51 protein-coding genes, 3 tRNA genes and 1 other RNA gene (2 of these 55 only partly in view) are annotated in these 57164 nt (G+C 65.3%); 47 read left to right on the plus strand and 8 right to left on the minus strand.

What is annotated here, in order from left to right; genetic code table 11:
- The 3 genes from C936_RS0108020 to C936_RS0108030 all read right to left on the minus strand — a co-directional run.
- Positions 1-209 carry the beginning of an ABC transporter ATP-binding protein gene (locus tag C936_RS0108020; protein WP_018174726.1) on the minus strand. 697 nt of this gene lie to the left of the window's left edge, so only the first 209 of its 906 coding nucleotides appear in the window; it begins with the start codon at positions 207-209; its stop codon lies off the left edge, out of view.
- 161 nt (positions 210-370) lie between these two features.
- A complete protein-coding gene (locus tag C936_RS0108025) occupies positions 371-811 on the minus strand; it encodes a DsrE family protein (protein WP_018649014.1) in 441 nt (146 codons plus the stop codon).
- Positions 812-1099: 288 nt separating this feature from the next.
- Positions 1100-1543, minus strand: coding sequence for a DsrE family protein (locus tag C936_RS0108030; RefSeq protein ID WP_018649013.1), 444 nt, complete (start codon positions 1541-1543; stop codon positions 1100-1102).
- Between the two features lie 556 nt (positions 1544-2099).
- Here C936_RS0108030 and C936_RS0108035 point away from each other — a divergent pair.
- On the plus strand, positions 2100-3017 hold the full coding sequence (locus tag C936_RS0108035; protein ID WP_018138292.1) for an NAD(P)-dependent oxidoreductase: 918 nt from the start codon (positions 2100-2102) through the stop codon (positions 3015-3017).
- Positions 3018-3026: 9 nt separating this feature from the next.
- On the opposite strand, the gene C936_RS0108040 is transcribed toward C936_RS0108035, so the two are convergent.
- From C936_RS0108040 to C936_RS0108050, 3 genes are all read right to left on the minus strand, one after another.
- Positions 3027-4328, minus strand: a complete 1302-nt coding sequence (locus C936_RS0108040) for an NRAMP family divalent metal transporter (RefSeq protein ID WP_018649012.1) — start codon at positions 4326-4328, stop codon at positions 3027-3029.
- 100 nt (positions 4329-4428) lie between these two features.
- Positions 4429-6012 carry a membrane-bound lytic murein transglycosylase MltF gene (gene mltF / locus C936_RS0108045; protein ID WP_018138290.1) on the minus strand — a complete coding sequence of 528 codons (1584 nt, stop codon included), beginning with the start codon at positions 6010-6012 and terminating at the stop codon, positions 4429-4431.
- 67 nt (positions 6013-6079) lie between these two features.
- Positions 6080-6940: a diiron oxygenase gene (locus C936_RS0108050; protein WP_018174730.1), complete on the minus strand. Its 861-nt coding sequence runs from the start codon at positions 6938-6940 to the stop codon at positions 6080-6082.
- Positions 6941-7059: 119 nt separating this feature from the next.
- On the opposite strand from C936_RS0108050, the gene C936_RS0108055 reads away from it, so the two are divergent.
- The 6 genes from C936_RS0108055 to greA all read left to right on the plus strand — a co-directional run bounded on the left by C936_RS0108055 (position 7060) and on the right by greA (position 13167).
- Positions 7060-7401, plus strand: coding sequence for a DUF1820 family protein (locus tag C936_RS0108055; protein ID WP_018138288.1), 342 nt, complete (start codon positions 7060-7062; stop codon positions 7399-7401).
- Positions 7402-7494: 93 nt separating this feature from the next.
- Positions 7495-7585 (plus strand) — tRNA-Ser (locus C936_RS0108060).
- Positions 7586-7619: 34 nt separating this feature from the next.
- Positions 7620-7771, plus strand: a non-coding RNA gene (locus C936_RS14605) — RtT sRNA.
- Between the two features lie 506 nt (positions 7772-8277).
- Positions 8278-9411 carry a glutamine-hydrolyzing carbamoyl-phosphate synthase small subunit gene (gene carA / locus C936_RS0108065; protein WP_026182198.1) on the plus strand — a complete coding sequence of 378 codons (1134 nt, stop codon included), beginning with the start codon at positions 8278-8280 and terminating at the stop codon, positions 9409-9411.
- A 46-nt stretch (positions 9412-9457) separates the two neighbouring features.
- Entirely contained in the window at positions 9458-12691 is a 3234-nt protein-coding gene (gene carB, locus C936_RS0108070) for a carbamoyl-phosphate synthase large subunit (RefSeq protein ID WP_018649011.1), read from the plus strand.
- Positions 12688-13167 carry a transcription elongation factor GreA gene (gene greA, locus C936_RS0108075; RefSeq protein WP_018138285.1) on the plus strand — a complete coding sequence of 160 codons (480 nt, stop codon included), beginning with the start codon at positions 12688-12690 and terminating at the stop codon, positions 13165-13167. The genes carB and greA overlap by 4 nt, the downstream gene beginning before the upstream one ends.
- 21 nt (positions 13168-13188) lie before the next feature.
- Here the strand turns inward: greA and yhbY are convergent, their stop codons facing one another.
- Complete coding sequence (gene yhbY, locus C936_RS0108080; RefSeq protein WP_017925966.1) at positions 13189-13488, minus strand: ribosome assembly RNA-binding protein YhbY; 300 nt, start codon at positions 13486-13488, stop codon at positions 13189-13191.
- Positions 13489-13561: 73 nt separating this feature from the next.
- Here yhbY and rlmE point away from each other — a divergent pair, with 73 nt between their 5' ends.
- The 40 genes from rlmE to C936_RS0108280 all read left to right on the plus strand — a co-directional run bounded on the left by rlmE (position 13562) and on the right by C936_RS0108280 (position 54959).
- Positions 13562-14188, plus strand: coding sequence for a 23S rRNA (uridine(2552)-2'-O)-methyltransferase RlmE (rlmE, locus tag C936_RS0108085; protein ID WP_018138283.1), 627 nt, complete (start codon positions 13562-13564; stop codon positions 14186-14188).
- A 45-nt stretch (positions 14189-14233) separates the two neighbouring features.
- Complete coding sequence (gene ftsH, locus C936_RS0108090) at positions 14234-16186, plus strand: ATP-dependent zinc metalloprotease FtsH (protein WP_018138282.1); 1953 nt, start codon at positions 14234-14236, stop codon at positions 16184-16186.
- An 89-nt stretch (positions 16187-16275) separates the two neighbouring features.
- Positions 16276-17169 (plus strand): dihydropteroate synthase, encoded by an 894-nt coding sequence (gene folP, locus C936_RS0108095; RefSeq protein ID WP_018174733.1) that lies wholly within the window; start codon positions 16276-16278, stop codon positions 17167-17169.
- Between the two features lie 33 nt (positions 17170-17202).
- Positions 17203-18543: a phosphoglucosamine mutase gene (gene glmM, locus C936_RS0108100; protein WP_018649010.1), complete on the plus strand. Its 1341-nt coding sequence runs from the start codon at positions 17203-17205 to the stop codon at positions 18541-18543.
- Positions 18544-18726: 183 nt separating this feature from the next.
- The gene (gene tpiA, locus C936_RS0108105) at positions 18727-19494 is read left to right on the plus strand and encodes a triose-phosphate isomerase (protein WP_018649009.1); all 768 of its coding nucleotides are present in this window, start codon (positions 18727-18729) and stop codon (positions 19492-19494) included.
- Complete coding sequence (secG, locus tag C936_RS0108110) at positions 19491-19871, plus strand: preprotein translocase subunit SecG (protein WP_018138278.1); 381 nt, start codon at positions 19491-19493, stop codon at positions 19869-19871. Before tpiA ends, secG begins: the two co-directional genes overlap by 4 nt.
- 26 nt (positions 19872-19897) lie before the next feature.
- Positions 19898-19982 (plus strand) — tRNA-Leu (locus C936_RS0108115).
- Positions 19983-20246: 264 nt separating this feature from the next.
- Positions 20247-20603: an NADH-quinone oxidoreductase subunit A gene (locus C936_RS0108120; RefSeq protein ID WP_012982121.1), complete on the plus strand. Its 357-nt coding sequence runs from the start codon at positions 20247-20249 to the stop codon at positions 20601-20603.
- Positions 20594-21070, plus strand: a complete 477-nt coding sequence (locus C936_RS0108125; RefSeq protein WP_012982122.1) for an NADH-quinone oxidoreductase subunit B family protein — start codon at positions 20594-20596, stop codon at positions 21068-21070. The genes C936_RS0108120 and C936_RS0108125 overlap by 10 nt, the downstream gene beginning before the upstream one ends.
- A gap of 17 nt (positions 21071-21087) precedes the next feature.
- Positions 21088-21807, plus strand: coding sequence for an NADH-quinone oxidoreductase subunit C (locus C936_RS0108130; RefSeq protein WP_018138277.1), 720 nt, complete (start codon positions 21088-21090; stop codon positions 21805-21807).
- Entirely contained in the window at positions 21800-23053 is a 1254-nt protein-coding gene (locus tag C936_RS0108135) for an NADH-quinone oxidoreductase subunit D (RefSeq protein ID WP_018649008.1), read from the plus strand. Before C936_RS0108130 ends, C936_RS0108135 begins: the two co-directional genes overlap by 8 nt.
- Positions 23053-23583 carry an NAD(P)H-dependent oxidoreductase subunit E gene (gene nuoE / locus C936_RS0108140; protein ID WP_018138275.1) on the plus strand — a complete coding sequence of 177 codons (531 nt, stop codon included), beginning with the start codon at positions 23053-23055 and terminating at the stop codon, positions 23581-23583. The genes C936_RS0108135 and nuoE overlap by 1 nt, the downstream gene beginning before the upstream one ends.
- Position 23584: 1 nt before the next feature.
- Positions 23585-24865 carry an NADH-quinone oxidoreductase subunit NuoF gene (nuoF, locus tag C936_RS0108145; RefSeq protein WP_018138274.1) on the plus strand — a complete coding sequence of 427 codons (1281 nt, stop codon included), beginning with the start codon at positions 23585-23587 and terminating at the stop codon, positions 24863-24865.
- 33 nt (positions 24866-24898) lie between these two features.
- Entirely contained in the window at positions 24899-27295 is a 2397-nt protein-coding gene (gene nuoG, locus C936_RS0108150) for an NADH-quinone oxidoreductase subunit NuoG (protein ID WP_018138273.1), read from the plus strand.
- Positions 27296-27308: 13 nt separating this feature from the next.
- A complete protein-coding gene (gene nuoH, locus C936_RS0108155) occupies positions 27309-28373 on the plus strand; it encodes an NADH-quinone oxidoreductase subunit NuoH (RefSeq protein ID WP_018138272.1) in 1065 nt (354 codons plus the stop codon).
- A 10-nt stretch (positions 28374-28383) separates the two neighbouring features.
- Complete coding sequence (nuoI, locus tag C936_RS0108160) at positions 28384-28872, plus strand: NADH-quinone oxidoreductase subunit NuoI (RefSeq protein ID WP_018138271.1); 489 nt, start codon at positions 28384-28386, stop codon at positions 28870-28872.
- A 15-nt stretch (positions 28873-28887) separates the two neighbouring features.
- Entirely contained in the window at positions 28888-29541 is a 654-nt protein-coding gene (locus C936_RS0108165; RefSeq protein WP_018138270.1) for an NADH-quinone oxidoreductase subunit J, read from the plus strand.
- A gap of 89 nt (positions 29542-29630) precedes the next feature.
- Positions 29631-29936: an NADH-quinone oxidoreductase subunit NuoK gene (gene nuoK, locus C936_RS0108170; RefSeq protein ID WP_012982131.1), complete on the plus strand. Its 306-nt coding sequence runs from the start codon at positions 29631-29633 to the stop codon at positions 29934-29936.
- 6 nt (positions 29937-29942) lie between these two features.
- Positions 29943-31952: an NADH-quinone oxidoreductase subunit L gene (gene nuoL / locus C936_RS0108175; protein WP_018174735.1), complete on the plus strand. Its 2010-nt coding sequence runs from the start codon at positions 29943-29945 to the stop codon at positions 31950-31952.
- A 52-nt stretch (positions 31953-32004) separates the two neighbouring features.
- Positions 32005-33519: an NADH-quinone oxidoreductase subunit M gene (locus C936_RS0108180; RefSeq protein WP_018174736.1), complete on the plus strand. Its 1515-nt coding sequence runs from the start codon at positions 32005-32007 to the stop codon at positions 33517-33519.
- Between the two features lie 13 nt (positions 33520-33532).
- Positions 33533-34981 carry an NADH-quinone oxidoreductase subunit NuoN gene (gene nuoN, locus C936_RS0108185; RefSeq protein WP_018138267.1) on the plus strand — a complete coding sequence of 483 codons (1449 nt, stop codon included), beginning with the start codon at positions 33533-33535 and terminating at the stop codon, positions 34979-34981.
- A gap of 3 nt (positions 34982-34984) precedes the next feature.
- Positions 34985-35329, plus strand: coding sequence for a DUF2818 family protein (locus tag C936_RS0108190; protein ID WP_018138266.1), 345 nt, complete (start codon positions 34985-34987; stop codon positions 35327-35329).
- Between the two features lie 97 nt (positions 35330-35426).
- Positions 35427-35503 (plus strand) — tRNA-Met (locus C936_RS0108195).
- 201 nt (positions 35504-35704) lie between these two features.
- Complete coding sequence (gene rimP / locus C936_RS0108200; protein ID WP_026182197.1) at positions 35705-36160, plus strand: ribosome maturation factor RimP; 456 nt, start codon at positions 35705-35707, stop codon at positions 36158-36160.
- Positions 36161-36219: 59 nt separating this feature from the next.
- A complete protein-coding gene (gene nusA, locus C936_RS0108205; RefSeq protein WP_018174738.1) occupies positions 36220-37707 on the plus strand; it encodes a transcription termination factor NusA in 1488 nt (495 codons plus the stop codon).
- Positions 37708-37786: 79 nt separating this feature from the next.
- Positions 37787-40531, plus strand: a complete 2745-nt coding sequence (gene infB, locus C936_RS0108210; protein WP_018174739.1) for a translation initiation factor IF-2 — start codon at positions 37787-37789, stop codon at positions 40529-40531.
- Entirely contained in the window at positions 40531-40974 is a 444-nt protein-coding gene (gene rbfA / locus C936_RS0108215) for a 30S ribosome-binding factor RbfA (protein WP_018138262.1), read from the plus strand. The genes infB and rbfA overlap by 1 nt, the downstream gene beginning before the upstream one ends.
- An 18-nt stretch (positions 40975-40992) precedes the next feature.
- Positions 40993-41952, plus strand: coding sequence for a tRNA pseudouridine(55) synthase TruB (gene truB / locus C936_RS0108220; protein WP_018649007.1), 960 nt, complete (start codon positions 40993-40995; stop codon positions 41950-41952).
- Positions 41953-42063: 111 nt separating this feature from the next.
- Positions 42064-42333 carry a 30S ribosomal protein S15 gene (gene rpsO, locus C936_RS0108225; RefSeq protein ID WP_012982141.1) on the plus strand — a complete coding sequence of 90 codons (270 nt, stop codon included), beginning with the start codon at positions 42064-42066 and terminating at the stop codon, positions 42331-42333.
- Between the two features lie 125 nt (positions 42334-42458).
- A complete protein-coding gene (gene pnp, locus C936_RS0108230) occupies positions 42459-44546 on the plus strand; it encodes a polyribonucleotide nucleotidyltransferase (RefSeq protein ID WP_018649006.1) in 2088 nt (695 codons plus the stop codon).
- A 65-nt stretch (positions 44547-44611) separates the two neighbouring features.
- The gene (locus C936_RS0108235; RefSeq protein WP_018649005.1) at positions 44612-45235 is read left to right on the plus strand and encodes a class I SAM-dependent methyltransferase; all 624 of its coding nucleotides are present in this window, start codon (positions 44612-44614) and stop codon (positions 45233-45235) included.
- 156 nt (positions 45236-45391) lie between these two features.
- Positions 45392-45823 carry a nucleoside-diphosphate kinase gene (gene ndk / locus C936_RS0108240; protein ID WP_018649004.1) on the plus strand — a complete coding sequence of 144 codons (432 nt, stop codon included), beginning with the start codon at positions 45392-45394 and terminating at the stop codon, positions 45821-45823.
- A 144-nt stretch (positions 45824-45967) separates the two neighbouring features.
- Positions 45968-47101 (plus strand): bifunctional tRNA (adenosine(37)-C2)-methyltransferase TrmG/ribosomal RNA large subunit methyltransferase RlmN, encoded by a 1134-nt coding sequence (locus C936_RS0108245; RefSeq protein WP_018138257.1) that lies wholly within the window; start codon positions 45968-45970, stop codon positions 47099-47101.
- Complete coding sequence (pilW, locus tag C936_RS0108250; RefSeq protein WP_018138256.1) at positions 47101-47871, plus strand: type IV pilus biogenesis/stability protein PilW; 771 nt, start codon at positions 47101-47103, stop codon at positions 47869-47871. The genes C936_RS0108245 and pilW overlap by 1 nt, the downstream gene beginning before the upstream one ends.
- A complete protein-coding gene (locus C936_RS0108255) occupies positions 47861-49060 on the plus strand; it encodes a RodZ domain-containing protein (protein ID WP_018649003.1) in 1200 nt (399 codons plus the stop codon). The genes pilW and C936_RS0108255 overlap by 11 nt, the downstream gene beginning before the upstream one ends.
- Positions 49061-49117: 57 nt before the next feature.
- Positions 49118-50401 (plus strand): histidine--tRNA ligase, encoded by a 1284-nt coding sequence (hisS, locus tag C936_RS0108260; RefSeq protein ID WP_018649002.1) that lies wholly within the window; start codon positions 49118-49120, stop codon positions 50399-50401.
- Between the two features lie 43 nt (positions 50402-50444).
- The gene (locus tag C936_RS0108265; RefSeq protein WP_018138253.1) at positions 50445-51059 is read left to right on the plus strand and encodes a tetratricopeptide repeat protein; all 615 of its coding nucleotides are present in this window, start codon (positions 50445-50447) and stop codon (positions 51057-51059) included.
- A gap of 15 nt (positions 51060-51074) precedes the next feature.
- A complete protein-coding gene (gene bamB / locus C936_RS0108270; RefSeq protein WP_018174746.1) occupies positions 51075-52265 on the plus strand; it encodes an outer membrane protein assembly factor BamB in 1191 nt (396 codons plus the stop codon).
- A gap of 50 nt (positions 52266-52315) precedes the next feature.
- A complete protein-coding gene (gene der, locus C936_RS0108275; protein ID WP_012982151.1) occupies positions 52316-53770 on the plus strand; it encodes a ribosome biogenesis GTPase Der in 1455 nt (484 codons plus the stop codon).
- Positions 53757-54959: an aminotransferase class I/II-fold pyridoxal phosphate-dependent enzyme gene (locus tag C936_RS0108280; protein ID WP_018174747.1), complete on the plus strand. Its 1203-nt coding sequence runs from the start codon at positions 53757-53759 to the stop codon at positions 54957-54959. The genes der and C936_RS0108280 overlap by 14 nt, the downstream gene beginning before the upstream one ends.
- A gap of 861 nt (positions 54960-55820) precedes the next feature.
- On the opposite strand, the gene C936_RS0108285 is transcribed toward C936_RS0108280, so the two are convergent.
- On the minus strand, positions 55821-57164 hold the 3' portion of the coding sequence (locus tag C936_RS0108285) for a Na/Pi symporter (protein WP_018174748.1). The gene runs 327 nt beyond the window's last position; the window shows 1344 of its 1671 coding nt (coding positions 328-1671); its start codon lies off the right edge, out of view; the stop codon is at positions 55821-55823.

Genomic DNA, 57164 nt, shown 5'->3' on the forward strand with positions numbered 1-57164 from the left:
CCTTCCGGCATCGGAAGGCCCAGTACTTCGACCTGACCGCCGTCGATCGGGGTCATCCCCAGCAGCATGCGCAGGGTCGTCGTCTTGCCCGCGCCGTTGGGCCCAAGCAGCCCGAAGAACTCGCCGCGCGGGATCTCCAGGTTCACGCCATCGACAACGGCTACGCCGTCGTATCGTTTGTACAGGGACTGGATGCGGATTGCGGGCAAGCAGGCGGTTCGCGGAAGAAAGGAGTGCATACCTTACCGGTTTGCCGCGGATAGCCCAATATGATTCGCGCGTGTTCCAGGGCTCTGGCGCGGGCACAAAAAAGGCCCGGCAGCTGCCGGGCCTTCAGACGACAAACGTGCGTGTGATGGCAGGTGTCGCTTTACGGGCGCAGGTAGACGAAGCCCTGCTGCTGCAGATGGGCGATCTCGGCCACACCGCTGGGGACGATGTCGTCCTCGGAGGCATCGTAGAGCTCGTCGGCGATGCTGATATTGCCGCGGGTGACGGTGACGTTGCAGATGTTGAAATCAACACCCTGCAGCTTCAGTTCGTCGATGCGGCCGGCCAGGTCCTCGCTCTCCTTGGCATTGCGCAGAAGGCCCAGGCCCGGACCATGCATGACCACGCGGATGTCCATCTTGTCGGCGCCCACGGCATTGATGTGGTTCTGGATGTTGCCCATCGCGGCCATGTGGCGGTCCATGTCGTTGTAGTTCACGTGGTAGACCACCTTCTGTTCGCCGTATTCCGCCAGCGCGGTCGCCGGGGCGATCAGCAGGAAGGAGACCAGAGCCAGGGCGATAATATGCAGGTGCTTCATGACGCGTTTTCCTCGTTCAAGGTCCCGGTTGGGATTTTCCTTTTATTTTGCAGCCGGTGCTTCCCTTTGGGGCTGCTTTGTCCGGCTTTGATATGACGCGTTAACGGGGTTCTTATTCCGGCTGGTCCGACTGATTTTTGCGGGTATTTCTATATTCAAATAAAGACTGGAATTGTGGTTGTGTATTTCCTTCTGGAAACCTGGTTCCGCTCAAGAAAAAGGCCCGGCCAAGGCCGAGCCCAAAGGGCCACCGGGAGAACACTCGGTGGCTTGGAGGAAATGTGGTACTTACGGGCGCAGGTAAACGAAGCCCTGCGTCTGAAGGTGGCCGATCTCGCCGACTCCGCTAGGTACCAGGTCGTCTTCGGTGGCATCGAAAAGCTCTTCCGAGATGTCCACGTTGCCCCGGGTGACGGTGACATTGCAGATATTGAAATCAACGTCTTGCATCTTCAGCTCTTCGATGCGGGCGGCCAGGTCTTCGCTCTCCTTGGCGTTGCGCAGCAGGTGCAGGCCCGGGCCATGCATGACCACTCGGATCTCCATGTTTTCCGCGCCCACGGCATTGATGTGGTTCTGGATGTTGCCCATGGCGGCCATGTGGCGGTCCATGTCGTTGTAGTTCACGTGATAGACGACTTTTTGTTCGCCGTAGTCGGCCATGGCGGCGCCGGGAAGGGTGAGCATGGCGGCGGCGGTCAGGGCCAGAGGCAGGATAAAAGCTTTCTTCATTGGTGGGCTCCTTGCGGTATTCCCGTTCTTTTACATATTCGGTGTGGCGTATGCCGAGCTTCTAGGAAGCACACTGGACCCTTTTGCTTCCGTGGCTTTTTGAATCCAGTTGTGGGTAGGACGGGAACGCGGGGTAATTATTCCGATCTAATTAAAGATAATCGCATCATGAAATACGGTAAATAATTAAATAATAAAAAACCGTTCGGAGGTCTCAGTGAAGCCATGGGCGGGGGATTGGGTTCAGGGCTGTCGCGGTGACTGGGTGGGCAGGGCGGGGAGGACGAGGCGGGCTGCGGTCAGGGCGAGCCGGGGGGGGTTCGGCGAGAGTTCGCCAGACCCATGACGTTTACTTCGGAGAAATCCGTCAGCCGGACCAGCGGGCCGCCAAAACTGACGGTCATGACTTGAACAAACGCCAGAAGTCAGCCGACCAGGGGGTGTTCGGCGATGCCTCGCGGTCTCCACCCTCCGGTTGTGTAGGTTGCTAGAGTGTGGGGCTTTCGAAACCACTGGACGCCCATTCGATGGCCGTCCCTCGCCAGGAGTCCTCGCCATGACCACTGCATCCAGCCTCCCCGAAGCACTGCAGCCGATCGGCTGCGTGGGCCTGGGCATCATGGGGGCCCCCATGACCCGCAATCTGCTGCGTGCCGGGGCGGATATCCGGGTCTGGGCGCGTCGGGCGGAGGCGGCGGAGTCCCTGGTAGCCGAGGGTGCCGGGGCCGCCTCCAGTCTGGCGGAACTGGTCTCCAGCGTGCGCGTGCTGGTACTGAACGTCTCTGACACCCCGGATGTGGAGCAGCTGATGCTGGGCCCGGATGGGGTGCTCGAGCACGCCCGCCCGGGGCTGCTGGTGGTCGACCACAGCACGATCGACCCGATCCGCACCCGCGCGATTGCGCAGGCCGCGGCAGAACGGGAGGTGGTGTTTGTGGATGCGCCCGTGTCCGGCGGCGAGCCGGGGGCCCGTAGCGGCACGCTCAGCCTGATGGTTGGTGGCCCGGAGGAGGCGGTCGATCGGCTGCGGCCGATCTTCGACATCGTGGGTTCGACGCTGACGCATGTCGGGGCCAGCGGGGCCGGTCAGATCACCAAGGCCTGCAACCAGCTGGTGGTGGGCGAGACCCTGGTCGCCATTGGCGAGGCCTTCGCGCTGGCGGAGCAGACCGGGGTCGATCCGGCGCGGCTGCGCGAGGCGCTGATGGGTGGGTTTGCCGCTTCGCGTATCCTCGAGGTGCACGGCCAGCGCCTACTGGACGGTGACTTCGAACCCGGCTTTCAGGCTGGGCTCTACCACAAGGATCTGGGCATCGTGGCCGGTCTGGGCGAGCAGGTGGGCCTCAGCCTGGACGGCCTGGAGCCGGTGCGCCACGCGGTAGACAAGGCGCTGGCGGCCGGGCAGGCCGATCACGATGTCGCGATCCTGGCGCGTTTCTGCCTGCATGCCCGTGGCGAGGGCACCAGGGATTGAGGTGCGAGGTCAGCCGAACAGACGCCAGAGGATATACAGCAGCGAAAAGATCAGGCTGAACGCGATGCCGGCCCAGGCCAGACCGCGCAGGCCACGCCCCGGGCGGGCCGCCTCCGGCATGTCCGGCGACATGACCACCTTGAAGGTGATCCACGCGAGTATCGGTGCGGAGAGGAAGGACAGCAGCGTCGCGATATCCACCAGCCGCGTGAAGTGCTCCCCGGCCTGCGAGATCAGCAGCAACGCACCGCTGGCCACGGCCAGCAGCGCAATGCGATAGCCCCACCAGTCGAGTCCGCGCTCGCCCTTGCGCGATGGGTCCATGGTCTGCGGCGCGTGGCCGTCCTCGCGCAGGGTGCGGATGATCGCCACGATCACGCGGGGGTAGGCATCGGTGACCGCCAGGGTGGTCGAGAACATCGTGGTCAGGGCCGCCACGGCAATCAGGGTGCGGCTCCATTCGCCCAAGCTCTGGGCGTACAGGTCCACCAGCTGGGCCGAGAATGCAGCCGCCCCGGCGGCAAAGCCGATGCCGCTGCCGTACATCAGGACCGCGCCCAGCAGCATGAACGCCACGGCAATCACCACTGCGCCCGCATAGCCGAGGCGGAAGTCGAAGATGGCCTCGCGCACGGTCGGCGCGTGGCCGGTCTGGCGGGCGCGCTCCTGGGTCCAGATCGAGTGCCAGGCGGCCACGTCCAGCGGGATGGGCATCCAGCCCAGAAGCGCGAGGATGAAGGCGAAGCCGGCCAGGGTCCAGAGGTTCGACCACTCCTGGGCACCGGACAGGGTGGCGAGGTCCGGGGCCTCGCGAAAGGCCAGCGCGACTGCGGCCACGGTGGATACGCTCAGCGCGGCCATGATGATCTTCATGCCCAGGTCCAGGCCGCGGTAGGCGCCGATCATCAGGAAGGTGATGCAGGCAGCGAGGACCAGCGCCGAGACCAGCGTGACCGAGAGGTCGAGGTCGAATACCAGTGTGACCAGCCCGGCAGTGGTCAGCGTGACTACCGCCTGGATGGCGAACAGCGTGCCCACGGTCACCGCGATGTAGAGACCCAGGGCCCAATTGCCCAGCCGGTGGTAGCCGGTCAGCAGGTGATGGCCGGTGGCGGCTGCATAGCGCGGGCCGAACTCCAGAAACGGGTACTTGAACAGGCAGGCCAGTAGCACGATCGGGATCAGCAGAAGCCCGTACTCCGCGCCGCCCCGGGTGGCCTGGACCAGATGCGAGACCCCCACGGCCGCACCGGCCATCAGCAGCCCCGGGCCAATGGCGGCCCGAAGCGAGGCGCGAGTGGACGGACTCATCCAGGTTCCTTTCGGTCGGGAATTCGGCCCGCGATTATAGGGGAATTGCCCGCGACCGCCATCCGGCGACGGCTATAGCCGTGAGCCCGCTGTTACGTCGTTAAAGCGCCAGCGGGGTTCGGCGGTAGAGCTCGGGGGCGGGCGGCTTGAGTTCTTCGGATTCCGGGAAGCGCTGCACCAGCTTGTCGTAGTAGCTGCGGATGTTCCGCACGTAGTGGACCGGCTCCCAGCCGCGGGCGTAGCCGTAGCGGGTCTGCTCGTACCATTCGGACTGCGCCAGACGCGGCAGCCATTGCATCACATCCAGCCAGCGATCCGGGTCGTCGCCGTTGGCGGCCGCCAGGCGCCGGGCATCGTGCAGATGACCCAGTCCCACGTTGTAGGCAGCCAGCGTCATCCAGGTGCGGTCGGGCTCGGAGATCGATTCCGGCAGCCGTTCCCGCAGGTCGATCAGGTACCGCGTGCCACCGTCGACGCTCGCGGCCGGATCGGTGCGGTCCTCGACGCCCAGCCCCTCGGCGGTAACCTGGGTCAGCATCATCAGTCCGCGCACGCCGGTGGGGGAAACTGCATCGGGATTCCAGTGGGATTCCTGGTAGGCCACCGCGGCGATGAAACGCCAATCGAGATCGTGGGTCTCTCCGGCCTCCTCGAACAGCGGACGAAACTGGTCCAGGCGATGCTCGACGCGGCGCGCGAAGGTCAGGGCATCCACCAGGTCGTGGGTGTCCAGATGGCCGAGATAGCGATCGAGTAGCAACTCCAGTTCACGGTTGTCGCGCAGCCTGGCGATGTACTCCTCGGTGGCGTCGATAAGGCTACGATCAAAGCCTGCCGGGAATAGCCAGCGGACCTCGGCGCTGCGTTCCAGTTCGTGTGCCTGACGCAGGTTCGGGTGCATGCGCCGCAGTCGACGGTACTCCAGGGAATTCATCACTGCGTAGTCGATCTCGCCACGCTCCAGGGCCTCGCGCAGGGCCTCGGCGTTGGTGTAGGGGATGAGTTCGCCATTGGGCTGGTCCGTTTCTTCGTCGCCGTCCGGGGGGGAGGCGCTCGGGTCGAATGCCCCCCCCTCGGGCGCTGGCTCGGCCTCGGTTGCTGGATCCGGTGACAACCCCGGCGGGGTTTCCGGTTCCATGCCGACCTCGGCCAGCAAGGGCTGGCTGAGGCTCTCGGGTACGGGGGCCTGTGCGGTCATGCCGACGCGCGCCCCGGCTGGTATGTCGGTCAGCGCCAGCAGCGGTGTAGCCCGTTCGTTCTCGTTCCAGAAGACCACGACATGCTTCACGCTCAGGATTTCCGGGCCGGCTTCGATCAACGGATCGTGTGGCGGCACGAGCAGGCCGGCGGCGATGTCGATGCGGCGTTGGCGCAAAAGGCGATGGGCGGTGGCGGCGTCGTCCACGCGGGTCACGCGCAGGCGCGTGTCGAGCTCCTCGGCCAGACCGTACAGCAGCTCCAGCTCGAGTTGGTCCCGCCCGGCGGTGGCGGCGAGCTCGGAGCGGCCCAGGGGGCGCTCGACCAGGGCCACTCGCAACTCGTCACGAAAGGTCAGCTGTTCCAGCGCCGCTGGCGGGTTGTAGTACACCCGCAGCACAATGGCGGTCAGCAGCACGATGAACAGCCCCAGTTCGATCTGGCGCCAGGTGCTGCTTGGGGGGCGGAGTTTCAGATGCGTGCCCATGGCACTGGATCATACCCAATTGCCCCGGTGGTCACCGGGGATGGTAGGGAAACACGTTCGTGTTTCCCTAGCGCCAGTTCAGCACCAGACCCTGGTCGCGCAGGATCTTGAGCGCGGGGTCAACGCAGGTGTCGATGAAGGAGGCACGGCGCGGGTTTTCGCGGGCGATGCGGCGATAGTCCGGCCCCTCGGGCAGGCCGGCCAGTTCGTAGATATCGCGGGTGGGGTAGTAGAACGCATGCACGAACTGGCGGAACACGCGGCGCATCAGCGGGCGGTAGGCCCATTTCTGCCAGGACGGGAGCGTATCCAGATAGGATTCCAGCGTGTCGCGGGCATGCGCCATGTGACGCGCCTCGTCGATCATGTGCCGGGTCACGATGTCGTCCACCGTCGGGCTGATCGAGTCCTTGTGCTGGCGGATCAGTCGGTTCATGCGATCCGGGACCTCTTCGCCGATCATCACCGCGATCCAGAAGATCGAGGACTCGAACGGAGAGAAACGACCGACCAGGGTGGCCAGCTTCGGCTTCGGGAACCGGCGTTCCGGCAGGGGCAGCCCGCTGCGGCGCATGAACTCGATGAACATCAGGCTGTGGCCGGCTTCCTCGCGCAGCTCGTGCAGGCGATAATTCAGCCGGTCCAGACGACCGGCCGAGTGCATGGATATGCGCGAGATGCGCTCCATGAAAAGGCCTTCCAGCCACAGCGCGCCACTGATGAAGTACAGAAACTCGTATTGCGACAGGCGCCGTTTGCAGGCATCGTCCAGCGCCGAGTATTCGGGGGTGCCGAAGAGCGAGACAGCCTCCTCCGGGATCCAGAAATCGTCCAGCGACAGCGCGTCCCAGCGCACGTGAGTGAGCGGGTCCTCGTACGGCTGGCTGTTGCGGCTCAATAGATCGAGCAGCTCCTGCGAGGGATTCATCGAAGGCGTACCGAAGGCGCTGGGCGGTTAAACGCCCGAATCATACCGGCATTGTCAGTCCGGACCAACGCCAACCCGTTGCAATCTGCGGTTGCTACCCCAATATGAGTCAAATGAATATGTCCGCCACCCGTTACCGCGTCAGCTTCCTCAACCAGGGCAAGGTCTACGAGATCTATGCCCGCGAGGTCTATCAGGACGAACTCTACGGCTTTGTCACTGTCGAGGATCTGCTGTTTGGCGAGCGCTCGCAGGTGGTAGTCGATCCCTCCGAGGAGCGCCTGCGCACCGAGTTCGAGGGGGTCGAACGCTTCCATGTGCCGATGCATGCGCTGATCCGGATTGACGAGGTCGCGGCCGTCGGCACGCCCCGTATCCGGGACGCCAGCCAGGACAGTGGCAATGTCCACGCCTTCCCGTCGCTCCCCAGCCGCGGCCCGGGCAAGCCCTCGGATGGCTGATGGTGCCCGTGCCGGGTGTCCGCATTGCTAACCGACCGCCGCTGGTTTACCCTTTCGCGCTTCGCGTAGGCCAGTGCCTTCGCGGGACAAACCGGAGAGGTGGCCGAGCGGTCGAAGGCGCACGCCTGGAAAGTGTGTATACGGTAACCCCGTATCGAGGGTTCGAATCCCTCCCTCTCCGCCAGATTCAAGCAAGGGGGCCCGAGTGGCCCCTTTCGCATGTCTGGCCCCGGAGCTATCGGGATTCGAACCCTCGATACATGAGAAAGCCGGGTTCGACGGGTGACGCACAGCGGCACCCGAACGTCGCCGCAGGCGACGACCCGAAGGGCGAGGCACGCAGTGCCGCGTAATCCCTCCCTCTCCGCCAGATTCAAGCAAGGGGGCCCGAGTGGCCCCTTTCGCATGTCTGGCCCCGGAGCTATCGGGATTCGAACCCTCGATACATGAGAAAGCCGGGTTCGACGGGTGACGCGCCGCGGCACCCGAACGTCGCCGCAGGCGACGACCCGGAGGGCGAGGCACGCGGTGCCGAGTAGTCCCTCCCTCTCCGCCAGATTCAGCAAGGGGGCCCGGGTGGCCCCTTTCGCATGTCTGGCCCCGAGGTGCTGTGATGTGATCCTCCCGGACAGGGCCGTATTTGAAGGCGTTCCACGAGGGCGCAGCGGCCATTCTCGTTGGACGTCGTGCGCGGCGCTCGCGTACACTTGCAGGCGTAACCGCACCCGTCACTCAGCCGCCGAACCGTTGTCCGAATGCGGGGTCCAGCCCCGGTAGACGGTGCGGGCGAGGTCGGGTCAAAGATCCCGAATGAATCGCAGTATCGCCGCCGGCAAATGGCCTGGCGGCCTCGACCCAGACCATCCGGAGGTCCCCGTGTCCGCGCCCGCTCTGCTCGTCCTGGAAGATGGCACTGTGTTTCATGGTCAGGCGATTGGCGCCCTGGGCCAGACGGTCGGCGAGGTGGTATTCAACACCGCGATGACCGGTTATCAGGAGATCCTGACCGATCCCTCCTACCACCGGCAGATGGTCACGCTGACCTATCCGCATATCGGCAACACCGGTACCAACCCGGAGGATGACGAGTCCGCGCGCGCCCATGCCGCCGGGCTGATCATTCGCGACCTGCCGCCGCTGGTGTCGAACTGGCGTTCGCGCGAGTCGCTGCCGGATTACCTGCTGCGTCACGGCATCGTGGCGATCAGCGGGATCGATACCCGCAAGCTGACCCGCATCCTGCGCGAGAAGGGCGCGCTGAACGGCTGCATCCAGGCCGGCGATGTGGACGAGGCTGCGGCCCTGGCGGCCGCGCGCGAGTTCCCCGGCATCAAGGGTATGGACCTGGCGCGCGAGGTCACCACGCGCAGCCGTTATGAATGGCTGGAGGGCACCTGGCAGCTCGGCGAGGAACCGGCGCGGGTGAACCCGGAGCAGGCCGAGTTTCACGTGGTGGCCTACGACTTCGGCATGAAGCAGAACATCCTGCGCAAACTGGCGGACCGTGGCTGTCGCGTGACCGTGGTGCCGGCCGAGACGCCGGTGGACGAGGTGATGGAGCTGAAGCCCGACGGCGTGTTCCTGTCCAACGGCCCGGGTGACCCCGAGCCCTGCACCTACGCGATCGAGGCGATCCGCGACATCTGCGAGCGCAAGCTGCCGCTGTTCGGCATCTGCCTCGGGCATCAGCTGCTGGGCATCGCCAGCGGCGGCAAGAGCGTGAAAATGAAGTTCGGCCATCACGGGGCGAACCACCCGATCCGACACGAGGAAAGTGGGCGGGTGATGATCTCGTCGCAGAACCACGGTTTTGCGATCGACGAGGACAACCTGCCCGATACGCTGACGCCGACCTACCGGTCGCTGTTCGACGGCACGCTGCAGGGGATCGCCCGCACCGACTGCCCGGCCTTCAGCCTGCAGGGGCACCCCGAGGCCAGCCCGGGCCCGCACGACGTGTCCCCGGCGTTCGACGACTTCGTCGAGATGATGCGCGCCGCGCGCAGCTAAAGCACCTCCCGAATTTCCGATTTCGACAGCCTGCGAGAGCCGTCACATGCCCAAGCGTACCGACATCCAGAGCATCCTGATCCTCGGGGCCGGCCCGATCGTGATCGGTCAGGCCTGCGAGTTCGACTACTCCGGCGCCCAGGCCTGCAAGGCCCTGCGCGAAGAGGGTTACCGGGTGATCCTGGTGAACTCCAACCCGGCGACCATCATGACCGATCCGGAGATGGCGGATGCCACCTACATCGAGCCGGTGGAATGGGAGACGGTCGCCAAGATCATCGAGAAGGAGCGCCCGGATGCGGTCCTGCCGACCATGGGTGGTCAGACCGCGCTGAACTGCGCGCTGGACCTGTCGAAGGAAGGCGTGCTCGAGAAGTACGGCGTGGAGATGATCGGCGCCAACGAGGCGGCGATCGACATGGCCGAGGATCGCGACCACTTCAAGGCGGCGATGGCCGATATCGGCCTGGATACCCCGACCGCGATGCTCGCGCATTCATGGGAGGAGGCGCAGGAGGTCCAGCCGAAGATCGGCTTCCCGGTGATCATTCGGCCGTCGTTCACCCTGGGCGGTTCGGGCGGCGGTATCGCCTACAACCGCGAGGAGTTCGAGTACATCGTCAAGAACGGGCTCGATCTCTCGCCGGTGAACCAGGTGCTGCTGGAGGAGTCCGCGCTGGGCTGGAAGGAGTTCGAGATGGAGGTGGTCCGCGACAAGGCGGACAACTGCATCATCATCTGCTCCATCGAGAACCTGGACCCGATGGGTATCCACACCGGGGACTCGATCACCGTGGCCCCGGCGCAGACCCTGACCGACAAGGAATACCAGATCATGCGCGACGCCTCGCTGGCGGTGCTGCGCAAGATCGGTGTGGAGACCGGCGGCTCCAACGTGCAGTTCGCGATCAACCCGGAGAACGGGCGCATGATCGTGATCGAGATGAACCCGCGGGTGTCGCGTTCCTCCGCGCTGGCCTCCAAGGCGACCGGCTTCCCGATCGCCAAGGTCGCGGCCAAGCTGGCGGTGGGCTATACCCTGGACGAGCTGAAGAACGATATCACCGGCGGACTGACCCCGGCCTCGTTCGAGCCGTCCATCGACTACGTGGTCACCAAGATCCCGCGCTTCACCTTCGAGAAGTTCCCGCAGGCCGAGGCGCGTCTGACCACGCAGATGAAGGCGGTGGGCGAGGCGATGGCCATCGGCCGCACCTTCCAGGAGTCGTTCCAGAAGGCGCTGCGCTCGATGGAGACCGACATGGACGGCCTTGACGAGCGGATTGATCTGACGGCCGAAGATGTCGTCGATCAGCTGCGCACGAAGCTCGCCAACCCCAGCCCCGACCAGGTGCTGTACGTGGCCGATGCCTTCCGCGCCGGCTTCTCGATCCAGGACATCTTCGAGCTGACCGCGATCGATCCCTGGTTCCTGGCCCAGATCCAGGAGCTGGTGGATGTCGAGAAGAGTCTCAAGGATCGCATCCTGAGCGACATCAAGGCCGAGGAGATGTACCGCCTGAAGCAGCGCGGCTTCTCCGACCTGCGCCTGGCCAAGCTCCTCAACGAGACCGAAAAGGCCGTGCGCAAGCACCGTCACGGCCTGGGCGTGCGCCCGGTGTACAAGCGGGTGGATACCTGTGCGGCCGAGTTCGCCACCACGACCGCATACATGTACTCCTCCTATGAAGAGGAGAACGAGGCGGACCCGACCGACAAGCAGAAGATCATGGTCCTGGGCGGCGGGCCGAACCGCATCGGCCAGGGTATCGAGTTCGACTACTGCTGCGTGCATGCCGCACTCGCGATGCGCGAGGACGGGTACGAGACCATCATGGTCAACTGCAACCCGGAGACTGTCTCCACCGACTATGACACCTCGGATCGGCTGTACTTCGAGCCGCTGACCCTGGAGGACGTGCTGGAGGTCGTGGCGACCGAACAGCCGGCCGGCGTGATCGTGCAGTACGGCGGCCAGACCCCGCTGAAGCTCGCGCGGGATCTCGAGGCGGCCGGCGTGCCGATCATCGGCACCAGCCCGGACTCGATCGACCTGGCCGAGGACCGCGAGCGCTTCCAGGCCCTGCTGAACAAGCTGGGACTCAAGCAGCCGCCGAACCGCACCGCGCGCAGCGAGGAAGAGGCGGAGAAGCTGGCCGACGAGATCGGCTACCCGCTGGTGGTGCGCCCGTCCTACGTGCTCGGTGGCCGCGCGATGGAGATCGTGCGCGACCGCGAAGACCTGCGCAGCTACATGCAGAACGCGGTGTCCGTCTCCAACGATGCCCCGGTGCTGCTGGACCGCTTCCTGGATGACGCGATCGAGGTGGATGTCGATGCCATCTCGGATGGCGAGAACGTGATCATCGGCGGGATCATGGAACACATCGAGCAGGCCGGCGTGCATTCGGGTGACTCGGCCTGTTCGCTGCCGCCCTTCTCGCTGTCCCTGGAGCTGCAGGACGAGATGGTCGAGCAGGTGCGCAAGATGGCACTGGGGCTCAAGGTCGTCGGCCTGATGAATACCCAGTTCGCGATCAAGGGCGACGATATCTACGTGCTGGAGGTCAACCCGCGCGCCTCGCGCACCGTGCCATATGTCTCCAAGAGCGTCGGCCGGCCGCTGGCCAAGATCGCCGCCCGCTGCATGGCCGGGCAGACCCTGCCCGAGCAGGGCGTGGGTGATGCCGTCTACCCCGACTACTATTCGGTGAAAGAATCGGTGTTCCCGTTCGCCAAGTTCCAGGGCGTGGACCCGATCCTGGGGCCGGAGATGAAGTCCACCGGCGAGGTGATGGGGGTCGGTCGCAGCTTCGCCGAGGCCTTCGCCAAGAGCCAGTTGGGGGCGGGCGTCCTGTTGCCGTCCACCGGCAAGGCCTTCGTGTCGGTGCGCGAGATCGACAAGCCGCATGTGGCCGAGGTCGCCCGGCGCCTGGTCGAGCTGGGATTTGAGGTCCTGGCGACCCGCGGTACGGCGAAGGTTCTGGAGGAGGCCGACATCACGGTCACGCGCGTGAACAAGGTGACCGAAGGCCGCCCGCATATTGTCGACATGATCAAGAACGACGAGATCAGCTTCATTATCAATACCGTGGAGGGCAAGCAGTCGACCTCCGATTCCTACACCATTCGGCGCGAGGCGCTGATGCACAAGGTGGGCTATACCACGACCATCGCCGGTGCGCGTGCCACGGTGCAGGCCTTGGATCATCTGGGGGCGAACGATGTGTTCCGGCTGCAGGACCTCCATCAGGAGAATCTCGGAGGGAAGAGCGCATGAACAAGACCCCGTTGACCGTCACCGGCGCCGAGAAGATGAAGGCGGAGCTGAAGAAGCTGAAAGGCGAGGATCGCCCGCGGGTGGTGAATGCGATCGCCGATGCGCGCGAACACGGTGACCTGAAGGAAAACGCCGAATACCACGCTGCGCGCGAGCAGCAGAGCTTCATCGAGGGTCGCATCCGCGAGCTGGAGGGCAAGCTCTCCAATGCCCAGATCATCGACGTCACGGCCCTGCCGCAGACGGGCAAGGTCGTGTTCGGTGTGACCGTGGTGCTCGAGGCGACCGAGGACGGGCGCAAGGTGACCTACAAGATCGTTGGCGAGGACGAGGCCGACATCAAACAGAACATGATTTCGGTGTCCTCGCCGATCGCGCGCGCGCTGATCGGCAAGGAAGAGGGCGATGTCGTGACCGTCCAGGCGCCGGGCGGCGAGACGGAGTACGAGATCCTCGAGGTGCGCTACGTCAACTGACGTAGCGGCCTGCGGCTGGGATCAGGCCGGGTCGAGGGTCACCTTGGGCTCGTCCGGATTGCGCCGGAACAGGGTCGCCACGTAGCCGATTCGCTGGACCAGGGCCGCACCCGTGCGTTCGCACAGGTCCTCGACCGTGCCATTGCGGGCCTCGCGGTCGCCGATATTGACCTTGATCTTGACCAGTTCGTGATGTGCCAGTGCCTGTTCCAGCTCCTTGACCACGGCGTCCGTCAGGCCATTGCGGCCGATGGTTACGATGGGCTTGCGCGGGTGGGCGAGGCTGCGCAGGTGGCGGCGTTGCGCGTCGGTCAGATTCACGTGGGATTCGATTCGGTATTGGAACACGGAAATTGTAGCACGCGGATCGCGTGCCTGAGCCAGGAGAACCTCGGTGCCCAAGCGTAGCCGTTCCAGTCAACGCTGGCTGAAGGAGCACTTTGACGACCCGTACGTGCAGCGGGCGCAGCAGGAGGGCTACCGCGGCCGCGCCGTGTACAAGCTGCAGGAGATCGACGAACGTGACCGGCTGCTCAAACCGGGCATGCGCGTGGTCGACCTGGGGGCGGCACCGGGCGGCTGGACGCAGTACGCCGCCCAGAAGATCGGTCGCAAGGGGGTGCTCGTGGCCTCCGACATCCTGCCGATGGACCCCGTGCCCGGTGCCACGATCATTACCGGTGACTTTCGCGAGGATGCGGTCCTGGGGGCGATCCTGGAGGCGCTGGACGGGCAGCGCGCGGACCTTGTGCTTTCCGATATGGCCCCCAACCTAACCGGTACGGATGCCATCGACCAGCCGCGGTCGATCCACTTGTGCGAGCTGGCGCTGGAGTTGGCCTGCGATGTGCTGAACCCTCGGGGTGCGATGCTGGTCAAGTTGTTTCAGGGTGAGGGATCGGACGCCTACCTGGCCGAGGTACGGCGCCGGTTCGAGAAGGTGCAGGTGCGCAAACCGCAAGCCTCGCGCCCACGGTCACGCGAAGTGTACGTATTGGCGCGCGGCCCTCGGGATGTGTAAAGCTCGCGGGAATCCACGTAGGTAAAAGTTTTTCGAGGTGGCGTTTTGAACGGTCTGGCCAAGAATTTGATCATCTGGGCGGTTATCGCAATCGTCCTGATGTCGGTATTCAACAACTTCAGCCCGCAACAGCAGCAGGATGTGCGGAGTATTACCTATTCCGAGTTCATCCGGGATGTGCAGGGCGGTCGGATCGACAGCGTCACCATCGAGGGCGACAAGATCCGTGGCCAGACCATCGAGGGTCAGCGCTTCACCACGGTCAATCCCAATGACACCGGCCTGATCGGTGATCTGCTGCAGAACAATGTGGAGATCAATGCACAGGAGGATGCCGAGCGTTCGCTGCTGATGAGCATCCTGATTTCCTGGTTCCCGATGCTGCTGCTGATTGCCGTGTGGATCTATTTCATGCGCCAGATGCAGGGTGGCGGTGGCGCCGGCCGTGGGGCGATGTCCTTCGGCAAGTCCAAGGCCAAGCTGATGTCCGAGGACCAGGTAAAGGTTACCTTCGGCGACGTGGCCGGCTGTGACGAGGCGAAGGAAGAGGTCTCCGAGCTGGTCGACTTCCTGCGTGACCCGTCCAAGTTCCAGAAGCTCGGTGGCCAGATCCCGCGTGGCGTCCTGATGGTCGGCTCGCCGGGTACCGGGAAGACCCTGCTGGCCAAGGCCATTGCCGGCGAGGCCAAGGTCCCGTTCTTCAGTATCTCCGGTTCAGACTTCGTGGAGATGTTCGTGGGTGTGGGCGCCTCGCGTGTGCGTGACATGTTCTCCGAGGCCAAGAAGCACGCCCCCTGCATCATCTTTATCGACGAGATCGACGCAGTCGGACGCCAGCGTGGCGCCGGCATGGGTGGCGGTCACGACGAGCGCGAGCAGACCCTGAACCAGCTCCTGGTCGAGATGGACGGCTTCGAGGGCACCGAGGGCATCATCGTGATCGCCGCGACCAACCGCCCGGACGTGCTCGACCCGGCGCTGCTGCGCCCGGGCCGCTTTGACCGCCAGGTGGTGGTGCCGCCGCCGGACGTGCGTGGCCGCGAGCAGATCCTCAAGGTCCACATGAAGAAGACGCCGATCGCCGAAGACGTGCGTCCGGACCTCATCGCGCGTGGCACGCCGGGCTTCTCCGGCGCGGACCTGGCGAACCTGGTCAATGAGGCAGCCCTGTTTGCGGCCCGGGCCGGCAAGCGCCTGGTCGACATGAGCGACTTCGAGCGCGCCAAGGACAAGATCATGATGGGCGCCGAGCGCAAGTCCATGGTGATGTCCGAGGACGAAAAGAAGCTGACGGCCTACCACGAGGCGGGGCACGCGATCGTCGGGCTCACGGTCCCCGAGCACGACCCGGTCTACAAGGTCAGCATCATTCCGCGTGGACGGGCCCTGGGTGTGACCATGTTCCTGCCCGAGGAGGATCGCTACAGCCACTCCAAGACCCGACTGGAGAGCCAGCTGGCGAGCCTTTTTGGGGGGCGTCTGGCGGAAGAAATCATCTTTGGCGACGACAAGGTGACCACCGGTGCCTCCAACGACATCGAGCGCGCCACGCAGATTGCGCGCAACATGGTGACCAAGTGGGGTCTTTCCGAGAAGCTGGGTCCGCTGGACTACGGCGAAGAGGAAGGGCACCCGTTCCTCGGCGGGCAGATGGGGGCGAAGTCCAAGCCGATGTCCGACGAGACCGCGCGCCAGATCGACGCCGAGGTGCGCCGGATCATCGACACGAACTACCAGAATGCGAAGCAGATCCTGCTGGACAACCTCGACAGACTGCACGCGATGGCCAAGGCGCTGATGAAGTACGAGACCATCGATGACAAGCAGATCGAGGACATTATGGCCGGACGCGAGCCCCGAGAACCGGCGGACTGGGACAGCGACAGCGGTTCCGGTGGGTCGGCGCAGGCGAGTGACGAGCCCGCTGGCGATTCCGACGACGGCCGCGAGGACGACGACAGCAAGGGTGTCGTCGGCGGGCCTGCCCCGCAGTCCTGATCGAGCGAGGTATCACTCCGGTGGCGAAAGGCCACCATGGGCCGCCAGGGACTCCTTGGCGGCCTTTTCATTTGGCGGGGGGCAAAGACATGGGCATGGATACGGAAGGCGCGCCTGCGGTCCTGCGCTGCGGAAGGCATCGGCTGGCGCTGGATCGCCCGCGGATCATGGGCATCCTGAATGTCACGCCCGATTCGTTCTCCGATGGCGGCTCGCATCAGCGTGTGGAACAGGCCCTGGAGCATGCCCGCACGATGGTGGAGCAGGGCGCTGACCTGATCGATATCGGGGGCGAGTCGACGCGTCCGGGGGCGCAGCCGGTCGCACTGGACGAGGAACGGCGGCGGGTGTTGCCGGTGGTCGAGGCCCTTGCCGCGGAACTGGATGTCCCGCTGTCGGTGGACACGATGAAGCCGGCCGTGATGCGCGAGGCCGTGGCGGCCGGGGCGACGCTGCTGAACGACGTTAACGGGTTTCGCGCCGAGGGGGCCTGGGAGGCTGCCGTGGCCGCCGCCCGCGAGCAGGGTGTAGCCCTGTGCGCGATGCACATGCAGGGGGAGCCGCAGTCCATGCAGCAGGCGCCGCACTACGACGACGTCGCGCGGGACGTGGGCGCGTTTCTGCGCGATCGGCGCGAGGCGTTCGCGCGCGATGGCGTGCCAGCCGAGCAGTTGTTGCTGGACCCGGGGTTCGGATTCGGCAAGACGCTGGAGCACAATCTGGCACTCTTCCATGCGCTGCCCGCGCTGGCCGAGCTCGGGTCCCCGCTGCTGGTGGGGGTCTCGCGCAAGTCGATGATTGGTGCCCTGCTGGGGGATTGCCCGGTGCAGGAACGTGACGCCGGTTCCGCGATTGCGGCGTTACTGGCGGCGCAGGCCGGCGCGCGTGTCCTGCGTGTGCACGATGTCGCAGGGACACACGATGCGCTGGCGCTATACTCCGCACTGACACCACAGGCGTGGCGGGGCTCCCGTCAGTCGTGATTCGTATTCAGTATTAAGGGAGAAGCAAGCGGCATGGGGCGTTATTTCGGCACCGACGGGATTCGTGGGCGTACAGGCGACTGGCCGATGACGCCCGAATTCGCGCTGCGTCTGGGCTATGCGGTAGGCGAGGTGCTGGGCGCGCGGGCCCAGCGTCAGGGTCCGGTGCTCGTGGGGAAGGACACCCGGGTCTCGGGCTACATGTTCGAGTCGGCGCTGCAGGCCGGGTTGTCGGCTGCGGGCCTGGATGTCGCCCTGCTGGGGCCGATGCCGACGCCCGCGGTGGCCTATCTCACGCGGACGTTCCGTGCGACCGCCGGTGTGGTGATCAGCGCCTCGCACAACCCGTTTCACGATAACGGCTTCAAGTTCTTCACCCCGGAGGGCGACAAGCTCGCGGATGCGGTGGAGGAGGCTATCGAGGCACGGCTGGAAGAGCCGCAGCGCTCGGTGGACGGGGCCCACCTCGGCAAGGCCGTCCGTATCGCCGATGCCGCCGGGCGTTACATCGAGTTCTGCAAGAGCGCGATCCCGGCGCGCTCCGAGCTGCGCGGCCTGCGTGTCGTGGTCGATTGTGCCCACGGCGCGACCTACAACGTCGCCCCGCCGGTATTCGAGGAACTCGGGGCCGAGGTGGAAATCCTGGGTGCCCGCCCGGATGGCTATAACATCAACGCCGGCGTGGGCGCGCTGTACCCGGAGGTCGTGGCCGAGCAGGTGAAGGCCTCCGGGGCTGACCTCGGGATCGCCCTCGATGGTGACGGTGACCGCGTGATCCTGGCCGATGCGAACGGCAACGTGGTCGATGGTGACCAGATCCTGGGGATTCTCGCCCTCGATCGTCAGCAGTCGGGCCTGCTCCAGGGCGGCGTGGTCGGTACGCTGATGACCAACCTTGGGCTCGAGAATGCCCTGGGCGAGCACGGGATCCCGTTTATTCGCGCCAAGGTGGGTGATCGCTACGTGCTCGAGGAGCTGCGTCAGCGCGCCTGGATGCTGGGCGGAGAGGGATCCGGGCACATCGTCTGCCTGGAGCACACGACGACCGGTGACGGGACCGTTGCGGCATTGCAGGTCGCCCACCTGATGCATCGCACCGGCTGCTCGCTCGCGGAGCTCGCGGCGAAGATCCCGAAGCTCCCGCAGTGCCTCGTGAACGTCCCGGTCTCGGGCAAGGCCAATGGCTGTCTGGAGGCGCCCGCCGTGCGCTCCGAGGTCGCCGCGGTTGAGGCCGAGTTGGGTGCGCACGGGCGTGTCCTGCTGCGCCCGTCCGGTACCGAGCCCCTGGTGCGCGTGATGGTCGAGGCCGAGGACGAAGTCATTACCCGTCAGGCCGCCGAGCGCATCGCCGACAGCATCCGCGCGGCTGTTTGATCCCGGTCTGCGGGCGTCGTCGGCCGATGGGTGATTCTTCACGGGACAGGCCGCCCGTTTGCCCGGACCTGGGCTCGGTTGATTTGCACCGGGTGCGCCGGTAACATCCCGCCGCTCTAATCATCATGATCGGACTCCGTGTATCCGCGCGGATCCGACCGTTCTCGCAGGAGGAAGATCCGCATGCGCAAGCCGCTGGTCGCCGGTAACTGGAAGATGAACGGTTCGCGCGAAGCGAACCGCGCCCTCCTGTCGGCCCTGAAGGGCAGTCTGGGTGACCTGCAGGGTGTCGACGTCGCGGTGTGTCCGCCCGCCGTCTACCTCGCCGAGATTGCCGAGACCCTGTCGGGTAGCGTGATCGAGGTCGGTGCACAGGATTGCTCGGACCAGGAAAAGGGCGCGTATACCGGTGAGCTGGCCGGCTCCATGCTGGCTGAGGCGGGCTGCCGTTACGTGATCGTTGGCCACTCCGAGCGGCGCGAGCGCCAGAACGAGACCAGCGAATGGGTGGCGGCCAAGTTCATCGCCGCCCAGGCCGCCGGCCTGACGCCGATCCTGTGTGTTGGCGAGCAGAAGAGTGACCGCGAAGGCGGGCGCACCGAATCCGTGGTGGCCGAGCAGCTGGATGCGGTGCTGGATGCCGCCGGCGTCGAGACCTTTGATCGCGCCGTCATCGCCTACGAGCCCGTCTGGGCAATCGGAACCGGCCTGACCGCCACGCCCGAGCAGGCGCAGGAAGTGCACGCCTTTATCCGCAACCGAGTGGCGGGCCGCGACCCGCGTGTCGCTGCGGATCTACGCGTCCTCTACGGCGGCAGCATGAAGGCGGACAACGCCGCGGGCCTGCTGGCGCTGGAAGACATCGACGGCGGGCTGATTGGTGGCGCCTCGCTGGACGCCGATGCCTTTACCGCGATCGCCCGCGCGGCGGCCGAGCGGGTCGCGGCATGATCTACGGGTTGCTCCTGGTCGTTCAGGTCTCGGTCTCGATCGCCCTGATCGCCCTCGTGCTGATGCAGCATGGCAAGGGTGCCGACGCGGGGGCGGCCTTTGGCAGTGGTGCGTCCGCGACCGTGTTCGGTGCGCGCGGGTCGGCCAATTTTCTGAGCCGCTCGACCGCGTTTCTGGCTGTTGTGTTCTTCGTGAACAGCTTGACGCTGGCCTATCTCGCCTCCTCGACGCCTCAGGCCGAAAGCCTGATGGATCAGCTCGAAGCGGAAGAGATGCGCGAGGAGGGTGATATTCCGGAAGGCATTCCCGGTACAGTACCCCGGGATGACGAATCGGATGCCCCGGCCTCCGACCGCCCGGCCGACGTACCTGAATAGGCCGGCGACCGCGGCCTCTTAGACAGGCAGATGTGGTGGAATTGGTAGACACGCTATCTTGAGGGGGTAGTGGCGAAAGCCGTGTGGGTTCGAGTCCCACCATCTGCACCATTTCGAAGGCCCCTGGCGACGTTCGAGAATCGGCGTCAGGAGTCAAAACAAAATAAAATCAGTAACTTATAAAATTACAAATACTTGACACCGTTTTCACGGTTCACCTAGACTCCGTGCCCGGTATGCGCCCTTGCCTCGTCCATCGAGGTGGCCACCAACCGGTGCATTCAACCAGCAACGCTAGAACGGCTCGCGGACGCGCCGGATCCACGCGGCACCCTGCGAACCGACCCGCCCGAGGGCGGTGTACGGGAGAGAGACATGCTGGAAGGTTATCTACCCATCCTGCTGTTCATCGCAGTGGGGATCGTGATCGGCATCGTGCCGCTGGTGGTCGGGATGGCCGTCGGGCCGCGCAAGCCCGACGCCGCGAAGAATTCGCCATACGAGTGCGGCTTTGAGGCCTTCGAGGACTCGCGGCTGAAGTTCGATGTGCGCTTCTACCTGGTCGCGATCCTCTTCATCATCTTCGATCTCGAGATCGCATTTCTCTTCCCGTGGGCGGTATCGCTGGATGCCATTGGCCTGTTCGGGCTTCTTGCGATGGCCGTGTTTTTGCTCATTCTGGTCGTCGGATTCATTTATGAGTGGAAGAAGGGGGCGCTGGAATGGGAATAGAAGGCGTTCTTGAAAAGGGCTTCGTCACCACCTCGGCTGACAAGCTCATCAACTGGGCCCGTACCGGCTCCCTGTGGCCGATGACCTTCGGGCTCGCCTGCTGTGCGGTCGAGATGATGCACGCCGGTGCCGCGCGCTATGACCTCGACCGCTTCGGGATCATCTTCCGGCCCAGCCCGCGCCAGTCCGACGTGATGATCGTCGCCGGCACGCTGGTCAACAAGATGGCGCCGGCGCTGCGCAAGGTGTACGACCAGATGCCCGAGCCGCGCTGGGTGATCTCCATGGGCTCCTGCGCCAATGGCGGCGGCTACTACCACTACTCCTATGCCGTGGTGCGCGGGTGCGACCGCATCGTGCCGGTGGATGTCTACGTGCCTGGCTGTCCGCCCACGGCCGAGGCACTGCTCTACGGCATCATCCAGCTGCAGAACAAGATCCGGCGCACGAACACCATCGCGCGCTGACGCACCCGGGGTTTCAGATGGCTGAACAAGACAACTGGATCGACGCCCTGCGGGCGGAACTGGGCGACGCCCTGGAGACGGTCACGGAGGCATATGACGAGGTCACCGTCGATATCCGGCCGGAGTCCTGGCGCGAGGCCGCCGAGAAGCTGCGCGACGCGTTCGGCTTCGAGATGCTGATCGACCTGTGTGGCGTGGACTATCTCGAATACGGCCAGGACGAATGGGGCACGGAGTCCGCGACCAACACGGGTTTCTCCCGCGGGGTCGAGGCGGCCACCTCCGGGCGCTTCACGTTCGACGACGCGCCGGAAGACAGCCTCTGGGACGGGCCACGCTTCACCGTGGCCGTGCAACTGCTGTCGATCCAGCACAATCGTCGCCTGCGTATGCGCGCCTGGCTGGCCGATGACGAATTCCCCGAGATCGAGTCGCTGGTGGAGGTCTGGGCCTCGGCCAACTGGTTCGAGCGCGAGGCCTTCGACCTGTTCGGGATCCTGTTCTCCGGGCACCCGGACCTGCGCCGCATCCTCACGGACTACGGCTTCGTCGGTCATCCGTTCCGCAAGGACTTCCCGCTGGTCGGTCATGTGGAGATGCGCTACGACGCCGAACAGGCGCGCGTGGTGTACCAGCCGGTGACCATCGAGCCGCGTGTGCTGGTGCCCAAGGTGATCCGCGACGACCATCGCTACAGCGAGGGCGAGAAGCCAGGCGAAGGAGCCGAGAATGCCTGAGATTCGCAACTTCACCCTGAACTTCGGGCCGCAGCATCCGTCCGCCCACGGCGTGCTGCGCCTGGTGCTGGAGATGGATGGCGAGGTCGTGCAGCGCGCCGACCCGCATATCGGCCTTCTTCACCGCGGGACCGAGAAGCTCGCCGAGAGCAAGCCGTACAACCAGTCTATCGGCTACATGGACCGCCTCGACTACGTGTCGATGATGGCCAACGAGCACGGCTACGTGCTGGCGATGGAAAAGCTGCTCCAGATCGAGGCCCCGCTGCGGGCACAGTACATCCGGGTAATGTTCGACGAGATTACCCGCATCCTGAATCACCTGATGTGGCTGGGCGCCCACGCGCTGGATATCGGCGCGATGGCGGTGTTCCTGTATGCCTTCCGCGAGCGCGAGGACCTGATGGACTGCTACGAGGCGGTCTCGGGTGCGCGCATGCACGCGACCTATTACCGTCCGGGTGGGGTCGCGCGCGACCTGCCGGGGACCATGCCGCAGTACCAGCCGTCCTCCTGGAAATCCCAGGAAGTGGTGGATGACCTGAACAGGATTCGCCAGGGCTCGCTGCTGGACTTCATCGAGGCGTTTACCGAACGCTTCCCGGGTTGCGTCGACGAGTACGAGACCCTGCTGACCGACAACCGTATCTGGAAACAGCGCACCGTGGGCATCGGCGTGGTCGATCCCGAACGTGCCATGCAGCTGGGCTTTACCGGCCCGATGCTGCGCGGCTCCGGCATCGAGTGGGACCTGCGCAAGAAGCAGCCCTACGAGGTCTATGACCGCCTCGACTTCGATATCCCGGTGGGCGTCAACGGCGACTGCTACGACCGCTACCTGGTGCGGATCGAGGAGATGCGCCAGTCCAACCGCATCATCCGCCAGTGTGTGGACTGGCTGCGCCAGAATCCGGGTCCGGTGCTGCTCGAGGATCACAAGATCACCCCGCCGAAGCGCGAGGAGATGAAGGCCGACATGGAGGCCCTGATCCACCACTTCAAGCTGTTCACCGAGGGGATGTGCCTGCCGGAAGGCGAGGCCTATGCCGCGGTCGAGCATCCGAAGGGCGAGTTCGGCGTGTATCTGGTCTCGGATGGTTCCAACAAGCCCTATCGCCTGAAGGTCCGTCCGCCGGGCTTTGTGCACCTGTCCGCGCTGGACGAGATGGCGCGTGGCCACATGCTGGCCGACGTGGTCGCGATCATCGGGACCCAGGACATCGTATTCGGGGAGATCGACCGCTGATGGCTGCCGAACAGAAAACCGTCGCCTTCCACAAGCCCGCCGGCAAGAAGGTGGAGCTCAGCCACCACGAGCGCGAAGAGATCGACGCCTGGGTGGCGCGCTATCCGGACGACCAGAAGCGCTCCGCGGTTCTCGGCGCCCTGCGCGCAGTGCAGCACGAGGACGGCTATCTCTCTACCGCGAAGATGGACGCCGTGGCCGAGTACCTCGGCCTGCCGGCGATCGCGGTGTACGAGGTCGGCTCGTTCTACTCGATGTACGAGCTGGAGCCGGTTGGGAAGCACACCATCATGGTGTGCAACAACATCTCCTGCATGCTGCGCGGCTCGGAACAGATCATCGAGCACCTGGAGAATCGTCTCGGCATCAAGCTCGGCGAGAGCACGCCGGACGGCAAGTTCTACCTGAAGATGGAAGAGGAGTGCCTGGCGGCCTGCTGTGGTGCCCCGATGATGCAGGTAGACCACGTCTACTACGAGAATCTCACCCCCGAGAAGGTGGACGAGATTCTTGACGGTCTGGAGAAGTAGCATGGCCAACCAGATCTGCTTTGCGACCCGCTACCTGGACGACCCTGCCTCGCTCGAGACCTACAAGAGCGTCGGCGGCTACCAGGCGCTGGAGAAGGTCTACAAGGGCAAGATGGCCCCCGAGGACGTGATCGAGGAGGTCAAGGCCTCCAACCTGCGCGGCCGCGGCGGGGCGGGCTTCCCGACCGGGCTCAAGTGGTCGTTCATGCCGCGCAACACCCCGGGCCAGAAGTACATCGTCTGCAACTCGGACGAATCCGAGCCGGGCACCTGCAAGGACCGCGAGATCCTGATGTACAACCCGCATGCCCTGATCGAGGGCATGGCGATCGCCGGCTACGCGATCGGCGCGACCGTGGGCTACAACTACATGCGCGGCGAGTTCATGGACGAGGTGAACACGCGCTTTACGGCAGCCCTGAAAGAGGCCTACGACGCCGGTTATCTCGGTAAGGACATCTTCGGTTCCGGGGTCGATTTCGATCTCCACCCGTCGCTGGGCGCCGGCGCCTACATCTGCGGCGAGGAGACGGCTCTGCTTGAGTCGCTGGAAGGCAAGAAGGGCCAGCCGCGCTTCAAGCCGCCGTTCCCGGCCAACTACGGCCTGTACGGCAAGCCGACCACGATCAACAACACCGAGTCACTGGCCTCGATCCCGGCGATCATCCGCAACGGCGGGCAGTGGTTCGCCGATCTGGGGGTGCCCAAGTCCGGTGGCGAGAAGCTGTTCTCCGTCTCCGGACACGTGAACAAGCCCGGGAACTACGAGATCCCTCTGGGCACGCCTTTCAAGGACCTCCTGGAGATGGCCGGTGGCGTGCTGAACGGGCGCAAGCTGAAGGCCGTGATCCCCGGCGGATCGTCGGTTCCGGTGGTCCCGGGCGATGTGATGCTGAAGGCCAACATGGACTTCGACTCGATCGCCCAGGCCGGGTCCATGCTGGGCTCCGGCGCGGTGATCGTGATGGATGAGACCGCCGACATGGTCAAGGCCCTGCAGCGCATCTCGCGCTTCTACTTCTCCGAGTCCTGCGGCCAGTGCACGCCCTGCCGCGAGGGGACCGGCTGGCTCTATCGCATGCTGACCCGCATCGTGGAAGGGCAGGGCCGTCCCGAGGATCTGGAGCGCCTGGACGACGTGGCCAGCAAGATCGAGGGGCATACCATCTGCGCCCTGGGCGATGCCGCGGCGATGCCGGTGCGCAGCTTCATCAAGCACTTCCGCCACGAATTCGAATACTACATCCAGCACGGTCGGAGCCCGGTGGCAGACGCCGCCTGACGCCCCCCCGCGCATCCGCAGCAGGAATCGAGCATGAGTCAGGATCAGAAGCAGGATCTGGTCAGCATCGAGATTGACGGCCGCACGATCGAGGCGCCCAAGGGCTCCATGCTGATCGACGTGGCGGACGATGCCGATATCCGCATTCCGCGGTTTTGCTACCACAAGAAGCTGTCGGTGGCGGCGAACTGCCGTATGTGCCTGGTCGAGGTGGAGAAGGCACCCAAGCCGCTGCCCGCCTGCGCGACCCCGGTCATGGACGGGATGAAGGTCTACACCCAGTCTCCACTGGCGCTGCGCGCGCAGAAGGGGACCATGGAGTTCCTGCTGATCAACCATCCACTGGACTGCCCGATCTGCGATCAGGGTGGTGAGTGCGAGCTGCAGGACGTGGCCATGGGCTACGGCGACAGTGTGTCCAAGTACACCGAAGCCAAGCGCGTGGTGAAGGACAAGGATATCGGTCCGCTGATCGAGACCGAGATGACCCGCTGCATCCATTGCACCCGCTGCGTGCGCTTTGGCGAGGAGATCGCCGGCGTGCGCGAACTGGGCGCGACCGGGCGTGGCGAGCATATGCGCATCGGCACCTACGTAGAGAAGACCGTGGCCCACGAACTGTCGGGCAACGTGATCGACCTGTGCCCGGTTGGCGCGCTGACCGCCAAGCCGTCGCGCTACACCGCGCGTGCCTGGGAGCTGTCGCAGGCCGCGACCATCGCCCCGCACGACGCGGTCGGTTCCAACCTCCACCTGCATACCCACGACGGGCGCGCAATGCGCGTGGTCCCGCGCGACAACGAGGCGGTCAACGAGACCTGGATCTCCGACCGCGACCGTTTCAGCTACACCGGCCTGTACGCCGAGGATCGCCTGACCCGCCCGCGCATGAAGGTGGACGGCCAGTGGCAGGACGTCTCCTGGGAGACCGCGCTGAGTTATGTCGTCGAGGGCCTGAAGGAGACTGCCCCCGACCGCATCGGTGCGCTGCTGTCGCCTTCGCTGTCGGTGGAAGAACACTACCTGGCGCAGAAGGTCCTGCGCGGCATGGGCGTCACCGATATCGATCATCGGCTGGACCAGGTGGATTTCTCCGACGAGGCGGCCGCGCCGCTGTTCCCGTACCTGGGCGCGGCCATTAGCGATCTGGATACGGCCGATGCCGTGCTGCTGGTGGGCTGCAATCCGCGCCGCGAACAGCCGCTGCTCGCCCATCGCCTGCGCAAGGCGGCCTCGCGCGGGGCGCGGGTCAGCCTGATCAATGACATGCTGCTGGATCTGACCTATCCGGTTCAGGCCCAGCTGGTCGGCCACGAGCGCGATCAGGTCATGGCCCTGGCGGGTGTGGCCGGGCAACTGGCCGCCGCCGGCAAGTCGCTGCCCAAGAAGCTGGAAAAGGTCGTCAAGGCCGCCGAGGCCGATGACGCCGATACGCGGGCCGCGTTCGAACACATTGCCAAGTCGCTGCTGGATGCCGAGCAGGGCCATGTCCTGCTGGGCCAGGTCGCGATCCACGGGCCGGCCTTTGCGACCCTGCGCGCCCTGGCCGGCTGGATCGCCAAGCACACCGACGCCCGTCTGGGATACCTGCCGGCCGGCGCCAGTGCCGCGGGTGCCTGGCTGGCCGGCGTGCTGCCGCACCGCGGCCCGGCCGGGGCCGAAGTCGAGGTCGCCGGCCGGAACGCGGCCGAGATGCTGGCCGAGGGTCGGGATGCCTTCGTGGTCGCCGGTATCGAACCCGGGCGTGACGGGGCCGATCCGGTTGCGCTGCGCGCCGCGCTCGAGAAAGCCGGCTTCGTGGTCGCACTGAGCGCCTATGCCAATACGGATCTGGAAGCCGTGGCCGATGTACTGCTCCCGGTTGCCACCAGCTTCGAGAACTCCGGGACCTTCGTGAACGCCGAGGGCCGTTGGCAGAGCTACCGTGCCGCGGCCCGCGCGCAGGAAGACACTCGCCCCGGCTGGAAGGTCTGGCGCGTGCTCGGGAATCTGCTGGAACAGCGCGGCATGGACTATCTCGACTCGCGCGCGGTGCGTGACGAGCTGAAGGGCCTTCTGGCGGATGCCAATTTCGATACTGCGGTCAACATGAACAAGGCGCAGATTTCCATTCCGGAGCCGGCGCAGGGCGACCTGTATCGCGTGCAGGCGGCGGGGCTCTACAGCACGGATGCTCTCGTGCGCCGTGCCGAGCCACTGCAGACCAGCCCCGAGGGCCAGCTGGCCGAGTGCGTAATCGTGCATCCCGAATCCGCCGGCGGGCTTGATACCGGCTCGCGCGTGAAGCTGCGCCAGGCCGGCGCCGAGACGGAGCTGACCCTGATCCTGGACGACGCCGTGCCGGTAGGCCTGGCGGTGACCTTTGCGGGCTCGACGGCCATGGGCCGATTGGGCGCCCCGAACGCCACGGTCACGCTCGCGCGTGCCTGAGGGAACGTAAGACATGTTCGACTGGATGATGAACCTCTACAGCAGCCTGCCGACGGTGATGCAGATCCTGATCGGCATTCAGCTGATCGTGATCCCGCTGATGCTGGCCGTGGCCTACACGACCTTCGCCGAACGCAAGGTGATCGGCTATGCGCATGTGCGCGTCGGGCCGAACCGGGTCGGGCCGCGCGGCTGGCTGCAGCCGATCGCGGATGCGCTGAAGCTGCTGACCAAGGAGGTCATCCTCCCGACCAATGCCAACCGCTTCCTGTTTCTGAGTGCCCCGGTGCTGACCATCGCCCCGGCGCTGGCCGCCTGGGCGGTAATCCCGTTCTTCGATGGCGGGGCGCTGGCCAACGTCAATGCCGGGCTGCTGTACCTGCTGGCGCTGACCTCGCTCGGCGTATACGGGATCATCATCGCCGGCTGGGCCTCGAACTCGAAGTATGCGCTGCTGGGGTCGCTGCGTTCGGCCGCGCAGCTGGTCTCCTACGAAATCGCGATGGGTTTTGCCCTGGTCGGCGTGCTGATGGCTGCCGGCACGCTGAACGTGGGCGGCATCATCGAGGCGCAGTCGGGCAGCATGTACCACTGGTTCCTGCTGCCGCTGCTGCCGCTGTTCTTTGTGTATTTCATCTCCGGGATTGCCGAGACCAACCGCGCGCCGTTCGACGTGGCCGAGGGCGAATCCGAGATCGTCGCGGGTTTCCACGTCGAGTACTCGGGCATGGCGTTCGCCGTGTTCTTCCTGGCCGAATACGCGAACATGATCCTGATCTCGGCCCTGACCGCGATCCTGTTCCTCGGCGGCTGGCTGTCGCCCTTCCAGGGCATCCTGCCGCAAGCGGCCTTTGACCTGCCGGTCATCGGTGCGCTGCTGGATCATGGCATCCACTGGTTCTTGTTCAAGACGGCGGTGTTCCTGTTCGCCTTCTTGTGGTTCCGTGCCACTTTCCCGCGCTATCGCTATGACCAGATCATGCGTCTTGGCTGGAAGGTGCTGATCCCGGTGACCATCCTCTGGCTGTTTGTCGAGGGCGTGCTGGTCGCGTTCAACGTCGGCCCGTGGTTCGCCTGAGGAGTTCGTGATGAAAGCGTTCCGCCGATACCTGAAGAGTTTTCTGTTCTTTGAACTGCTGCTGGGGTTGCGCCTGACCGGGCGTTACCTGCTGAGCCGCAAGTTCACCGTGCAGTACCCGGACGAGAAGACCCCGATGTCGCCGCGTTTCCGCGGGCTGCATGCGCTGCGCCGCTACCCGAACGGCGAGGAGCGCTGCATTGCCTGCAAACTGTGCGAGGCGGTCTGCCCGGCGCTGGCGATCACGATCGACTCCGAGGAGCGCGCGGACGGCACGCGCCGCACGACGCGCTACGACATCGACCTGTTCAAGTGCATCTTCTGCGGCTTCTGCGAAGAGGCCTGTCCGGTGGATTCCATCGTCGAGACGCACATCTTCGAGTACCACTTCGAGAACCGGGGCGAGCAGATCATGACCAAGGACAAGCTCCTGGCCATTGGTGACCGCTTCGAGAAAGAGATCGCCGAGGCCCGTGCGATCGACGCCCCGTACCGGTAACGCAGGGACCGCCCCATGACCTTCGAGTTGATCCTTTTCTATCTCTTCGGCGCGATCCTGCTGGGCGGTGCCCTGGCGATGATCAGTGTGCGCAACCCGGTGCACGCGGCCCTGTTCCTGGTGCTGTGCTTTGTCGCCGCGGCCGCGATCTGGCTGCTGGCGGAGGCGGAGTTCCTCGGCATCGTGCTGGTGCTCGTCTACGTTGGCGCGGTGATGGTGCTGTTCCTGTTCGTGGTGATGATGCTCGACATCAACCTCGCCAAGCTGCGCGAGGGCTTCACCGAATACCTGCCGGTGGGCATCGTGGTCGCGGTAGCGATGGCCACCGTGCTGGTGGCCGTGATTACCCGCTACATCACGATGGATGTGCCGGAGCGCGCAGGGCCGGAATACGCCAACACCGAGGCCCTGGGCGCGATCCTCTACACCGAATACGTCTATCCGTTCGAGATTGCGGCGGTGATCCTGCTGGTGGCGATCATCGCGGCGATCTCGCTGACCATGCGCAAGCGTCCGGACAACAAGTCGATCGATCCAGGCCAGCAGATGGCGGTCTCCCGCGAGGGTCGGGTCCGCATGGTCTCCATGGCCTCCGAGAAGAAGAAGTCCCCGCGTCGTGCTGCCCAGAGCAGCGATGCGGATGGACAGCAGGACGACTCGTCGAAATAGGCAATCCGAGTAACAAGGCATTCCGGCCAGAGGTCGGGACCCGGACACCGGGGGCGGATGCCGCCCCCGAAAGAACTCAGGGCTAGAACATGATTACGCTAGAGCACTACCTGGTGCTGGCCGCGCTGTTGTTTTCGATCAGTGTGGCCGGGATCTTCCTGAACCGGAAAAACGTGATCGTTCTGTTGATGTGCATCGAGCTGATGCTGCTCGCGGTGAACATCAATTTCATTGCCTTCTCGTTCTTCCTGCAGGACCTCGCGGGCCAGGTGTTCGTGTTCTTCATCCTGACCGTCGCCGCGGCCGAGGCGGCCATCGGCCTCGCCATCCTGGTGTTGCTGTTCCGGAATCGCGGAACCATCAACGTCCAGGACCTGGACGCAATGAAGGGATAACGGGCCATGGATACGATCTATCTACTTATCGTCCTGGCGCCGCTGTTCGGCGCGATCATCGCCGGCCTGTTCGGGCGTCAGATCGGCCGCACCGGGGCGCACAGCGTCACCATCCTCGGGGTGTCGATCTCGTTCATCCTGTCGGTGGTGGTCTTCTGGGCCCACGTGTTCGGTGACGCCGGGGTCTACAACGAAACCGTCTACACCTGGATGGTCTCCGACGGCATCCAGTTCGAGGTCGGGTTCCTGGTCGACAACCTGACCGCGATGATGATGCTGGTCGTCACCTTCGTCTCGCTGATGGTGCACATCTACACCATCGGCTACATGAAGGACGATCCGGGCTACCAGCGCTTCTTCGCCTACATCTCGCTGTTCACCTTCTCGATGCTGATGCTGGTGATGGCGAACAACTTCATGCAGCTGTTCTTTGGCTGGGAGGCCGTGGGCCTGGTCTCCTACCTGCTGATCGGCTTCTGGTACAAGCGGCCGACCGCGATCTACGCGAACATGAAGGCGTTCATCGTCAACCGGGTGGGGGACTTCGGGTTCCTGATCGGGATCGCCGCGCTGGTGTTCTACACCGGCAGCCTGAACTACGCCGATGTGTTCGCCGAAGGTCAGTCGATGAGCGAGGCGACCATCACCATCTGGCCGGGCTGGACCTTCGGCCTGCTGGATCTGGCGCTGATCTTCCTGTTCATCGGTGCGATGGGTAAATCCGCCCAGGTGCCGCTGCATGTCTGGCTGCCGGACTCGATGGAAGGCCCGACCCCGATCTCCGCGCTGATCCACGCGGCGACCATGGTGACCGCGGGTATTTTCATGGTGGCGCGCATGTCGCCGCTGTACGAGTTCTCCGTCCCGGCGCTGTCGTTCATCCTGATCATCGGGGCGATCACCGCGTTCTTCATGGGCCTGATCGGGCTCGTCCAGAACGACATCAAGCGGGTGGTGGCGTATTCGACGCTGTCGCAGCTGGGCTACATGACCGTGGCGCTGGGCGCCTCCGCCTACGCCGCCGGCCTGTTCCACCTGATGACGCATGCCTTCTTCAAGGCGCTGCTGTTCCTGGCCGCGGGCTCGGTGATCATCGCGATGCACCACCTGCAGGACATGCGCGCGATGGGTGGGCTGCGCCGGCACATGCCGATCACCTACGTGACCGCGCTGATCGGCTCGCTGGCGCTGATCGGGTTCCCGTTCTTCTCCGGGTTCTTCTCCAAGGACGCGATCATCGAGGCGGTCGGCTACTCGCAGATCCCGGGGGCGACGTTTGCCTACTGGCTGGTGCTGGCCGGGGTGTTCGTGACCGCGTTGTACACCTTCCGCATGTTCTTCATGGTGTTCCATGGCGAGGAGCGCTATGACCAGGCGCACAAGTACATGCCCGACCATGGCGATGACCACGACGACGAACACGGCGATGATCATCACCATGGCCCGCTGCAGCCGAAGGAATCGCCGTGGGTAGTCACTCTGCCGCTGGTCCTGCTGGCGATCCCGTCGGTGGTGGCCGGCTACTTCATCGGCCCGATGCTGTTCGGCGACTTCTTTGCCGACAGCCTGTTCGTGCTGCCGGAGCAGGACGTGCTGGCGACCAAGGGCGAGACCTACACCGGCGTGATCGGCTTTGTGCTGCATGGGCTGATGCTGCCCGCGTTCTGGCTCGCGATGGCGGGTCTGGGCACGGCCTGGTACCTGTACATGAAGCGGCCCGAGCTGCCGAGCGTGATCGCCGAACGGCTGAAGCTGGGCGTGCGCATCCTCGAGGACAAGTACGGCTTCGACCGCTTCAATGACTGGTTCTTCGCCGGCGGCAGCGTCCGCCTGGGGCGTGCGCTGTGGCGCTACGGTGATGCTCTGATCATCGACGGGCTGCTGGTCAATGGTACCGCGCGCTCGGTCGGCTGGATTTCGGCGCGCATCCGCCACATGCAGTCCGGCTTCCTCTACCACTACGCGTTCGTGATGATCATCGGCCTGCTGGTCCTGATGTTCGCCTTCGTGATCTGAGCGGCTTCGACACCCATGCGCTCGAAGCCCATCGCTGTTTCAAGGAACGACCATGTTTGCTGACTGGCCTATCTTGAGTCTGTTGATCTGGCTGCCGATTCTCGGCGGCTTCCTGGTGCTTGCCGCCGGGCGCGACGCGCCCCATGTGGCGCGGCGGCTCGGGCTCGCGGTGGCCGTGGCGACCTTTGTGGCCAGTTTGCCGCTGTGGTTCACGTTCGAGCGTGGCACCGCGGACATGCAGTTCCAGGAACTGGCCTCGTGGATCCCGGCGTTCAACGTGAACTACCACCTCGGGGTGGACGGCATCTCCATGCCGTTGATTCTGCTGACCACACTGATCACCGTGATCGTGATCGTTGCGGCCTGGGAGTCGGTGAAGGACCGGATCGCCTACTACATGTCGGCCATGCTGGTGATGGAAGGCCTGATGATCGGCATGTTCGCGGCGATGGATGCGGTGTTGTTCTACGTGTTCTTCGAGGCGATGCTGATCCCGATGTTCCTGGTGATCGGGATCTGGGGCGGGCCGCGGCGCGTCTATGCGACCATCAAGTTCTTCCTCTATACCTTCCTGGGCTCGGTGTTCATGCTGGTTGCGCTGATCTGGATGTACATCCAGTCCGGCAGCTTCCTGATCCAGGACTTCCATGCCCTGCAGATCGGCATGACCGCGCAGATACTGATCTTCCTCGCGTTCTTTATGGCGTTCGCGGTGAAGATCCCGATGTTCCCGGTGCATACCTGGCTGCCGGATGCGCATGTGGAAGCGCCCACCGGCGGCTCGGTGATCCTGGCGGCGATCATGCTGAAGATTGGGGGCTACGGCTTCCTGCGCTTCTCGTTGCCGATCACGCCGGATGCCTCGGCGGTGCTGGATACGCTGATGATCGTGCTGTCGCTGATCGCGATCGTCTACATCGGCCTGGTGGCGCTGATTCAGAGCGACATGAAGAAGCTGATCGCCTATTCGTCGATCGCGCACATGGGCTTTGTGACCCTGGGCTTCTTCCTCGCCTTCTACATCTACCGCAACACCGGTGACTGGGAAGGGGCCTCGCTGGGTATTGCCGGCGGCATGGTGCAGATGATCTCGCACGGCTTTATCTCCGCGGCGATGTTCCTCGCGGTGGGCGTTCTGTACGACCGTCTGCACAGCCGACAGATCTCGGACTACGGCGGTGTGGTGAACACCATGCCCTGGTTCGCCGCGTTCTTCGTGCTGTTCGCGATGGCCAATACCGGCCTGCCGGGTACGTCCGGGTTCGTGGGCGAGTTCATGGTCATCCTGGCCGCGTTCAAGGCGGACTTCTGGATCGCCTTCCTCGCTGCGACCACGCTGATCCTGGCCGCCGGCTATACCCTGTGGCTGGTCAAGCGCGTGATCTTTGGCGCGGTGGCCAACGACAACGTGGCCGGTCTCTCCGACATGAACCGCCGCGAGTTCTTCCTGATGGGCGTGCTGGCCTTCTTCACCCTGCTGCTGGGTGTGTGGCCGGCGCCGCTGCTGGATGTGATGAACGCGACCATTGACCACCTCGTGGCGCATATCGCGCACTCGAAGCTCTGAACGGACGCCTGACATGACTTTCGAGATCCCCAACTTCCTCCCCGCCGTGCCCGAGATGTTCGTGCTCGGGATGGCGTGCCTGATCCTGGTGATCGACGCGTTCCTGCCGGATTCGCGGCGCGACATCACCTACGGCCTGGTGCAGGCGACCCTGGTCGCGGCTGCCGGCCTGACCCTGTGGATGATGGGTCCGGAGACGGTGCTGACCTTCTCGGATACCTTCGTGAAGGACCCGATGGCGGACGTCCTGAAAGTCGCGGTCTACGTGACCAGCTTCCTGGTGTTCCTGTATGCGCGTCCGTACCTGATGGAGCGCGGGATCCACAAGGGTGAGTTCTACATCCTGGGCCTGTTCGCGGTGCTCGGGATGATGATCATGATCTCCGGGCACAACCTGCTGACGCTGTACCTGGGGCTGGAGCTGCTGTCGCTGTCGTCCTATGCACTGGTCGCGTTCTGGCGCGACAACACCCGCGCGACCGAGGCGGCGATGAAGTACTTCGTGCTGGGCGCGCTGGCCTCCGGTCTGCTGCTTTACGGCATGTCGATGATCTACGGCATGACCGGCTCGCTGGATATCGCGGTCATTGCCGCTGAGCTGACGGCAGCGGACGAGAGCCTGAACATCCCGCTGGTCTTCGGTCTGGTGTTCCTGGTGGTCGCGATCGCGTTCAAGCTGGGGGCGGTGCCGTTCCACATGTGGGTGCCGGATGTCTACGACGGTGCCCCGACCGCGGTGACGCTGTTCATCGCCACGGCGCCGAAGATCGCCGCGTTCGCCTTCCTGATGCGCCTGCTGGTGGAGGGCATGGGCCCGATGCATGCCGACTGGCAGGGCATGTTCGTGATCCTGGCCGTGCTGTCGCTGGCGGTGGGCAACGTGATCGCGATCGCGCAGACCAGCATCAAGCGCATGCTGGCCTACTCGACCATCGCCCATGTCGGCTTCGTGTTCATGGGCATCCTGGCCGGGACTGACAGCGGCTACGCCTCGGCGATGTTCTATGTGATCGTCTATGCGATCACCGCGGCCGGTGGCTTCGGCATGATCGTGTTCCTGTCGCGCAAGGGCTATGAGGCGGACCAGATCGATGACTTCAAGGGCCTGGCCAAGCGCAACCCGTGGTTCGCGTTCATCATGCTGCTGCTGCTGTTTTCGATGGCCGGGGTGCCGCCGACAGTCGGCTTCTACGCCAAGCTGGCGGTGATCCAGGCCGCGGTGGGCGCGGATCTGGTCTGGCTGGCGATTGTCGCCGTGATCTTCTCGATCATTGGGGCCTTCTACTACCTGCGCGTGGTCAAGATGATGTTCTTCGACGACCCCCGCGAAGACGCGCAAGAGCCGGTGCAGCCCTCGGGGGCGCTGGCCACCGCGCTCAGCATTAACGGATTGGCGGTACTGCTTCTTGGAATTTTTCCGGGGCTGCTGTTGTCTGTCACCCACTACGCAATCATGGGCTAAGTCGTGACACAGTGGATTCCATTTGAAGTTCTGGTCTGGGGTTTTGTCGTCGTTGCCTTTATTTCGGCAAACCTGCCCTGGCTGACCGAACGCATCGGCCTGATGGTCCTGCCGGCCAGTGGTGTGAAGGGCCCCTGGACCCGTATCTTCGAATGGGTCGGGCTTTATCTGCTGGTGGGACTGATCGGCAAGGGCCTGGAGTTTCAGGCGACTGGGGGCATCCACACGCAGGGTTGGGAGTTCTACGTGATCACCCTGTCGTTGTTCGCGGTGTTCGCGCTGCCCGGATACATCTGGCGCTACGATCTCCGGCAGCATCTGCGGACTCGCGCGCACCGTTCGCGGTAAAAGGTACGGCCGGGTGCGAGGGGGCTTGGAATCAGGAAAAATCTCGCTCTTTTCCTTGCAGCCCCCAACCCGCTTTGTTATAGTTTCGCGTCTCGGATGCGGGGTGGAGCAGTCTGGCAGCTCGTCGGGCTCATAACCCGAAGGTCGCAGGTTCAAATCCTGCCCCCGCTACCATTTTTCAGAGAGGCCCCATATGGGGCCTTTTTGTTAGGCAGGTCCGTTGTGGCGGTCTTGCCGGGCTGCGCTCCCGCGCGCCAAGCAGTCAGTCTGACTGGCTGCGCTCATCGCTGAGGTGTTCGAGGGGCGTTTATCGCCCTTTTTTTGTTTCCGGGCCCTGGAAAGGGCCGGTTCGTGAATCGTTCCGAGTGGAGTCAGGTGGCGGAAAAGCCCGAACAATTGAAGGCGCTGCTGGCCCCGGTGGTCGAGGGGCAGGGGTTTGTGTTCTGGGGGTTGGAGTACCACCCCGGTTCCAAGCCCGTGATGCTGCGCATCTACATCGACAGCCCCGAGGGGGTCACGGTGGATGACTGCGCGCTGGTGAGCGACCAGGCCGGTGCCGTGCTCGAGGTGGAACAGGCGCTGCGCGGCAACTACACCCTGGAGGTCTCCAGTCCGGGTATCGAGCGGCCGCTGTTCACGCCCGACCAGTACCGGGGATATATCGGACACCCGGTGAAGGTGCGGTTGAGTTGGCCGGAGCACGGGCGGCGGAATTACCGCGGCACGCTGATCGGCGTGGACGAGGAAATGATCGAAGTCGAGGTCGACGGCACGGGCTACGAACTGCCGTTGAACGCTATCCACAATGCGCGGGTCCTGGAACAGCTGTAGACCGGCGCGCGGTTTTTGTTGAATCGGCGGGTAACCGCCGAGGTGCGGAGAGACAAGAGATGAACAAGGAGATCCTGCTGGTCGCGGATGCCGTGGCGAACGAGAAGGGTGTCGACAAAGACATTATTTTCGATGCCCTGGAATCGGCATTGGCCATGGCGACCCGCAAGTATCACGGTGGCAAAATGGACGTGCGCGTGAGCATCGACCGTGAGGAAGGTGACTACGACGCGTTCCGTCGCTGGACCGTGGTCGATGACGAGGACCCCGAGTTCGAATCACCGGAATACCAGATCCTCCTTTCGTATGCGCAGCAGAAGAACCCCGATGCGCAGGTCGGTGACGTGATCGAGGAGCCGGTGGAGGCCGTGGATTTCGGCCGTATCGCCGCGCAGACCGCGAAGCAGGTGATCGTGCAAAAGGTGCGCGAGGCCGAGCGCGCCAAGGTGGTCGAGGAGTACCAGGACCGCGTGGGTACGCTGGTAATGGGTATCGTCAAGCGCACCGACCGCAACGGCACTTACGTCGATCTCGGCAACAACGCCGAGGCCCTGATCCCGCGCGAACACATGATTCCGCGCGAGACCGTGCGCACCAATGACCGCCTGCGCGGCTATCTCAAGGAGATCCGTCCCGACGCGCGCGGGCCGCAGTTGATCCTGAGCCGGAGCGCGCCGGAGTTCCTGATCGAGCTGTTCAAGCTTGAGGTGCCGGAGGTTGGGCAGGAGATCATCGACATCATGGGCGCGGCGCGTGACCCGGGCCAGCGTGCGAAGATCGCCGTGCGCTCCAACGACCCGCGTCTGGATCCGGTCGGCGCCTGCGTCGGCATGCGCGGTTCGCGTGTGCAGTCGGTGTCCAACGAGTTGGCCGGCGAGCGCATCGACATCATCGTCTGGGACGAGAATCCGGCTCAGTTCGTGATCAACGCGATGTCCCCGGCCGAGGTCCTGTCGATCGTGGTGGACGAGGACAAGCAGTCGATGGACATCGCGGTCGAAGAAGACAAACTCTCCCTGGCCATCGGCCGTGGCGGACAGAATATCCGCCTGGCCTCCCAGCTGACTGGCTGGGAGCTGAACGTAATGACCGAGGAGCAGGCGGCCGAGAAGAGCGAGGCCGAGGCCCAGCAGCTAGTGACCTTCTTTATGGAGGCGCTGGATGTGGATGAGGAAGTGGCCGGCATCCTGGTGCAGGAGGGCTTCAGCACGCTGGACGAGGTGGCGTATGTCGACGAGGCCGAACTGCTGGCGATCGAGGAGTTCGACGAGGACATCGTGGGCGAGCTGCGCAGCCGCGCCAGCGACGCCCTGCTGACCCGAGCGATCGCGGGCGGCGAGAACTACCAGCCCGCGGAGGACCTGCTGAACATGGACGGCATGACCCAGGGCGTGGCCAACAAGCTGGCCTCGCATGGTGTCTGCACCATGGAGGACCTCGCGGAGCAGGCAGCCGACGACGTGGTCGAAATGACCGGATTGAGCACGGAAGAGGCGTCCGAGCTGATTATGACGGCGCGCGCCCCGTGGTTTGAAACCGGGGAATAACCCCGGACGAAGAATCGCGAAGCCCGTGTGACAGGCCGTCGGCTGGCCTGAAAAGAATATGGAATGGAGGTAAGGCGCCATGGCGCAAATGACAGTGCAGCAATTCGCGGAATCGGTTGGGAAGCCGGTAGACCGCCTCATGGAGCAGCTCAAGGAGGCGGGCGTCGAGGTGGATGGCCCGGAAGCGGCCATCACCGATGCCGAGAAGCGCAAGCTGCTCGATCACCTCCGGCAGTCGCACGGGGAGAGTGAGGGTGGCCGCGTGACGCTCAAACGGCGCGCCCAGGCCCAGACCCTGAAGGTGAGCTCCGGGCCCGGACGCTCCAAGACGGTCAATGTTGAGGTGCGAAAGAAGCGCACGATCAAGCGCAAGCCAGCCGAGGAGCCCGTCGAGGCCCCGACCGAAGCCCCGGTCGAGGTCGAAGCTGTGCCGACCCCGGAGCCGACCGCCGAACCGACCCCGACTCCGAAGGAAGTCCCGGCTGAGCCGGTGGCCGAGGAGCCCAAGCCGGAGGAAGTCGAGGTCGAGGAGCCCGCCGCCCCTGAAGTCGAGGCTGCTGCGGAAGAACCGGTTGAGGCTGAGGCCAGCGAAGAGGCCGAAGCACCGGAACCCGAGGCTGAGCCCGAACCCGAACCCGAACCCGAGCCGACCCCGGCTAAGCCGAAGCGCCCGCTGAGCCGGACCGAACAGCTTGCCTTGCAGGTCGAGGCCGAACGCGATGCCCAGCGCAAGGCGCTGGAGGCGCGCAAGCAGGAAGAGGTCGAGCGTGGCGAACGCCAGAAGCGCCGCCAGAAGGAACTGGAGGCTCAGGAGGCCAAGCGCGAGAAAGAAGAACAGGCACGCCTCGAGCGCGAGGCGGCCCAGCGTCAGGCCACCGCCGAGGCCGAAGCCGGCAAGACCGCGGCCGGCGCCGGCAAGGGTCGCAAGACGCGCAAGGACGACCGCAAAGAGCTGCATGTCGCTGGGGATCGTCGTGGTCGGCGCAAGAAGGGCGAGGGCCGCAAGGCGCAGTCCGCCGCCGCGCAGGCCGTTGCGAGCAAGCATGGTTTTGCCAAGCCGACCGCGCCGGTTGTCCGCGAGGTCGAGGTGCCGGAGACGATCACGGTCTCCGAACTGGCCCAGGCGATGGCGATCAAGGCGCCACAGCTGATCAAGGCCCTGATGGGTATGGGCGTGATGGCGACCATCAACCAGTCCATTGACCAGGACACTGCGATGCTGGTGGTCGAGGAGATGGGCCACACGCCGGTCGCGGCGAAGGAGACCTCGGTCGAGGACGAGATCGACACCGGTCTGGAGCAGACGGCGGAGGCCAAGGCGCGCCCGCCGGTCGTCACCGTGATGGGTCACGTCGACCACGGCAAGACGTCTTTGCTGGACTACATCCGGAAGGAGAAGGTCGCCTCGGGCGAGGCTGGGGGTATTACCCAGCACATCGGTGCCTACCACGTGGACAATGGCCACGACGGCGTGACCTTCCTGGATACCCCGGGGCATGCCGCGTTTACCGCGATGCGTGCCCGTGGCGCGCAATCCACCGACATCGTGATCCTGGTAGTGGCAGCGGATGACGGCGTAATGCCGCAGACGCTCGAGGCGATCCAGCACGCGAAGGCGGCGGGCGTCCCGATCGTGGTCGCGGTCAACAAGATCGACAAGCCGGAGGCCGAACCCGAGCGCGTGATGAACGATCTCGCCCAGCACGAAGTGATCCCCGAGGCCTGGGGTGGCGATACGCAGTTCATCAACGTCTCGGCGCATACCGGCGAGGGCATCGACCAGCTGCTGGAGGCCCTGGGCCTGCAGGCCGAGGTGATGGAGCTGAAGGCCCCGGCCGAGGGCCCTGCGCGGGGCGTGGTGATCGAGTCGCGCCTGGACAAGGGGCGTGGCCCGGTGGCGACCATCCTGGTCCAGTCCGGCAAGCTGAAGCATGGCGATATCCTGCTCTCGGGCAAGGAATACGGTCGCGTGCGGGCAATGTTCGACGACACCGGAAAGTCGGTGAAGGAGATCGGTCCGTCCATGCCGGTCGAGGTCCTGGGTCTGTCCGGTGTGCCGGAGGCCGGGGACGAGGTTCTGGTGGTTGCGGACGACAAGACCGCCCGCGAGGTCGCCGAGCACCGCGACGCCAAACAGCGCGAGCGCAAGCTGGCCGCGCAGCAGGCAGCCAAGCTGGAGAACATCTTCAACCAGATGCAGGAAGGCGAGATCGCGACCGTGAACATCCTGATCAAGGCGGATGTTCAGGGCTCGGCCGAGGCCCTGCGAGAGTCGCTGATCAAGCTGTCCACCGACGAGGTGCGCGTGAAGGTGGTCTCCGCCGGTGTCGGCGGGATCTCCGAGTCCGACCTCAACCTGGCGATGGCCTCCGAAGCGATCGTGATCGCGTTCAACGTGCGTGCCGATGCGGGCGCCAAGCGCCTGGCCGCCGAGAACGAGATCGACGTGCGTTATTACTCGGTGATCTACGAGGCGATCGACGACGTGAAGCAGGCGCTGTCGGGTCTGCTGTCGGCCGAGATCCGCGAAGAGGTCGTGGGCCTCGCCGAGGTGCGCGATGTGTTCAAGGCCTCCGGCTTTGGCCAGGTCGCCGGCTGTCTCGTGGTCGAGGGTGCGGTCAAGCGGGGCAACCCGATCCGCGTGCTGCGCGACAACGTGGTGATCTACGAAGGCGAACTCGAGAGCCTGCGTCGCTTCAAGGATGACGTGAACGAGGTCAAGGCCGGTACCGAGTGCGGTATCGCGGTGAAGAACTACAACGACGTGAAGGCCGGTGACCAGATCGAGGTCTTCCAGCGCGTCGAGGTGGCTCGGAGCCTCTGATGCCCGGGAATCGCGACTTCCATCGTTCCGATCGGGTCGGTGACCAGATCCAGCGCGAGCTGGCGGAACTGATCCGTCTGGAGGTCAAGGACCCGCGCGTGGGGATGATTACGCTGGCGGATGTCGAGGTCTCGCGGGATCTCGCCCATGCCAAGGTGTTCTTTACCCAGCTGGGTGGCGAGGAGAAAGGCCGCGAGGCACAGCAGGGACTGAATCACGCGGCAGGATTCCTGCGCCGTGCGCTCGGTCAGCGGATGCGGCTGCGTAGCGTGCCCCAGTTGCGGTTTGTCTACGACGACACGCCGGAGCGCGGGGCTCGTATGTCCTCTCTGATCGATCAGGCCCTGGCCGAGGATCGCGCGCATCATGCCGATTCGGATGGGGGCGACAGCGGTGACAATGGTGGGTCCGAGGACCCGAAGGACCCGGGCCGCGAGGCCTGATCCCGGCCGGTTTCCTTGATGGCGCGCGCACGTCGCGAGGTCGACGGTATTCTGCTGCTGGACAAGCCCCGCGGGCCGAGTTCTACCCAGATCCTGGGGCGCGTGAAGTACCTGTTGCAGGCCAAGAAGGCCGGTCATACCGGGGCGTTGGACCCGCGTGCGACCGGCCTTTTGCCGTTGTGTTTCGGTCAGGCGACCAAGGTCTCGGGCTGGCTGCTGGACGCCGACAAGCACTACATCGCGGAGGCGCAGCTGGGGGTCGAGACCGATAGTGCGGATCTCGATGGCGCGGTCATCCGCGAGGCGCCGGTGCCGGCCATCGAGCCGGAGCAGCTGCGGGCGCTGGAGCAGCGGTTCAGCGGGGCGCAGGAGCAGGTGCCGCCGATGGTCTCGGCCCTCAAGCACGATGGCAAGCGGCTCTATGAGCTGGCGCGCCGGGGCGTGGAGGTCGAGCGCCCGCCGCGGCCCGTGAAGATCCATGCCCTGTCGATCGAAGCCATCGCGCCCGAGCGGCTGCGCATCGATGTGCGCTGCAGCAAGGGCACCTATGTACGCTCCCTGGTGGCCGACATCGGGCATGCGCTGGGTTGCGGGGCGGCGGTCGACAGCCTGCGGCGCATCGGGCACGGCCCATTCGAGGCCGCCGCGATGGTAACGATGGAGCAGGTGGAGGCCGCATTCGAAGCGGGTGGTGCGGCCGCGATCGAGGCCATGCTGCAGGCCCCGGAAACGGCGCTAGGGCACTGGCCCTCGGTTTCCCTCAATGCACAGGCCAGCGCGGCCATGCGCCATGGCCACGCAGCGGGTGCCGAGGCGATCGAGTCCCAGACCCCGGGTGCAGAAGGCGCGCCGGCCGAGGCCGAAACTGGCTGGCCGCTGGTGCGGGTGTATGACGCCGAGGGCGGCTTTCTGGCGGTGGGGTCGCGCGAACCGGACGGCCGGGTGCGGCCCCGCCGCCTGTTTGTCGCGGCGTCCTGACGACGCCGCGGTTCTTTCTATTCAAGGCCGGTACGTCGTGCTAACATTGCGCGCCTATCGCCAGCGCCACTGGTCGATTAACGGTCAAGTAATCTCAGGAGTCAGGTTTTCATGTCGCTCACTACCGAAGAAAAATCGGCCATCGTCGAGAAGCACAAGCGCGATGCCAACGACACCGGTTCGCCGGAAGTCCAGGTCGCGCTGCTCACGGCCCGCATCCAGCATCTGATGGGGCATTTTGAAAAGCACAAGCAGGACCACCACTCGCGTCGCGGGCTGCTGAAGATGGTCAGCCAGCGGCGCAAGCTGCTGACCTATCTCAAGCGCAATGACCAGGACCGCTATCAGGCCCTGGTTCAGGAGCTTGGCCTGCGCCGCTAAGGCAGGCACAACGGGCCCGCGCCACTGGTGCGGGCCCGTTCAGTTTCAGGGGCGGCCGCGCAGGGGCGCTGGTCGGCCCATCGCAAGCAAGACCGATGCACGCATTACGGGAAACGGGATATAACGTGGCACACAAGAAGTCGTTCCAGTACGGAAACCATACCGTCACCTTCGAGACCGGTGACATCGCCCGCCAGGCCAGTGGCGCCGTCCTCGTCAACATGGCCGAGACCGTGGTCCTGGTGACCGCCGTCGCGCGCAAGGAGGCCGATCCCGGCCGCGACTTCTTCCCCCTGACCGTGAATTACCAGGAACGGACCTACGCGGCCGGCAAGATCCCGGGCGGCTTCTTCAAGCGCGAAGGGCGTCCGAACGAGAAGGAAACGCTGACCTCGCGCCTGATCGATCGTCCGATCCGTCCGCTGTTCCCCGAGGGCTTCAAGAACGAGACCCAGATCGTGGCCACGGTTATGTCGATCAACCCCGAAGTCGATCCCGATATCCCCGCCCTGCTGGGCGCCTCCGCTGCGCTGGCGCTGTCCGGTGTCCCGTTCGCGGGACCGATCGGGGCCGCGCGCGTCGGCTATCGTGCCGGTGAGTACCTGCTGAACCCGACCTACAGCGCCCTGGAAGACTCCGATCTCGACCTGGTCGTGGCGGGCACGGAGCATGCCGTGTTGATGGTCGAATCGGAGGCCAGCGAGCTCTCCGAGGAGGCGATGCTGGGCGCGGTGATGTTCGGCCACGAGCAGATGCAGGCCGCGATCCAGGCGATCAAGGAACTGGCGGCCGAGGCCGGGAAGCCGGCCTGGGACTGGCAGGCACCGCCGTCCGAGGCGTCGCTGGAAGACCGCGTCAAGGAGGCCGTGGGCAACGACCTCGTCGAGGCCTATCAGATCGCCGAGAAGCAGGCGCGTACCCAGCGCATTAGCGAGCTGCGCAGCCAGGCCGTCGACGCGATCGCCAGCGAAGACGAGTCCGGGCCGAGCGCGGAAGACGTGAAGACGGCATTCCACGATCTCGAGTACCGCCTGGTGCGCGACCGCATTCTGGATGGCAATCCGCGTATAGACGGACGCGACAACAAGACCGTACGCCCGATCGGCGTCCAGACCAGTGTGCTTCCGCGTACGCACGGCTCGGCGGTGTTTACCCGCGGCGAGACTCAGGCGCTGGTCGTGGCCACGCTGGGCACGGATCGCGACGCCCAGGTGATCGATGCGATCGAGGGCGAGCGCCGTGACCGCTTCATGCTGCACTACAACTTCCCGCCCTATTGCACCGGCGAGACCGGTTTCGTTGGCTCGCCCAAGCGCCGCGAGATCGGGCATGGGCGCCTGGCCAAGCGTGGGGTGGCGGCCGTAATGCCGAAGGTCGAAGAGTTCCCCTATGTGGTGCGCGTGGTCTCCGAGATCACCGAGTCCAATGGGTCCAGCTCCATGGCGTCCGTTTGTGGTACCTCGCTGGCACTGATGGATGCGGGCGTGCCGCTGAAGGCCCCGGTCGCGGGGATCGCGATGGGCCTGATCAAGGAAGGTGAGCGCTTCGCCGTGCTGTCGGACATCCTGGGCGACGAGGATCACCTCGGCGACATGGACTTCAAGGTGGCCGGTACCACCAATGGTGTGACCGCGCTGCAGATGGACATCAAGATCGACGGGATTACCCGCGAGATCATGGAGCAGGCGCTGGCGCAGGCGCGCGAGGGCCGGATGCACATCCTTGGCTGCATGAACGAGGTGCTGCCGAGCCACCGCGAGGAGATGTCGTCCCACGCGCCGCGCTTCATCACCATGAAGATCAACCCGGACAAGATCCGCGACGTGATCGGCAAGGGCGGGGCGACGATTCGTGCCCTGACCGAGGAGACCGGTGCGACGATCGACATCCAGGACGATGGCACGGTCAAGGTCGCCTCCACTGACCAGGCCGCCGGCCTCGAGGCCAAGCGCCGTATCGAGGAGCTGACCGCCGACATCGAGGTCGGCCGTCAGTACACCGGCAAGGTCGCGAAGATCATGGACTTCGGGGCGTTTGTCTCCATCCTGCCGGGCCGTGATGGCCTGGTGCACATCTCGCAGATCTCCGACGAGCGGGTGGAAAACGTGGCGGACTTCCTGTCCGAGGGCGACTCGGTCACTGTGAAGGTGCTGGAAGTAGACAAGCAGGGGCGCATCCGCCTGAGCATGAAAGCGGTCGAGTCCGAGGCCTGATCTGGGCTCCGTCACGCAACGGGCACCCTTGGGTGCCCGGCCATCGGTATTCGGGACGTAACGGCATGGATCTGGTCAGTATCCGCAAGAGCTACAAGCGCTACGCCCGCCACTACGACGCCACCTTCGGGCGGGTGTTCGCAACCGGTCGCGAACGCGCCCAGGAGACCCTGGCGCCGCTGTCCGGCAAGCGCATACTCGAGGTGGGTGTGGGCACCGGACTCTCGCTGCCGGACTATCCGGACGACTGCGAGATCGTCGGGATCGACGTCTCGCGCGAGATGCTGGATGTCGCACGGGGCCGCCTGAATGGTGGGCTCCCCGCGGTCTCCGGCCTGTGCGAGATGGACGCCGAGCAGCTTGCGTTCGCCGACAGCAGCTTTGATGCGGTGGTCGCGATGTATGTCGCCACCGTGGTGCCCAACCCGGATCGGCTGTTTGCCGAGATGTGGCGCGTTTGCCGTCCGGGCGGGCAGATCCTGGTGATCAACCACTTCGCGTCTAGGCAGTGGCTGCTGCGCGGGTTCGAGCGCTGTCTGCGCCCGTTGTCGCGCGCGGTCGGCTTCCGACCGGACATGGAGTTCGAGGACTTCGTGAGCGTGACCGGTCAGGAACCGGCGATGGTGGCCCCCGCCAGCCTGTTCGGATATTGGAAGCAGGTGGAGTTCCGCAAGCCCGCGCACGCCTGATGCTGGCGGCGGGCTCGGCCTGCGTGCATGCGGGCGCGAGTTTGCCTACACTACGCGCCGCACGCTGTTCCTGCCTGGAGCCCGCCGTCTGGCGGGTTCTCGCGTTTGCGACGCAGGATAGCCCCCGTTTATTCAACCTTACTCAGGAGAGCCAACATGGCCGCAGAACGTACCCTGTCCATTATCAAGCCGGATGCCGTTTCCAAGAATGTGATCGGCGAAATCTACAGCCGTTTCGAAAAAGCCGGCCTGCAAGTCGTAGCCGCGCGCATGATCCAGCTGAGCCGCGAGCAGGCCGAGGGCTTCTACGATGTGCACAAGGAGCGCCCGTTCTTCAACGATCTGGTGGAGTTCATGATCTCCGGTCCGGTGATGGTGCAGGTCCTCGAGGGCGAGGGCGCGATCGCCAAAAACCGTGAAATCATGGGTGCGACCAACCCGAAGGACGCGGCCCCGGGCACGATCCGTGCGGACTTCGCGACCTCGATCGACGAGAACGCCGTCCACGGCTCGGACGCCGCGGAAACCGCCGCGCGCGAGATCGAGTTCTTCTTCGGCAACGACGGCGTCTGTCCGCGCACCCGCTAAGCGCCGGTCGGGAAAGGGCGCGGTCCCCGTCGCGGCGGCGCCTTTTCTCCCTGCTACGGGGGCCCTCGCGGGTCCCGCCGGGCCCCGTAGGCAGGCATCCCCCTTGCGCAGTACACTAGGGGGTGTTTTTAACTGGTCGCGAGCATGGCAGCGGAAACCTCTACACCTCTGAATCTGCTGGGTTACAGCCGCAGTCAGCTCACCGAGCTGCTGGCGCAGTGGGGTGAGCCGCGTTTTCGTGCCACTCAGCTCGTCAAGTGGATGCATCAGCGCGGGGTCACCGACTTTGACGCGATGACGGATGTTTCGCGCAATCTGCGCGAGCGCTTGGCGCGCGAAACCGAGATCGCCCTGCCCGAGATCGCGCTGGAGAAGGCCTCCGGTGACGGCACCGTGAAATGGGTGCTGCGTCTGGCGGATGGCAACGCGATCGAGACCGTCTTCATTCCCGAATCCGGACGCGGCACCCTGTGCATCTCTTCGCAGGTCGGCTGCGCGCTGGACTGTACCTTCTGTTCGACCGCTCAGCAGGGCTTCAACCGCAACCTGACGGCCGCCGAGATCATCGGCCAGGTCTGGCTGGCGATGCAGCGCCTGCCGGCACCGGAGGGCCGCCAACGCGCGGTGAGCAATGTGGTGTTGATGGGCATGGGCGAGCCACTGGCCAACTACGATGCCGTTGTGGCGGCCTGTCAGTTGATGACCGACGACAACGCCTATGGCCTCAGCCGTCGGCGGGTGACGCTGTCGACCTCCGGGCTGGTGCCGGCGCTGGACCGCCTCAGCGAGGACACCGATGTCGCCCTGGCGGTCAGCCTGCATGCCCCGAACGACGAGCTGCGCGACCGCCTGGTCCCGATCAATCGCAAGTACCCGATCGCGCGCCTGATGGAGAGCTGCCGGCGCTATGTCGAGGCGACGGGCGCGCACAGTGGCGTGACCTTCGAATACGTGCTGCTGGCCGGCGTGAATGACCGCCCCGAACATGCCAATCAGCTGGCCGGCGTGCTGCGGGGCATCCCCGGCAAGATCAATCTGATCCCGTTCAATCCGTTTCCCGGTGCGCCTTTCGACCGTCCTGCGGAAGCGGATATCGAGCGTTTCGAGCGTCAGCTGCAGAAGGCGGGTTATGTCACCACGGTGCGACGCACGCGTGGCGATGACATCGATGCTGCCTGCGGACAGCTGGTGGGGCAGGTGGAAGACCGTACCAACCGGGGGATGCGCATGATTCGTCTGCACGCCGAACTGCCTGAGCGCCCGCGGAGGGCCTCTTGATGGGGCTTCGCTGGGGGCGCCCGGCCGTCGTGGTACTGCTGGGGCTGGCCCTCGGAGGATGCGCGGCGATGGCCGAGCGCGAGGTAACCGGAGAACGCGCAGAGGCCGCGGAGGTCAACGCCGAGCTGGGTATCGGTTATCTGCGCGAGGGGGAGGTCGACCAGGCCGAGCGTAATCTGAAGCGGGCGCTGGAGTTCGATCCGAACCATCCGCTCGCCAATCTGGGCATGGCCAATGTCTACGAACGCCGGGGTGCGCATGAGCGCGCGGAAGAGCACTACCGCCGGGCACTGCGCCGAGACGATGGCAACCCCTACGTGCAGACCAGCCTTGGGGCCCTGTTGTGCCGGCGCGAGGCCTTTGACGAGGCGCAGGAGCTGTTTGCCAAGGCGATCGACAATCCCGATTACGACCAGCGCGAGATTGCGTTGATGAACTCCGGGGTGTGCTTCGCCGATGCCGGGCAGACGGAACGCGCCGAGGAGAAGCTGCGCGAGGCGCTGCGGATCAACCCGCAGTACCCGCGTGCCCTCCTGGAAATGGCAAGCCTGACCTACGAAGACGACCGCCCGATGCAGACAAGGGCATTCCTGCAACGCCTGGAAGGGCTGGGTGTGGAAAGTTCCGAGACGCTGTTCCTCTGCTATCGGGCGGAACTGGCGCTCGGGAACCGGCGTGCGGCGAACGACTGCGCGGAACGCCTGCGGCGTCAGTACCCGGACAGCATGGAGCTGGTCCGCCTGGAAGACATGGAGCGCAATGGTGGCTGAGCCGCGTGATGACAAGGAGCCGGGTCTGGGCCGGGTCGAGGAAGTCGACGATTCCGTTTCCGAGATGGAACCGTTACGAACCACGGACGATGACCCCCATGCGGCCCCGGAGTTTCCCGCTGCAAGTGGGCTGACGACTCGGGATCAGCCCCCGCCTCCCGATCCCGAGGGCGGGGAGGGCGAGCCCGGCAATAGCCTGCGCCGCGCGCGCGAGGCCGCCGGTCTGGATACCGCCACGCTGGCACACCGGATCCACCTCGGTCGCGGGACGCTGGAAGACCTGGAGGCGAACCGGTTTGACCACATGGCCCCGGCCTATGTACGGGGCTATCTGCGGGCCTGTGCGCGCGAGTTGGGGGTGAACGCCGATCCCTGGCTGCGCGCCTTCGAGGGCCATGGCCTGACCGAGCCGGAGCTGCGGGCGGTGGCTACGGCCTCGGCCCGGAGCAAGAGGCGGCGGCGTTCCAGTGCGCCGTACTGGCTGACCTTTCTGCTCCTGCTGGCGCTACTGGGTCTGGGGGTTTACGCGTGGTCCGAGCGCGGCGGCGGTACGCCGTCATTCCCGTCTCTGGGATGGCTGGAAGACGATCGCAGTGTCCCGTCCGAGGATGCCGCCGCCCGCGCGCCGGATGATGAATTGAGTGCGCCGCCGTCGTTGATCGAGGAAGCGGAACCCGAGCCCGAGGCGCCGAGGGCTGCGGAGACGGATCCCGAGGTCAGTGAGGCTGGTGCAGAACAGGACCCGGAACCCGCGATGGACACGCTGGCCGAGCCGGTGCCCGCAGAGGACACGGCGACCGACGAGACCTCCACTGAAGAGGCGGCCGAATCCTCGACGTCCGGCCCGGTGTCGGAAATGACGTTACTGACCGGTGGTGCCGCCGTGGCCCAGGACCAGGACGAGGATGCGGCCGCACCGAATGGTGGAGAGGCCGATCGCGACGGCCTGTACCGACTGGTGCTGGAGGTCAGCGAGACTTCCTGGCTTGAGATTCGCAATGCGGACGACGAGGTCGTGTTTACCGGTGTGCTGAGCAGCGGCGACCGTGAGGAACTGGAACTCACGCTTCCCGGGCGTGTGGTACTGGGGAATGCCCGGGGCGTCGAACTGACCCTGGATGGCGAGCCCTTTGACTTCGAGCCCCATGTCCGGGGAGACCGCACCGCACGCTTCGACCTCGAACCCTGATCTTTCGACGCCGGCTACGCGCCCTGGGCAGGCCGGTCCCGAGTCCACAAAGGCAACATGAAAGCGATCAAATCCATTCGCGGGATGCACGACATCCTGCCCGAGTCGATCCACGTCTGGCAGCAACTGGAAGACGGCCTGCGTGGCCTTCTGGATGGCTATGGCTATCAGGAGATCCGGATGCCGGTGGTCGAGGCGACGGAGCTCTTCAAGCGCTCGATCGGTGATGTCACGGACATCGTCGAAAAGGAGATGTATACCTTCGAGGACCGCAATGGCGACAGCCTGAGCCTGCGGCCCGAGGGCACCGCTTCCTGCGTGCGCGCCGGGATCCAGCACGGCCTGCTGCACAACCAGGTTCAGCGCCTTTGGTATTTGGGCCCGATGTTCCGGCACGAGCGCCCGCAAAAGGGTCGCTACCGGCAGTTTCACCAGGTGGGTGTCGAGGTGTTCGGGCTGCAGGGCCCGGATGTGGACGCCGAGATGATTGCCATGACCGCCCGGCTCTGGAAGCTGCTGGGCCTGGAAAATGTGCGCCTCGAGCTGAACACGCTGGGGACGCCGGCAAGCCGCGCCCAGTACCGGGACCAGCTGATCGCCTACTTTGAGCAGCATCGGGATTCGCTGGACGAGGAGGCGCTGCGGCGGCTGCACGACAACCCCATGCGCATCCTCGACAGCAAGCACCCGGAGACGCGCGCCGTGGTGGCGAACGCGCCGAGCCTGATGGATCACCTGGATGCCGAGTCGCGCACGCATTTCGACAGCCTGTGCGCGCACCTGGATGCATTGGGTATCGAGTACGTCCATAACCCGCGGCTGGTGCGCGGTCTGGACTACTATACGCACACCGTGTTCGAGTGGATTACCGACGACCTCGGGGCGCAAGGCACGGTCTGCGCCGGCGGGCGCTATGACGGCCTGGTGGAACAGCTGGGGGGGCGTGGCACCCCGGCCATTGGCATGGCCATGGGGCTGGAGCGCCTGGTCGCGCTGCTGGAGGCCCGGGAAGATGCACCGCAGCCGCCGGGGCCGGATGCCTACCTGGTCGTGGGCGGTGACGAGCTGGTGGGGCCCGCGCTGGAGCTGGCCGAGCGGCTGCGCAGCGAACTGCCCGGGCTGCGGCTGGTCCAGCACTGCGGGGGCGGCAGCTTCAAGTCGCAGATGAAACGGGCGGATCGGCTGGGCGCCCATTTTGCCCTGGTGCTCGGAACTGACGAACACGCCGCGGGCACCGTGACGGTGAAGCCGTTAAGATCGCCCGGAGCCGAACAAACTGCCGTACCGCGCGAGGAACTCGCGCGCCATCTGGAACAGGCCCTGCACGCGTCCGCCGCCTGACGAACGTCAAGGCGCGTACCGCAACCGAAGGATCAAGAGGACGATGAGCTACCTCACCGACGAAGAAAAAGCCGAACGCATCAAACAATGGTGGTCGGATAATGCCATCGCCATCATTGCCGGTCTGGTGCTGGGCATTGGCGGCCTGATCGGCTGGAACTGGTGGAGTGGCCACCAGGACGAGCGCGCGGCCGGCGCCTCCGACATGTATATCGCTATGCAGGGCGCGGCGCAGACCGGCAACAACGCCCGTGCGATGGAGCTGGCCGACCAGCTGATCGAGCAGGGCCGGGGTACGCCGTATCGCTCGCTGGCCTGGATCTTCCGCGCAGACCTGGCGGTCTCCGAGGGCGACCACGAGGCGGCCATAGAGGCCTTGCGCTCGGCGCGTGATGCTGCGCCGGATCGGGGTTACCGCGAACTGCTCACCCTGCGCATGGCGCGGCAGATGATTCTGGCGGAGCAGTATGACGATGCCGAATCGGCCCTTGGCGACGTGCGCCGCGATGCGTTTCGCGGCCTGCGCCTGGAACTGGAAGGCGACCTCGCGCGGGCGCGCGGGGATCGCGACCTGGCCCGCGAGCGCTATCGCGAAGCGCTTGACCATGGCCATACACCCGAATACCTGAGCCTGAAGTACGAAGAGCTCTCGGCCTAAAGGAACTGACCTCCCATGTCCGTGTCTGCCCCGACGAAGACCGCCGTGCGCCTGCTGATTGCCGGTGCGCTCATGCTGTCGCTGAGTGCCTGTGGCCTGTGGCAACGCGATACCACGGAGCCCCCGGCCGATCTGCCCGAATTCGAGGCGGAGGCGCAGCCGGAGCAGCTGTGGTCGCGCTCGGTCGGGAGCGGCGGTGAGCGCTTCCTCTGGCAGGTCTATCCGGGGGTGGTCGACGACATGCTGGTGATGGTCGATGCCGATGGCCGCGTCTCCGGGCTGAATCCGGAAACCGGGAGCCAGCGCTGGCGCGTACGCCTGGACGACGCCCGGGTGTCGGCGGGTGTTGGTGTGGGCGACGAGATCGCGGTGGTCGGCACTCTGGATGGCGAGGCTATCGCGGTGGATCTGCAGGGTGATGGCGAGCGTTGGCGCTCGCGTCTGTCCAGCGAGGTCGTGGCGATTTCGGACGTCGCCTCGGGTGTTGTGATTGCGCGCACCAACGATGGTCGCGTGCATGCCCTGGATGCGGCCTCCGGCGCCACGCAGTGGACCGCGCTGCGGACCACGCCCTCGCTGAGCCTGCGCGGTGCGCATCGGCCCCAGATGACGGCCGGGCGCGTACTTACCGGCTTCGATAACGGGCGTGTGGTAATGCTCGGGCGGGAGCGCGGCAACGTACTGTGGGAGACGACGCTCGGCATCCCGACCGGCCGCTCGGAGGTGGAGCGCATGGTCGATGTCGACGGTTATATGCCGATCTATCAGGGTGCGGCGATCGCATCCGGCTATCAGGGGCGTCTGGCCGCCATCGACCTGAATTCCGGCGAAATCTTCTGGGCCCGCGACTTCTCGTCCTATCAGGGTGGGGATGTGACGAACGAGGCGAACGTCCTCGCGGTCACCGATGCCGAGAGCCACCTGTGGGGGCTGGATCCGCGCAATGGCGCCGATCTCTGGCAGAGCGAGCAGCTGCGCCTGCGCGGCGTCACGGCCCCGGTTGTGGTCGGTGATTACGCCATCGTCGGCGACTACGAAGGCTACCTGCACTGGTTCCACCTCGAGGACGGCCGCATCGTGGCCCGTCTGCGGGCGAGCTCCGGCGCGGTCGTGAGCCGCCCTGTGCTGGTGGACGACATCCTCTACGTGGTGACCGACAACGGTCGGCTCACCGCGGTCAATCCGCGTCTGGACTCCGGGGAATGAGCGTCGCTGGCACGTACCCCCGGATCCAGCTGTTGCGGTAGCGTTGCCTGATGATCCCTGTCATTGCCCTGGTCGGCCGACCCAATGTCGGCAAGTCGACCCTGTTCAATCAGCTCACGCGCTCGCGTGATGCGCTGGTGGCCGATGTCGCCGGCCTGACCCGCGATCGCCAGTACGGCATCGGCAAGGTGGGCGACTTCCCCTACCTGGTGGTGGATACCGGTGGTCTGTCGGGCGAGGGTGCCGAGATGGACCGGGCGATGGCCGAGCAGACCCAGCGGGCCGTCGCGGAGGCGGACCATGTCCTGTTCCTGGTGGATGCGCGCGATGGCCTGACGCCGCAGGACCAGGCGATCGCCGACCAGTTGCGTTCGGCCGGGGTCAAGGCCCGGGTCGTGGTGAACAAGACCGACGGCCTGGATGCCGACGCCGTGAGCGCCGAGTTCTATACCCTGGGCATGGGCGAGATCACGTCGATTGCCGCAGCCCATGGTCGTGGCATCAAGGGCCTGATGCAGAAGGTCCGGCGGGCCGTGGCCGCCGAGCGGCGCGAGGCCGAAGCAGCCGAGGGTGCAGCGGAGGAGGCCGCGGAGGACGGACTGGACGAGGCCTCGCAGCAGGCCGCGCTGGACGACTGGCCGGGCATCCGCGTGGCCATTGTCGGGCGCCCGAATGTCGGCAAATCCACGCTGGTCAATCGCATCCTCGGCGACGAGCGCGTGGTGGCCACGGATGTCGCCGGTACCACTCGTGATTCCATCTTTGTCCCGTTCTCGCGCGATGGGCAGGATTACACCCTGATCGATACGGCGGGGGTGCGGCGCCGGGCGCGTGTACACGAGGTCATCGAGAAGTTCAGCGTGATCAAGACGCTGCAGGCGATCGAGGCCGCGCATGTCGTGATCCTGGTGATGGATGCCCAGGCCGGGCTTTCGGAGCAGGATGCTCACCTGCTGGGCCTGGTGATCGACTCCGGTCGCGCGCTGGTGCTCGCGGTGAACAAGTGGGACGGTATGGCGCCGGAGGAACGCGAGCGGGTGCGCGACGACCTGGATCGGCGCCTCGGCTTCGTCAATTTTGCCCGGCTGCGGCTGATCTCCGCCCTGCATGGCACCAATGTGGGGCACCTGCTCGAAGATGTGCAGGAGGCCCATACCAGTGCGTTCGCCAAGGTCTCGACCCCCGAGCTGACCCGCTTGCTGGAGAGTGCCGTCGCCGAGCATGCTCCACCGCTGGTCAGCGGTCGCCGCATCAAGCTGCGCTACGCCCATCAGGGCGGGCAGAATCCCCCGGTCATCGTGATCCATGGCAACCAGACCGATGCCCTGCCGGGCAGCTACAAGCGTTTCCTGGAGAACTTCTTCCGCAAGCATCTGGGGCTGGTGGGTACACCGCTGCGCATGGAGTTTCGCTCGGGCCGCAACCCGTATGCCGGTCGCCGCAATACCCTCACGCCGCGCCAGCAGCGCAAACGAAAGCGCATGATGCGCCATGTCCGCCGCTGATCCGAGCCGGGCATCACTGGAGGGGCCGAGTGCCCCTGCGCTGTCCGCGTTCGGCCGAGCGGTCGAGCCCTTCCGGGTGATGGATATCCTGGCGCGCGCCCAGGCGGCCGAGCGTGCCGGGCGCGATATCATCCACCTGGAGGTGGGTGAACCGGACTTTCCCACGCCCCCCGCGGTGCTGCGCGCCGGGGAGCTTGCGCTGGCGGCCGGGGATACCCGCTATACCCCGGCGCATGGTACCCGCGAGCTGCGCGAGGCCATCGCGGCCGACTACCGCCGTCGCCATCAGGCCGAGATCGACCCCGAGCGCGTCGTGATCACGGCGGGGGCCTCTGCCGCGATCCTGCTGGCGCTGGCCGCCGGAGTGAACCCCGGTGAGGAAGTGCTGCTCCCCGACCCGGGCTATGCCTGTAACCGTCAGTTTGTCGCGGCGCGCGGGGCGGTCCCGGTCGGGCTGCCGGTGGCCGCCAAGCACGCCTTCCAGCCGACTGCCGAGGCAGTAGCGCAGGCCTGGGGCGAGCGAACCCGGGCCATCCTGCTCGGTTCACCCGCGAATCCCACCGGTACCCGGTTGTCCGCCGATCGTCTGGCCGCCATCGTGGACGTCGTGCGCGCGCGGGGCGGTCTGGTAATCGTGGACGAGATCTATGGCCAGATCCTGTTCGACGAGCCGCAGCGCAGTGCCGCGGCCTTCCACCCCGATGTCATCGTGATCAACAGCTTTTCCAAGTACTTCGCGATGACCGGCTGGCGGCTGGGGTGGATGGTGGTCCCACAGATGTGGATCGACCCGGTTCGCAGGATCGCCCAGAACCTGTTCGTGGCCCCGGCCAGCATGGCGCAGACGGCCGCGGTCGAGGCCTTCGCCCCCGAGACCGAGGAGATCCTGCAACGCCAGGTGCGCGAACTGCAGACGCGGCGTGAGGTGCTGCTGGAGGCCCTGCCGGCGCTGGGCCTCGAGGTTCAGGCCCGCCCCGATGGGGCGTTCTACATCTACGCCGACTGCACGGCACACGGGGACGACTCCGAGGCGCTTTGCGCGCGCATCCTCGACGAGGCAGGCGTGGCCCTCACGCCCGGCACGGACTTCAGCCCCAGCGCGGGCCAGCGCTACCTGCGCATCGCCTACACCCAGCGCGAGTCACGCCTGCGCGAAGCACTGGACCGCCTCGCGTCGCTCCTCGCCTGACACTCACCTGTTTGAGGCTGGCCCTGGTTCGGCACCCGGTGTTTACGGTGGCTTCGTCTTGCCGCCTGCCAAGCGCTGTTTCGCCAGCGCACCCCGAGTTACTTCTTTGCTCGTGCAAAGAAGTACCCAAGAAACACGCCCGACTGCCGCGACCCCGGCCCGCTATGCGGGCCGGGGTTTCCCTCGCTCCGAGGGTTTTCGCGGGCGGCGCTGAAACTCGCTACGCCTTCGGCTTCGCTCAGACAGTCAGCGCCTTTCTTCCCGCGAAAACCCTCTCCACTCGGCGTGACTACAACGGGGGTGAAGGTCAAGACAACGGCTGCCCTGGCGCTCGAGCTTATGGATGGAGGCTAGGTCTTCGGACATCTTCGGCACGCGCGGCCTTCGGCCTTGGCGTGCCGCGCCCGCCAGCGGGCGCCAGGGGTAGGATGCTGATGAGCGCAGCGAATCGCATCAGGGTTGCCCCGACGTTGGCATGGTGCGTTTCGCTGCGCTCAACGCACCCTACAGCTCAGGGCTCACCTCTGATGCTGGAACACCGCCTGTTTTGACCTGCCCTCCCGATATGAGCCCCTTGTGGAGGGCGTGACAGGCCGGGAGAAGGCGCTGACTGTCTGAGCGAAGCCGAAGGCGTAGCGAGTTTCAGCGCCGCCGGCCTGGCGCGGCCGGAGCAAGGTTCCCGGGCGAATCCCGGGCGTGTTTCTTGGGTACTTCTTTGCACGAGCAAAGAAGTACCTCGGGGCGCGCTGCCGAAACAGCGCCTGGCAGGCGGCAAGACGAAGCCACCGTAAACACCGGATGCCGAACCAGGCCCAGCCACACCGTGGCAACGAGCTTCGCCGTGTGATCAGGAATATAGCGTTAAGACTTGGTGGGGGCGGTGGCGGGGTCAGCCTCGTAGGAGGCCCCCTCCGGCGGCGTTAGCAGCAGCGCATAGCGGCGCAAGACCCAGATGCCCCGCTCGAACAGGCTAGTCGCGCCGAACACCGCTTCGCGTACGCTGCCGTCGAGATCACTGGAGGCGAGTAGGCGGCGACGGATGGAATCCATCAGCTCTGAGCGATCATGGGTCAGGGACTGCAGCAGGGCGATGTCGTCGGCATCGCCGCTGCGCGCCGCGTCGGTCAGCGTCAGCAGCATCATGTGCAGGGTCTCGACCAGGTTGTGGGTCAGGGCGCGGGCTTCGGCGGAGGCGTCGGCATTGAGCGAGCGCTCGATCTCCGTGGCGAGGTCGTTCAGCGTATCTTCCAGCTGCAGCAGCAGCTGATTGCGGTTCTTCAGCACGATCGCATGATCGAGGGTGGCCCCGCTCAGGGCACCGGAAAGGATCTCGTCGAGAAATTGCTCGATTGCCTCGGTGACCTGCAGGTTGCCGCGGTGCAGGGCCAGGCGCTCGTGGTGGGCACCGTCGCTGTCATCGCGCACGCTTTCGAGGTAGTCGGGCAGTCGCTTGAGCAGGCGCAACTGTTCCTTTTCCACCAGCACCAGCGCGGACCCGGCGTCGTTCTGTGCCCCGGCGTAGATGAAATGCGGCTTGCCCAGGGCCTCTTCCTCGGTTGGCGGTGCGGTGCGCTCCAGGAAGCGCGCGACGGGGCCGTGCACCGGGTGCATCGCCAGGTCGCAGACGACCTGGTAGAGGATGTAGGCCAGCGCGATCTGCAGGCTGATGCCGATCGCGAGCGCTTCCAGGCCCGAGGCGATCAGCGGGACGCCGCCGTAGAACTCGATCCAGAACAGCGGCAGCAGGAGGATCAGACCCAGTCCCTTCAGGATGAACTGATAAAGCGCCAGCTGGCGGCCCAGTCCCTTGTGCGAGGCGGCGAGGATCAGGGTCGACACACCGGTGCCGAAGCTCGCCCCGTAGACGACCATCAGGCCGTATTCGAGATCGATCACGCCGCTGGCGGCCAGGGCCATCGTCACGATGGTGATGCTGGAGGCCGAATGCGCGATCACCGCAAACACCAGGCCGGTGGCGAATGCGATCAGCAAGGACTGCGCCGACAGCGACATCAGGCCGGTCATCCAGGTCAGCTCGCTGAGCGGTTTGGCGCCTTCCTTGATGAACATCAGCCCGAGGAACAGCAGGCCAATGCCGAGCATGGCTCGGATCAGGTGGCGCAGGCGTGCGGACTGGTCGCGGTCGAAGTAGAACAGCAGCCCCGTAACGCCGACCAGGATGAAGACCATCAGGGTCAGGTCGAG

The organism is Thioalkalivibrio sp. ALJ4 (genome assembly GCF_000377225.1).
Classification (GTDB): domain Bacteria; phylum Pseudomonadota; class Gammaproteobacteria; order Ectothiorhodospirales; family Ectothiorhodospiraceae; genus Thioalkalivibrio.

Excerpts from the sequence above, each read along its gene's own strand:
- C936_RS0108025 (WP_018649014.1), bottom strand. The coding sequence starts at position 811 with ATGAAGCACCTGCATATTATCGCCCTGGCTCTGGTCTCCTTCCTGCTG.
- C936_RS0108030 (WP_018649013.1), bottom strand. The coding sequence starts at position 1,543 with ATGAAGAAAGCTTTTATCCTGCCTCTGGCCCTGACCGCCGCCGCCATG.
- C936_RS0108035 (WP_018138292.1), top strand. The coding sequence starts at position 2,100 with ATGACCACTGCATCCAGCCTCCCCGAAGCACTGCAGCCGATCGGCTGC.
- C936_RS0108040 (WP_018649012.1), bottom strand. The coding sequence starts at position 4,328 with ATGAGTCCGTCCACTCGCGCCTCGCTTCGGGCCGCCATTGGCCCGGGG.
- mltF (WP_018138290.1), bottom strand. The coding sequence starts at position 6,012 with ATGGGCACGCATCTGAAACTCCGCCCCCCAAGCAGCACCTGGCGCCAG.
- C936_RS0108050 (WP_018174730.1), bottom strand. The coding sequence starts at position 6,940 with ATGAATCCCTCGCAGGAGCTGCTCGATCTATTGAGCCGCAACAGCCAG.
- C936_RS0108055 (WP_018138288.1), top strand. The coding sequence starts at position 7,060 with ATGTCCGCCACCCGTTACCGCGTCAGCTTCCTCAACCAGGGCAAGGTC.
- carB (WP_018649011.1), top strand. The coding sequence starts at position 9,458 with ATGCCCAAGCGTACCGACATCCAGAGCATCCTGATCCTCGGGGCCGGC.
- greA (WP_018138285.1), top strand. The coding sequence starts at position 12,688 with ATGAACAAGACCCCGTTGACCGTCACCGGCGCCGAGAAGATGAAGGCG.
- folP (WP_018174733.1), top strand. The coding sequence starts at position 16,276 with ATGGGCATGGATACGGAAGGCGCGCCTGCGGTCCTGCGCTGCGGAAGG.
- glmM (WP_018649010.1), top strand. The coding sequence starts at position 17,203 with ATGGGGCGTTATTTCGGCACCGACGGGATTCGTGGGCGTACAGGCGAC.
- tpiA (WP_018649009.1), top strand. The coding sequence starts at position 18,727 with ATGCGCAAGCCGCTGGTCGCCGGTAACTGGAAGATGAACGGTTCGCGC.
- secG (WP_018138278.1), top strand. The coding sequence starts at position 19,491 with ATGATCTACGGGTTGCTCCTGGTCGTTCAGGTCTCGGTCTCGATCGCC.
- C936_RS0108120 (WP_012982121.1), top strand. The coding sequence starts at position 20,247 with ATGCTGGAAGGTTATCTACCCATCCTGCTGTTCATCGCAGTGGGGATC.
- C936_RS0108125 (WP_012982122.1), top strand. The coding sequence starts at position 20,594 with ATGGGAATAGAAGGCGTTCTTGAAAAGGGCTTCGTCACCACCTCGGCT.
- C936_RS0108130 (WP_018138277.1), top strand. The coding sequence starts at position 21,088 with ATGGCTGAACAAGACAACTGGATCGACGCCCTGCGGGCGGAACTGGGC.
- C936_RS0108135 (WP_018649008.1), top strand. The coding sequence starts at position 21,800 with ATGCCTGAGATTCGCAACTTCACCCTGAACTTCGGGCCGCAGCATCCG.
- nuoE (WP_018138275.1), top strand. The coding sequence starts at position 23,053 with ATGGCTGCCGAACAGAAAACCGTCGCCTTCCACAAGCCCGCCGGCAAG.
- nuoF (WP_018138274.1), top strand. The coding sequence starts at position 23,585 with ATGGCCAACCAGATCTGCTTTGCGACCCGCTACCTGGACGACCCTGCC.
- nuoG (WP_018138273.1), top strand. The coding sequence starts at position 24,899 with ATGAGTCAGGATCAGAAGCAGGATCTGGTCAGCATCGAGATTGACGGC.
- nuoH (WP_018138272.1), top strand. The coding sequence starts at position 27,309 with ATGTTCGACTGGATGATGAACCTCTACAGCAGCCTGCCGACGGTGATG.
- nuoI (WP_018138271.1), top strand. The coding sequence starts at position 28,384 with ATGAAAGCGTTCCGCCGATACCTGAAGAGTTTTCTGTTCTTTGAACTG.
- C936_RS0108165 (WP_018138270.1), top strand. The coding sequence starts at position 28,888 with ATGACCTTCGAGTTGATCCTTTTCTATCTCTTCGGCGCGATCCTGCTG.
- nuoK (WP_012982131.1), top strand. The coding sequence starts at position 29,631 with ATGATTACGCTAGAGCACTACCTGGTGCTGGCCGCGCTGTTGTTTTCG.
- nuoL (WP_018174735.1), top strand. The coding sequence starts at position 29,943 with ATGGATACGATCTATCTACTTATCGTCCTGGCGCCGCTGTTCGGCGCG.
- C936_RS0108180 (WP_018174736.1), top strand. The coding sequence starts at position 32,005 with ATGTTTGCTGACTGGCCTATCTTGAGTCTGTTGATCTGGCTGCCGATT.
- nuoN (WP_018138267.1), top strand. The coding sequence starts at position 33,533 with ATGACTTTCGAGATCCCCAACTTCCTCCCCGCCGTGCCCGAGATGTTC.
- nusA (WP_018174738.1), top strand. The coding sequence starts at position 36,220 with ATGAACAAGGAGATCCTGCTGGTCGCGGATGCCGTGGCGAACGAGAAG.
- infB (WP_018174739.1), top strand. The coding sequence starts at position 37,787 with ATGGCGCAAATGACAGTGCAGCAATTCGCGGAATCGGTTGGGAAGCCG.
- rbfA (WP_018138262.1), top strand. The coding sequence starts at position 40,531 with ATGCCCGGGAATCGCGACTTCCATCGTTCCGATCGGGTCGGTGACCAG.
- truB (WP_018649007.1), top strand. The coding sequence starts at position 40,993 with ATGGCGCGCGCACGTCGCGAGGTCGACGGTATTCTGCTGCTGGACAAG.
- rpsO (WP_012982141.1), top strand. The coding sequence starts at position 42,064 with ATGTCGCTCACTACCGAAGAAAAATCGGCCATCGTCGAGAAGCACAAG.
- C936_RS0108235 (WP_018649005.1), top strand. The coding sequence starts at position 44,612 with ATGGATCTGGTCAGTATCCGCAAGAGCTACAAGCGCTACGCCCGCCAC.
- ndk (WP_018649004.1), top strand. The coding sequence starts at position 45,392 with ATGGCCGCAGAACGTACCCTGTCCATTATCAAGCCGGATGCCGTTTCC.
- C936_RS0108245 (WP_018138257.1), top strand. The coding sequence starts at position 45,968 with ATGGCAGCGGAAACCTCTACACCTCTGAATCTGCTGGGTTACAGCCGC.
- pilW (WP_018138256.1), top strand. The coding sequence starts at position 47,101 with ATGGGGCTTCGCTGGGGGCGCCCGGCCGTCGTGGTACTGCTGGGGCTG.
- C936_RS0108255 (WP_018649003.1), top strand. The coding sequence starts at position 47,861 with ATGGTGGCTGAGCCGCGTGATGACAAGGAGCCGGGTCTGGGCCGGGTC.
- hisS (WP_018649002.1), top strand. The coding sequence starts at position 49,118 with ATGAAAGCGATCAAATCCATTCGCGGGATGCACGACATCCTGCCCGAG.
- C936_RS0108265 (WP_018138253.1), top strand. The coding sequence starts at position 50,445 with ATGAGCTACCTCACCGACGAAGAAAAAGCCGAACGCATCAAACAATGG.
- bamB (WP_018174746.1), top strand. The coding sequence starts at position 51,075 with ATGTCCGTGTCTGCCCCGACGAAGACCGCCGTGCGCCTGCTGATTGCC.
- der (WP_012982151.1), top strand. The coding sequence starts at position 52,316 with ATGATCCCTGTCATTGCCCTGGTCGGCCGACCCAATGTCGGCAAGTCG.
- C936_RS0108280 (WP_018174747.1), top strand. The coding sequence starts at position 53,757 with ATGTCCGCCGCTGATCCGAGCCGGGCATCACTGGAGGGGCCGAGTGCC.